General features: G+C 29.2%; 65 protein-coding genes (2 of these 65 only partly in view). 18 read left to right on the plus strand and 47 right to left on the minus strand.

Annotated elements, in window-relative coordinates; translation table 11 throughout:
- The 7 genes from accD to lexA all read left to right on the plus strand — a co-directional run.
- Positions 1-647: the 3' portion of an acetyl-CoA carboxylase, carboxyltransferase subunit beta gene (gene accD, locus KGF46_RS06185; RefSeq protein WP_227828040.1), read on the plus strand. Its footprint begins 208 nt before the window's first position; 647 of the gene's 855 nt are visible here — the last part of the coding sequence; the start codon falls outside the window, past its left edge; its stop codon occupies positions 645-647.
- 20 nt (positions 648-667) lie between these two features.
- Positions 668-1,612, plus strand: a complete 945-nt coding sequence (locus KGF46_RS06190) for an acetyl-CoA carboxylase carboxyltransferase subunit alpha (protein WP_227839433.1) — start codon at positions 668-670, stop codon at positions 1,610-1,612.
- 188 nt (positions 1,613-1,800) lie between these two features.
- Positions 1,801-2,061, plus strand: a complete 261-nt coding sequence (locus KGF46_RS06195; RefSeq protein ID WP_003424039.1) for a stage V sporulation protein S — start codon at positions 1,801-1,803, stop codon at positions 2,059-2,061.
- A 153-nt stretch (positions 2,062-2,214) separates the two neighbouring features.
- Positions 2,215-2,586 carry an ACT domain-containing protein gene (locus KGF46_RS06200; protein WP_227841643.1) on the plus strand — a complete coding sequence of 124 codons (372 nt, stop codon included), beginning with the start codon at positions 2,215-2,217 and terminating at the stop codon, positions 2,584-2,586.
- A 29-nt stretch (positions 2,587-2,615) separates the two neighbouring features.
- Entirely contained in the window at positions 2,616-3,461 is an 846-nt protein-coding gene (locus tag KGF46_RS06205; RefSeq protein WP_227861864.1) for a hypothetical protein, read from the plus strand.
- Positions 3,462-3,835: 374 nt separating this feature from the next.
- The gene (locus tag KGF46_RS06210) at positions 3,836-4,963 is read left to right on the plus strand and encodes a tyrosine-type recombinase/integrase (RefSeq protein WP_227828044.1); all 1,128 of its coding nucleotides are present in this window, start codon (positions 3,836-3,838) and stop codon (positions 4,961-4,963) included.
- 102 nt (positions 4,964-5,065) lie between these two features.
- Positions 5,066-5,701 carry a transcriptional repressor LexA gene (gene lexA, locus KGF46_RS06215; protein ID WP_227828092.1) on the plus strand — a complete coding sequence of 212 codons (636 nt, stop codon included), beginning with the start codon at positions 5,066-5,068 and terminating at the stop codon, positions 5,699-5,701.
- Between the two features lie 146 nt (positions 5,702-5,847).
- Here lexA and KGF46_RS06220 read toward each other — a convergent pair whose 3' ends face one another.
- From KGF46_RS06220 to KGF46_RS06230, 3 genes are all read right to left on the minus strand, one after another.
- Positions 5,848-7,011, minus strand: coding sequence for a ComEC/Rec2 family competence protein (locus KGF46_RS06220; protein ID WP_227828045.1), 1,164 nt, complete (start codon positions 7,009-7,011; stop codon positions 5,848-5,850).
- Positions 7,012-7,342: 331 nt separating this feature from the next.
- A complete protein-coding gene (locus KGF46_RS06225) occupies positions 7,343-7,981 on the minus strand; it encodes an OmpA family protein (RefSeq protein WP_227841645.1) in 639 nt (212 codons plus the stop codon).
- Complete coding sequence (locus tag KGF46_RS06230; RefSeq protein ID WP_227828047.1) at positions 7,974-9,332, minus strand: hypothetical protein; 1,359 nt, start codon at positions 9,330-9,332, stop codon at positions 7,974-7,976. Before KGF46_RS06230 ends, KGF46_RS06225 begins: the two co-directional genes overlap by 8 nt.
- 169 nt (positions 9,333-9,501) lie before the next feature.
- Between KGF46_RS06230 and KGF46_RS06235 the strand changes: the two genes are divergently transcribed.
- Positions 9,502-10,101: an ABC transporter ATP-binding protein gene (locus tag KGF46_RS06235; RefSeq protein WP_227482658.1), complete on the plus strand. Its 600-nt coding sequence runs from the start codon at positions 9,502-9,504 to the stop codon at positions 10,099-10,101.
- 403 nt (positions 10,102-10,504) lie between these two features.
- Complete coding sequence (locus KGF46_RS06245) at positions 10,505-12,103, plus strand: peptide chain release factor 3 (protein ID WP_227850369.1); 1,599 nt, start codon at positions 10,505-10,507, stop codon at positions 12,101-12,103.
- A gap of 87 nt (positions 12,104-12,190) precedes the next feature.
- On the opposite strand, the gene KGF46_RS06250 is transcribed toward KGF46_RS06245, so the two are convergent.
- The 20 genes from KGF46_RS06250 to KGF46_RS06340 form a co-directional block, all read right to left on the minus strand.
- Positions 12,191-12,664, minus strand: coding sequence for a cupin domain-containing protein (locus tag KGF46_RS06250; RefSeq protein ID WP_227828049.1), 474 nt, complete (start codon positions 12,662-12,664; stop codon positions 12,191-12,193).
- 1 nt (position 12,665) lies between these two features.
- On the minus strand, positions 12,666-13,757 hold the full coding sequence (eutH, locus tag KGF46_RS06255; RefSeq protein ID WP_227861380.1) for an ethanolamine utilization protein EutH: 1,092 nt from the start codon (positions 13,755-13,757) through the stop codon (positions 12,666-12,668).
- A 10-nt stretch (positions 13,758-13,767) separates the two neighbouring features.
- On the minus strand, positions 13,768-13,893 hold the full coding sequence (locus tag KGF46_RS20000) for a hypothetical protein (RefSeq protein ID WP_255640451.1): 126 nt from the start codon (positions 13,891-13,893) through the stop codon (positions 13,768-13,770).
- Complete coding sequence (locus tag KGF46_RS06260) at positions 13,886-14,158, minus strand: EutN/CcmL family microcompartment protein (protein ID WP_227839441.1); 273 nt, start codon at positions 14,156-14,158, stop codon at positions 13,886-13,888. The genes KGF46_RS20000 and KGF46_RS06260 overlap by 8 nt, the downstream gene beginning before the upstream one ends.
- A gap of 12 nt (positions 14,159-14,170) precedes the next feature.
- On the minus strand, positions 14,171-14,896 hold the full coding sequence (locus KGF46_RS06265) for a TIGR02536 family ethanolamine utilization protein (protein ID WP_227839442.1): 726 nt from the start codon (positions 14,894-14,896) through the stop codon (positions 14,171-14,173).
- Positions 14,897-15,003: 107 nt separating this feature from the next.
- The gene (gene eutD, locus KGF46_RS06270) at positions 15,004-15,633 is read right to left on the minus strand and encodes an ethanolamine utilization phosphate acetyltransferase EutD (RefSeq protein WP_227839443.1); all 630 of its coding nucleotides are present in this window, start codon (positions 15,631-15,633) and stop codon (positions 15,004-15,006) included.
- A 12-nt stretch (positions 15,634-15,645) separates the two neighbouring features.
- On the minus strand, positions 15,646-16,407 hold the full coding sequence (locus KGF46_RS06275; RefSeq protein WP_227861865.1) for a cobalamin adenosyltransferase: 762 nt from the start codon (positions 16,405-16,407) through the stop codon (positions 15,646-15,648).
- Between the two features lie 126 nt (positions 16,408-16,533).
- Complete coding sequence (gene eutM / locus KGF46_RS06280; protein ID WP_003428692.1) at positions 16,534-16,821, minus strand: ethanolamine utilization microcompartment protein EutM; 288 nt, start codon at positions 16,819-16,821, stop codon at positions 16,534-16,536.
- Between the two features lie 79 nt (positions 16,822-16,900).
- On the minus strand, positions 16,901-18,370 hold the full coding sequence (locus tag KGF46_RS06285) for an acetaldehyde dehydrogenase (acetylating) (protein WP_227861866.1): 1,470 nt from the start codon (positions 18,368-18,370) through the stop codon (positions 16,901-16,903).
- A gap of 2 nt (positions 18,371-18,372) precedes the next feature.
- A complete protein-coding gene (locus KGF46_RS06290; RefSeq protein WP_227841653.1) occupies positions 18,373-19,080 on the minus strand; it encodes a BMC domain-containing protein in 708 nt (235 codons plus the stop codon).
- Positions 19,081-19,089: 9 nt separating this feature from the next.
- A complete protein-coding gene (gene eutL / locus KGF46_RS06295; RefSeq protein WP_003423987.1) occupies positions 19,090-19,743 on the minus strand; it encodes an ethanolamine utilization microcompartment protein EutL in 654 nt (217 codons plus the stop codon).
- 19 nt (positions 19,744-19,762) lie between these two features.
- On the minus strand, positions 19,763-20,644 hold the full coding sequence (gene eutC / locus KGF46_RS06300; RefSeq protein ID WP_227828057.1) for an ethanolamine ammonia-lyase subunit EutC: 882 nt from the start codon (positions 20,642-20,644) through the stop codon (positions 19,763-19,765).
- Positions 20,645-20,656: 12 nt separating this feature from the next.
- Positions 20,657-22,021, minus strand: a complete 1,365-nt coding sequence (locus KGF46_RS06305; RefSeq protein WP_227828058.1) for an ethanolamine ammonia-lyase subunit EutB — start codon at positions 22,019-22,021, stop codon at positions 20,657-20,659.
- Positions 22,022-22,038: 17 nt separating this feature from the next.
- The gene (gene eutA, locus KGF46_RS06310; RefSeq protein ID WP_227861867.1) at positions 22,039-23,472 is read right to left on the minus strand and encodes an ethanolamine ammonia-lyase reactivating factor EutA; all 1,434 of its coding nucleotides are present in this window, start codon (positions 23,470-23,472) and stop codon (positions 22,039-22,041) included.
- Between the two features lie 192 nt (positions 23,473-23,664).
- Entirely contained in the window at positions 23,665-25,062 is a 1,398-nt protein-coding gene (locus KGF46_RS06315; protein ID WP_227828060.1) for a histidine kinase N-terminal domain-containing protein, read from the minus strand.
- Complete coding sequence (locus KGF46_RS06320; protein WP_227861868.1) at positions 25,055-25,480, minus strand: response regulator; 426 nt, start codon at positions 25,478-25,480, stop codon at positions 25,055-25,057. Before KGF46_RS06320 ends, KGF46_RS06315 begins: the two co-directional genes overlap by 8 nt.
- A gap of 145 nt (positions 25,481-25,625) precedes the next feature.
- Positions 25,626-26,075 (minus strand): EutP/PduV family microcompartment system protein, encoded by a 450-nt coding sequence (locus KGF46_RS06325; RefSeq protein ID WP_227828062.1) that lies wholly within the window; start codon positions 26,073-26,075, stop codon positions 25,626-25,628.
- Positions 26,076-26,082: 7 nt separating this feature from the next.
- A complete protein-coding gene (locus tag KGF46_RS06330; protein ID WP_169466896.1) occupies positions 26,083-26,433 on the minus strand; it encodes a BMC domain-containing protein in 351 nt (116 codons plus the stop codon).
- A 241-nt stretch (positions 26,434-26,674) separates the two neighbouring features.
- On the minus strand, positions 26,675-27,805 hold the full coding sequence (locus KGF46_RS06335) for a 1-propanol dehydrogenase PduQ (RefSeq protein WP_227828063.1): 1,131 nt from the start codon (positions 27,803-27,805) through the stop codon (positions 26,675-26,677).
- Between the two features lie 218 nt (positions 27,806-28,023).
- Entirely contained in the window at positions 28,024-28,200 is a 177-nt protein-coding gene (locus tag KGF46_RS06340) for a hypothetical protein (protein ID WP_227828064.1), read from the minus strand.
- Positions 28,201-28,552: 352 nt separating this feature from the next.
- Between KGF46_RS06340 and KGF46_RS06345 the strand changes: the two genes are divergently transcribed.
- Together KGF46_RS06345 and KGF46_RS06355 are read left to right on the plus strand one after the other, a co-directional pair.
- Positions 28,553-30,148, plus strand: a complete 1,596-nt coding sequence (locus tag KGF46_RS06345) for a recombinase family protein (RefSeq protein WP_227861869.1) — start codon at positions 28,553-28,555, stop codon at positions 30,146-30,148.
- A gap of 459 nt (positions 30,149-30,607) precedes the next feature.
- The gene (locus KGF46_RS06355) at positions 30,608-32,206 is read left to right on the plus strand and encodes a peptide chain release factor 3 (RefSeq protein ID WP_227861870.1); all 1,599 of its coding nucleotides are present in this window, start codon (positions 30,608-30,610) and stop codon (positions 32,204-32,206) included.
- 87 nt (positions 32,207-32,293) lie between these two features.
- Here the strand turns inward: KGF46_RS06355 and KGF46_RS06360 are convergent, their stop codons facing one another.
- The 20 genes from KGF46_RS06360 to KGF46_RS06450 form a co-directional block, all read right to left on the minus strand.
- Entirely contained in the window at positions 32,294-32,767 is a 474-nt protein-coding gene (locus KGF46_RS06360) for a cupin domain-containing protein (protein WP_227828049.1), read from the minus strand.
- Position 32,768: 1 nt separating this feature from the next.
- A complete protein-coding gene (gene eutH, locus KGF46_RS06365; protein WP_227861380.1) occupies positions 32,769-33,860 on the minus strand; it encodes an ethanolamine utilization protein EutH in 1,092 nt (363 codons plus the stop codon).
- A 10-nt stretch (positions 33,861-33,870) separates the two neighbouring features.
- Positions 33,871-33,996, minus strand: coding sequence for a hypothetical protein (locus KGF46_RS20005; RefSeq protein ID WP_255640451.1), 126 nt, complete (start codon positions 33,994-33,996; stop codon positions 33,871-33,873).
- Complete coding sequence (locus KGF46_RS06370; RefSeq protein ID WP_227839441.1) at positions 33,989-34,261, minus strand: EutN/CcmL family microcompartment protein; 273 nt, start codon at positions 34,259-34,261, stop codon at positions 33,989-33,991. Before KGF46_RS06370 ends, KGF46_RS20005 begins: the two co-directional genes overlap by 8 nt.
- Positions 34,262-34,273: 12 nt before the next feature.
- Positions 34,274-34,999: a TIGR02536 family ethanolamine utilization protein gene (locus KGF46_RS06375; protein ID WP_227839442.1), complete on the minus strand. Its 726-nt coding sequence runs from the start codon at positions 34,997-34,999 to the stop codon at positions 34,274-34,276.
- 107 nt (positions 35,000-35,106) lie between these two features.
- Positions 35,107-35,736 (minus strand): ethanolamine utilization phosphate acetyltransferase EutD, encoded by a 630-nt coding sequence (gene eutD / locus KGF46_RS06380; protein ID WP_227839443.1) that lies wholly within the window; start codon positions 35,734-35,736, stop codon positions 35,107-35,109.
- A gap of 12 nt (positions 35,737-35,748) precedes the next feature.
- A complete protein-coding gene (locus KGF46_RS06385) occupies positions 35,749-36,510 on the minus strand; it encodes a cobalamin adenosyltransferase (protein ID WP_227861865.1) in 762 nt (253 codons plus the stop codon).
- A 126-nt stretch (positions 36,511-36,636) separates the two neighbouring features.
- Entirely contained in the window at positions 36,637-36,924 is a 288-nt protein-coding gene (eutM, locus tag KGF46_RS06390) for an ethanolamine utilization microcompartment protein EutM (RefSeq protein WP_003428692.1), read from the minus strand.
- Between the two features lie 79 nt (positions 36,925-37,003).
- Positions 37,004-38,473 carry an acetaldehyde dehydrogenase (acetylating) gene (locus tag KGF46_RS06395; RefSeq protein WP_227861866.1) on the minus strand — a complete coding sequence of 490 codons (1,470 nt, stop codon included), beginning with the start codon at positions 38,471-38,473 and terminating at the stop codon, positions 37,004-37,006.
- Positions 38,474-38,475: 2 nt separating this feature from the next.
- A complete protein-coding gene (locus KGF46_RS06400) occupies positions 38,476-39,183 on the minus strand; it encodes a BMC domain-containing protein (protein ID WP_227841653.1) in 708 nt (235 codons plus the stop codon).
- A gap of 9 nt (positions 39,184-39,192) precedes the next feature.
- On the minus strand, positions 39,193-39,846 hold the full coding sequence (gene eutL / locus KGF46_RS06405; protein ID WP_003423987.1) for an ethanolamine utilization microcompartment protein EutL: 654 nt from the start codon (positions 39,844-39,846) through the stop codon (positions 39,193-39,195).
- 19 nt (positions 39,847-39,865) lie between these two features.
- Positions 39,866-40,747 carry an ethanolamine ammonia-lyase subunit EutC gene (eutC, locus tag KGF46_RS06410; RefSeq protein WP_227828057.1) on the minus strand — a complete coding sequence of 294 codons (882 nt, stop codon included), beginning with the start codon at positions 40,745-40,747 and terminating at the stop codon, positions 39,866-39,868.
- A gap of 12 nt (positions 40,748-40,759) precedes the next feature.
- Positions 40,760-42,124, minus strand: a complete 1,365-nt coding sequence (locus KGF46_RS06415) for an ethanolamine ammonia-lyase subunit EutB (RefSeq protein WP_227828058.1) — start codon at positions 42,122-42,124, stop codon at positions 40,760-40,762.
- A 17-nt stretch (positions 42,125-42,141) separates the two neighbouring features.
- Positions 42,142-43,575: an ethanolamine ammonia-lyase reactivating factor EutA gene (eutA, locus tag KGF46_RS06420; protein ID WP_227861867.1), complete on the minus strand. Its 1,434-nt coding sequence runs from the start codon at positions 43,573-43,575 to the stop codon at positions 42,142-42,144.
- A gap of 192 nt (positions 43,576-43,767) precedes the next feature.
- The gene (locus tag KGF46_RS06425) at positions 43,768-45,165 is read right to left on the minus strand and encodes a histidine kinase N-terminal domain-containing protein (RefSeq protein ID WP_227828060.1); all 1,398 of its coding nucleotides are present in this window, start codon (positions 45,163-45,165) and stop codon (positions 43,768-43,770) included.
- A complete protein-coding gene (locus KGF46_RS06430; protein ID WP_227861868.1) occupies positions 45,158-45,583 on the minus strand; it encodes a response regulator in 426 nt (141 codons plus the stop codon). The genes KGF46_RS06425 and KGF46_RS06430 overlap by 8 nt, the downstream gene beginning before the upstream one ends.
- Positions 45,584-45,728: 145 nt before the next feature.
- Complete coding sequence (locus KGF46_RS06435) at positions 45,729-46,178, minus strand: EutP/PduV family microcompartment system protein (RefSeq protein WP_227828062.1); 450 nt, start codon at positions 46,176-46,178, stop codon at positions 45,729-45,731.
- A 7-nt stretch (positions 46,179-46,185) separates the two neighbouring features.
- Positions 46,186-46,536: a BMC domain-containing protein gene (locus KGF46_RS06440; protein WP_169466896.1), complete on the minus strand. Its 351-nt coding sequence runs from the start codon at positions 46,534-46,536 to the stop codon at positions 46,186-46,188.
- Between the two features lie 241 nt (positions 46,537-46,777).
- Positions 46,778-47,908 (minus strand): 1-propanol dehydrogenase PduQ, encoded by a 1,131-nt coding sequence (locus KGF46_RS06445; protein WP_227828063.1) that lies wholly within the window; start codon positions 47,906-47,908, stop codon positions 46,778-46,780.
- 218 nt (positions 47,909-48,126) lie between these two features.
- Positions 48,127-48,303: a hypothetical protein gene (locus KGF46_RS06450; RefSeq protein ID WP_227828064.1), complete on the minus strand. Its 177-nt coding sequence runs from the start codon at positions 48,301-48,303 to the stop codon at positions 48,127-48,129.
- A gap of 352 nt (positions 48,304-48,655) precedes the next feature.
- On the opposite strand from KGF46_RS06450, the gene KGF46_RS06455 reads away from it, so the two are divergent.
- From KGF46_RS06455 to KGF46_RS06475, 6 genes are all read left to right on the plus strand, one after another.
- Entirely contained in the window at positions 48,656-50,251 is a 1,596-nt protein-coding gene (locus KGF46_RS06455) for a recombinase family protein (protein ID WP_227861871.1), read from the plus strand.
- Between the two features lie 17 nt (positions 50,252-50,268).
- Positions 50,269-50,460, plus strand: coding sequence for a hypothetical protein (locus KGF46_RS06460; protein ID WP_255287799.1), 192 nt, complete (start codon positions 50,269-50,271; stop codon positions 50,458-50,460).
- Positions 50,450-51,250, plus strand: coding sequence for an ABC transporter permease (locus KGF46_RS06465; protein WP_227828066.1), 801 nt, complete (start codon positions 50,450-50,452; stop codon positions 51,248-51,250). Before KGF46_RS06460 ends, KGF46_RS06465 begins: the two co-directional genes overlap by 11 nt.
- Before the next feature lie 550 nt (positions 51,251-51,800).
- A complete protein-coding gene (locus KGF46_RS20010; protein ID WP_021384696.1) occupies positions 51,801-51,935 on the plus strand; it encodes a hypothetical protein in 135 nt (44 codons plus the stop codon).
- A 222-nt stretch (positions 51,936-52,157) separates the two neighbouring features.
- The gene (locus KGF46_RS06470) at positions 52,158-52,601 is read left to right on the plus strand and encodes a deoxycytidylate deaminase (protein WP_227828067.1); all 444 of its coding nucleotides are present in this window, start codon (positions 52,158-52,160) and stop codon (positions 52,599-52,601) included.
- A gap of 124 nt (positions 52,602-52,725) precedes the next feature.
- Positions 52,726-53,517 carry an N-acetylmuramoyl-L-alanine amidase gene (locus KGF46_RS06475; RefSeq protein WP_227828068.1) on the plus strand — a complete coding sequence of 264 codons (792 nt, stop codon included), beginning with the start codon at positions 52,726-52,728 and terminating at the stop codon, positions 53,515-53,517.
- Between the two features lie 176 nt (positions 53,518-53,693).
- Here KGF46_RS06475 and KGF46_RS06480 read toward each other — a convergent pair whose 3' ends face one another.
- The 3 genes from KGF46_RS06480 to KGF46_RS06490 form a co-directional block, all read right to left on the minus strand.
- Entirely contained in the window at positions 53,694-54,047 is a 354-nt protein-coding gene (locus KGF46_RS06480; protein WP_227828069.1) for a hypothetical protein, read from the minus strand.
- 2 nt (positions 54,048-54,049) lie between these two features.
- Positions 54,050-54,433: a YtxH domain-containing protein gene (locus KGF46_RS06485; RefSeq protein ID WP_227828070.1), complete on the minus strand. Its 384-nt coding sequence runs from the start codon at positions 54,431-54,433 to the stop codon at positions 54,050-54,052.
- Between the two features lie 380 nt (positions 54,434-54,813).
- Positions 54,814-55,197 (minus strand): PBECR2 nuclease fold domain-containing protein, encoded by a 384-nt coding sequence (locus KGF46_RS06490; RefSeq protein ID WP_227828071.1) that lies wholly within the window; start codon positions 55,195-55,197, stop codon positions 54,814-54,816.
- 388 nt (positions 55,198-55,585) lie between these two features.
- Between KGF46_RS06490 and KGF46_RS06495 the strand changes: the two genes are divergently transcribed.
- Complete coding sequence (locus KGF46_RS06495) at positions 55,586-56,074, plus strand: prolyl-tRNA synthetase associated domain-containing protein (protein ID WP_255611304.1); 489 nt, start codon at positions 55,586-55,588, stop codon at positions 56,072-56,074.
- Positions 56,075-56,303: 229 nt separating this feature from the next.
- Here the strand turns inward: KGF46_RS06495 and KGF46_RS06500 are convergent, their stop codons facing one another.
- On the minus strand, positions 56,304-57,671 hold the 3' portion of the coding sequence (locus KGF46_RS06500; protein WP_227861872.1) for an ABC transporter permease. It continues 1,179 nt past the right edge of the window; only the last 1,368 of its 2,547 coding nucleotides appear in the window; the start codon falls outside the window, past its right edge — the gene reads right to left on this strand; the stop codon is at positions 56,304-56,306.

Raw genomic sequence — 57,671 nt, forward strand, 5'->3', positions numbered from 1 at the left:
ATTTATTGATTGATAAAGGAACTTTTATGGAATTTAATTCTGATATAGAATTTCAAAATCCATTAAACTTTCCTAAATATAAAGAAAAAGTAGACTCTTATAAGGAAAAAACGAATGAGTCAGAAGCTGTTGTCACAGGTTATGGAAGATTAAATGGAATTAAAACAGTTATTTGTGTAATGAATCCTGATTTTATGATGGGAAGCATGGGTTCTATTGTTGGGGAAAAAATAACTTACTCAATAGAATATGCTGCCAAAAACAATTTACCTATAATTATTTGTTCTGCTTCAGGAGGAGCTAGAATGCAAGAAGGTATGGTATCTCTTATGCAAATGGCAAAGACTTCTCAGGCACTTGCTAAGCTTGAAGAAAAGTCATTACCATATATATCAGTTTTAACTGACCCTACCACTGGAGGAGTAACTGCTAGTTTTGCTATGCTCGGAGATATTATAATTTCTGAACCAAATACATTAATTGGTTTTGCAGGTCCAAGAGTGATAGAACAAACAATAAATCAAAAACTTCCTGAAGGATTTCAAACTTCTGAGTTTTTACTTGAAAAAGGTTTTATTGACATGATAGTAGATAGAAGAAAAATGAAGGAAGTATTGTATCAAATTCTTGCTATGCACAAGAAATAGGGCATAAAGGAGGAACTGTTTTGATTGAAAATAATAATGATAAAATAAAAGTCTTAGAAAATGATATTAAACAATTAGTAGCTATTTCTGAGGCAAATAATATAGATTTAAGTGATAAAATAAACTCTCTTAATGAAAAATTAGCAAAGCTTAAAGAAGATGCCTTTTCACATCTATCACCATATGAAAAGGTAGTGTTAAGTAGAGATATAAAAAGACCTACAACTTTGGAATACATAGAACATATTTGTTCTAATTTTTTAGAGCTTCATGGAGATAGGCTTTATAAAGATGACCCTTCTATAGTTGGAGGAATAGGGCAAATAGGAAAATTTAATGTTACTATAGTTGGTCACCAAAAGGGAAGAGATACTAAAGAAAACATAAAAAGAAACTTTGGTATGCCTCATCCAGAAGGATATAGAAAAGCGTTAAGACTTATGAAACAAGCTGAAAAATTTGACAGACCGATAGTGACATTTATTGATACATCAGGAGCTTTTTGTGGCTTAGAGGCAGAAGAAAGAGGACAAGGAGAAGCTATTGCAAGAAACTTACTTGAAATGAGTAAACTTTCTGTTCCAGTAATCACCTTTGTAATTGGTGAAGGTGGTAGTGGAGGAGCTTTAGGAATCGGAGTAGGTAATGATGTGTGTATGTTAGAACACTCAGTTTATTCTGTAATTTCACCTGAAGGTCTTTCTAGTATCTTATTTAAAGATTCATCTAAAGCAAAAGAAGCTTGTGATGTTATGAAACTTACAAGTAATGATTTATATGATTTAAAAATAATAGATAAGATTATAAAAGAACCTCTTGGCGGTGCACAAAAAGATGTAGAAGCTGTTTCAAAGGAAATGAAGTCTTATATTTTAGAAAGATTAAATCATTATAAAGATATGCCTAAAGAAGAAATAATGTCTCAAAGGTATAATAAATTTAGAAATATTGGAAAATGCTTATAGAATATAAAGAAATTTGTAGATTTTTCATTATAAAATGGTTTTAAAAAATAAAGGTTTTCTTAAATCTATTATAGAAGTATATTTTTATAAAAGTATACTTTAAATGATGATTGTAATTAGTAAATGGCAATTATGATTTAGTACTTTAGGTAATGGATACTTTAACAAATTAACAAGGAGATGTTGAAATGGAAGTACTAAAAGTTTCATCAAAATCTAATCCTAATTCTGTAGCTGGAGCTTTGGCTGGAGTACTGAGAGAACGAGGTATTGCAGAAATACAAGCTATAGGAGCTGGAGCTCTAAATCAAGCAATAAAATCAATTGCAATAGCAAGAGGCTTTGTTGCACCTAGTGGAATGGACTTAGTGTGTATTCCCGCATTTACTGATATAGAAATCGAAGGTGATAAGAAAACTGCCATCAAACTTATAATTGAACCTAGATAATATATCTTTTTGTTAGAATTTAATTAAGTTTTAAAGGTTGACTATGGAAATGATGCCCTGTAGTGAACCTTTTTTACTTTAATATATTTTATTTTATATAATTTTTAATGTATAATCTTAATTAAACAAATAAGTTTGAAGGAGATGTAGATTATGAAATTAAAACTATTTTTAAAAGAGTATGCAGTATGTAGATTAAATAATAACAGTGAAATACCAACATGGATAGATACAGAAAATTTTTACTCTATAACTAAAACTGATGATGAATTGAGCATTGTATGTTCAAACAACAATATCCCTTCTGATATTAAATCAGAAAAAGAATGGAGAATACTTAAAATCTTAGGTCCTTTAGATTTTTCACTTATAGGAATTTTATCTAAGATAAGTGGGTTATTAGCTGATAATAAAATAAGTATATTTGCAATTTCTACATATGATACAGATTATATTTTAATAAAAGAAAAAGATATAAAAAATGCTTGTAAAATTTTAAACTGTAATGGATATGAGATAGAGTAGTTGAAGACTTAAATGCGAGGTTCTAGTTTATGATTCATATAGTTGAGATTTTTAAAATAAGTATAATAAATATCTTTTGTTTTATAGAAATATTTATTGTATTTGGATTAATTTTTAGTATTATAGAAAATTTAAATAATAAATTTATCTTTTTATCTTTTGGAAAAACTGGTGTCATTGTAACTGGAGCTGTTGGAACTTTTATACATGAATTGAGTCATTTAATAATGTGTTTGATTTTTATGCATAAAATAAATTCAGTAAAATTCTTTAGACCAATTGAAAGTAAAAATGATGGAGTATTAGGATATGTAAATCATAGTTATAAAAAAGATAATATTTATCAGAGTATAGGAAATTTTTTTATAGGAATTGCTCCAATTATAGGTGGAACAATGATGATTATTGTACTTTTTAGAATACTATTACCAGATAGTTACATCAAAATAACACAAAACATAGATTTAAAGTTATATGTAAGTATGATTAATAATTTTAATATAGCGGGTTTTATACAGATTATTTTAGATGATGTTTCTAATTTTGTAAAAACAATATTGTTAACACCTGATATATATTCATTAAGATATTTTATATTTATGTTTTTAATGTATTCAATTTCCACTCATATGTCACTTAGTAGTGCTGATTTGAAAAGCAGTTTAAAGGGTTTGAGTTTTATAGTTATAGTTATATTTACAATTAGTCTAATTACATACTTATTTGGGCTTAATAGCTTAAATATATCTAGTTTAATAGTAAAGTACAATATATTTGTAAGTTTTTTTATGACGATAGGGCTTATTTTTTCAATAGTAACTCTCATAATATCTTATATTTTAAGTTTAGTAAGTCCATTTAAAAATTTTAATTAAGATACTAAATTTTACTATTTTTAGTTTTCTTATTTTAGTTTCCTTGAAAAGATAGTAAAATTCAAGATTGAAAAAGATTTTATTAAAGCATAAAATTTCTCAATATATTTTAGTGAATATTTATTAAACATATATTGAGAAATTTAAAAAGAGTACTTGAATCGAACTAGTCTTTAAATGTGGATTTAGGGAATAGTTAGTGCGAAAACCAATTAGAGCGCTACTAATCTCTTAAAAAATACATTAATTGATTAAATTAAATATTTATGCTAACATAGCTACATTGTTATTAATAAAAATAACTTACAAATATTCATAGTTATTAATAAAAATAACTTACAAATATTCATATTTTAATTTTAGGAGGTTTAAATTTGAATAATGATAAGAAAATTATAAAAGTACATAATAAATCTGATAAACCTGATAATATTGTCATCAAAGAAAATGAACTTATAGAAAAATGTCTACTTTTGGAAAATAAACTTCCTGTATTTATGAAAGATTATTTTATATATCTAAAAGGTTCTGTTGCCGTCTCTACACGACTTGCTTATTTAGAAGATATAAAGTTTTTCTGCTTATACATGATTGAGACAAAGGAACTAACAAGTGCAGATTGTATAAAAGACATTACAGAAAGTGATTTTAACATGATAAAATCAAGAGATATAAACTTATTTTTAGGCGATTATTGCAGCAGATATTATAAAAATACAGAAAAAAACACATTAATTTTTGAAAATAATAATAGAGCTCTGGCAAGAAAAAAATCATCCATCTCTACTCTATTTAAATTTTTATATAGAAATTCTCAAATAGATAATAACATAACTGATGGATTTAATCCAATAAAGCTACCTAAACCACAACCAGATGCTATTAAACGTCTTGAAATAGATGAAGTTGCAAAAATGTTAGAATCAGTAGAAACTGGTGAAGGTCTTACTGAAAAAGAAAAAGTTTATTGGAAAAAAACTAGATTACGTGATAAGGCTATATTAGCTCTATTTGTTACATATGGGCTTAGATTAAATGAACTTAGAGAACTTAATATCTCCTCTTTTAATTTTTCAAGAGGTGAATTCAAAATATATAGAAAACGTGGAAAAGAAGTCTTAATGCCTATAAATCATACTTGTGAACATGTAATAAAAGATTATTTGCAAAATGAAAGAACAAGAGATGATTTACTAAATGATGAAGTTAAAGATGCATTATTTTTATCTCTTCAAAATAAAAGAATTACAGCAAAAGCTATAAGAACACTTGTAAAAAAATATACATCTATTCCACTAGATACAACTAGAGATAATGGATATAGCCCTCATAAATTAAGAGCAACTGCTGCTACCTCTCTGATTCAAACAGGATTTTCTATATACGATGTTCAAAATTTACTCGACCATGATAATGTCACGACTACTCAACTTTATGCTGCACATAAAAAAAATGTAAAACGTGATATAGTTAAGAATTTTGAATGGATTGAAGATGATTAAAAATCAGGAACAAATGTTTGCAGATATAAATGGATTATGTTATAATTAAAAATATAAATGTATGGAAATAAAAACAAAATATGTTTGGAAATGAGTGATGTTATGTATTTAGATCTAACTGAAAAGCAAGTTTTAATACTGGAATTTATAAAATCTCAAATCATATTAAAAGGCTATCCACCTGCTGTAAGAGAAATATGTACTGCTGTAGGGTTAAGATCTACTTCAACTGTGCACTCTCATCTAAATAAACTTGAAAAACTGGGATACATAAGAAAAGACCCTACTAAACCAAGAGCTATTGAAGTTTTGGAGCGTAGTAAAGTCAATGATGTTTCTGGAGCTAACCAGGAAATAATAGAACTTCCTTTAGTAGGTCAAATAACAGCTGGAGAACCCATTTTAGCGCAACAAAACATAGAGGAATATATTCCATTCCCTGCCAGTTTAGTAAAGGGCAGTAATAACTTTGTATTAAAAGTAAAAGGCGAAAGTATGATTAATGCAGGAATTTTAGATGAAGATTACGTTGTAGTAGACAAAAAAAATACAGCCTTAAATTCTCAGATAGTAGTTGCACTTATAAATGGTGAATCTGCTACGGTCAAGAGATTCTTTAAAGAAGGAAACTTGATAAGACTTCAACCAGAAAATGATTTTATGGAACCAATTATGCTTAAAGACTCAGAAGTTGAAATTGTAGGTATTGTAACTGGTGTATTTAGAGTTATAAAATAACTATTAAAGAATATCAAAAAAATAAGCTATTTAATAGATAAAATATATCTTAATTTCTTTATTTTATCTATTTGGAATAGCTTATTTTTATATGTATTTACTATTTTGTATTATTTGCTTTTTATTTATTATTTCCTATATTTTAACTATTGCTTTCCATAACATATATCACATGGGTCATTTTTCTTACTTTCTGCAATTGAACCTGATAATATTTTTTTACTTCTTGAAAGTCCACTACAATTTTTTGTTGAGTGATAACTCTTCCCTTTTGGAGTAAAATACACTATTTTTGACAAATTCGATGCATTTTGTTCCTTATTTAAGGATTCATTCTGGCCTGTATTGTTATTTGACTTTTCGGAGCTTCCATCTTCTCTAACACCTTTTTTGTAACTTCCATCTTTACAGCTTGTAAAAACTCCATCACCTGTAGATTCAAATACTATATCTGAACATTCGTCACTTCTATGTACTTTTACACCCATCTTTTTTAATTTGTTCATTGTTTCTTCATGTGGATGACCATATGAATTACCTTTTCCAACTAAAATTACTGCATATTCAGGGTTAACTTTATCTAAAAAAGCCTGAGATGAACTACTACGAGAACCATGATGAGCTACTTTTAAAAGGTCTACTTCTCCAAGTTTTGATAGTATTTCTTTTTCTGTACCTTCTTCAGCATCACCTGTAAATAAGGCTTTATCGTTACCATTAGTATATGCAAGTACTAGTGATTGTTCATTAGTAGTATCTCCTCCATTTGTATTTAGAACTTCAAAATAGGAATCTTCAAGATAAAACTTTTTATTTTCAAGAGGTACACTTGGAGATAAATCTTTATTTGCTAAAGCATTTATAAAATCTCTGTAACTCTTTGTTTCTGCTGAACCATTTGATACAAAAACATTTTCTATATTGAAATTTTTTACAACAGAATCAAGTCCCCCTAGATGGTCTGCATGAGAATGAGTAGCTATAAGATATTTAATATCTTTTACCCCTTGATTATTTAGGTAGTCTACCATTAAATTCTCATCATCGTTATCTCCCCCATCTATCAATATAAAAGTTTTGCCCTCTTGAATTAATATTGCATCACTATTTCCAGTGTCAATAAAATGAATTTTTACATTTTTATCACTTGATATACTACTAGATAAAGTTTCTTGGTTATTTGATTGATTATTTTCACTGTCTGTTGCACTGCTACAACCAGTTAAATAAATAGATACAGAGATTATTAGCAGAAATATTAAGGATTTAACTTTAGAATTTTTTTTGTTATTTATATTTTTTTCTATCACAAACTACGCCTCCATTTTCATAATACACTAGTAATTATAACATGATATGCGTTTTTATGATATTTTTTTACATAATATTTTAATTAGCATTTATAAAATAATAATAAAAAAAATTGACACTGTATAAGTTTTATATTATATAAAATGAATTATTTTACATCAGTAGTACCCAGTTATGCATTTTAAACGACCATTTATGTTTAAAATATTGCAAAATTCTTCCAAAACTTATAATATATTAAATATCAACAAAAATAAATAAACTTTTTCCTTAAAGAAGGCTTAAAGCTCACACCAACTGCCTTCTTTTTTTTTATAATTTTTTAACTATTTATTTTGATTTATTTTGATTAATATTTATTTCATATTTTAGCTCTACTCTTCTAGATGCATCTCTATTTACACTATTATCTCCATTTTTTACGAGTTCAGCTTTTGACCTACCTATTGCAATAATATGTTTAGTTACTTCATCTTTATATTTATAATTACCTATTTCATCTCCTACTATAAATTTAGCAACGCTATATGCCCTTCTTTGTGATAAATCTAAGTTATAGATATAGCTTCCTACATCGTCTGTATGACCTTCTATAACTATTTTAGATATATAGTCGCCATAATCTTTATAAATAGTTTCTATGTACTTTGGAACAAACATTTTTAACATCTCTTTAGCCTCTGGTTTCAAGACATCACTATCTACATCAAACATTGTCCTTTCACCAAAAGTTACTTGACCATTAGCCTTATCCACTTTCACAGGTATACCACTTTTTTTAAAGGTTTCTTCAACAGAAGCATTCACATTTTTAGCTAAATCTTGTTCAACTGAGCCTGAGATACTTTCTGAACTAAATAAGATAAGAATTACAACCATCAACACAGTGGATAATAAATCTGTAAATGTTGGCCAGAAACTACTCTTTTCAAATTCTCTGTTAACAGTTCTTCTATATTTATTATTCATTTAACTCATCCTCACCTATGGCCTTTATTTCTTTCTTTTCTATCTCATAAATTTCTTCACTCAAAGGATTAAATATGCTATCAATATTATTTTCAAATAAATCTTCACTATCAAGAGGAACTTCATCTTGCATGAAGGAGTTATTAAACATAACATCTAGCTTATCTTGAATGTCTAAAGAATTCTCAAACATTATATCTAGTTTGGTTTGTAAGTCATTAGAAAAGTTCTCAATAATACTTGAAAGATTCTTAATTGAATCGTCTAGAGTGTATTTTTCATCTAAAAGAATTTTTTGATTTTGAGATATTTTGTTTTCATGAGTCATTAATTTAGTTAACAAATCTTGAGCACTTCTTTCATATAAAGCAAATCCTGCATTTATATTTCTTATATAATCTTTAATTTTATGCTGGCTTTCAGTGGAATTATATATATTTTTTGATGATTCTTTTATATCAAATAGAATTTCCTTATTTATATTATCTTGATTATCATACTTATCAAACAGTTTCACAAATTTTACATTTAAAATATTAAACTGTTTATCTAATTTTCTTACACTTTGGTCAAATGTCTTAATAGAACTTTGAGAGCCTTCTAAAAGACTTTTTAAAGCTTCTATTCCACTGATAAATTCATCATTAAAATCATTTAAGTCTTTAGATATTTTATCAAATTTTTCAATAGCTTCTATAGACTTGCTTATTTGTTTTATTGTATTTTTTACTTCTTCTACTTTTAAGTCCATTCTTTCTGATTTAATATGAGTTACCTCAGATGTCAGTAGATTCTCAGATTTTAACATTATTTGTATCAAAACATGTTCACAGTCTTTTATCTTTGTAAAATATCCTATAATTAGAGAAAATACCACTCCAAATATACTAGTTGTAAATGCAGTTTGCATGCTACTAATAGTCGAAGGAAGTGAATTTATAATATCTTTAGTATCAACACATAAAAGCATTGTAGAAAGTCCGACAAAGGTACCTAAAACTCCAAGTAATATACTTATTGAAGATGAATTTTTTATACTTCTAATTTTTTCTAATATCGGTAAGTTATTATATTTTAAATCTGATACAACTTCTTCTACAAATGAAGTTATATTTACATCAGCATAAGGATTTTCTTTACTATATGTATAGTAATCATTCCTTATTTTGCTATAAAACACACTCGTTTTATAGTCTCGGTTGATTTCTTCTAGTTTTGAACCTACAAACAAATACAACTTGTTGTTTTCTATAATTTTAAAAATAGAATACAAAGTTATTGCAAGTAAAAATAATATAGTTATTGGATTAGTAAATATTGACTCTATCAAATTAGTTATTATGTTACTCAATTTTATCCCCTACCTTATAATTTATTTATCTCTAATTTATACGTACAAGTTACTAAGAAAATACGTAAATAAACAAAATATTTATATTATATTTATGAAAAATGGTACAAATAGGTTGTAATGTTAATAACATAATATATACGAGCTAAAAGTTATAGGGGGTGGCATGATGAATGACAACATAGTAGAAGTTAAAAATATCAATATGAACTTCTACACTAAGGAAGGCGAGCTTGAAGTATTAAAGGATGTCAATTTTAATTTGAAAGAAGGCGAAATACTAACATTACTCGGACCTTCTGGAAGCGGAAAATCTACAATTTTAAATATTCTTACTAATCTTTTAAAACCAACTAGTGGTGATGTAAAGATTACTGGAAATATTGGATATATGTTTCAAAAAGATAATCTGCTTGAATGGAGAAATATAATGGATAATATAACTATTGGTTTGGAAATTCAAGGAAAAAAAGATAAAAAATCTTTAGATAGAGTTGAAGAGCTTTTAAAGACTTATGGACTATGGGATTTCAGAAGTATGTATCCTAAAGAATTATCTGGTGGTATGAGACAAAGAGTTGCTCTTATTAGGACACTTTCTGTAAATCCAGATGTTTTACTTTTAGATGAACCTTTTTCAGCTCTTGACTATCAAACTAGATTGTTGGTTTGTGATGATGTTTATAGTATTATTAAAAATGAAAATAAGTCTACTATTTTAGTTACGCATGATATTGGTGATGCCCTTTCTATAAAAGTGCAACTTTAGAAATTAATCTATTTTTTTGTTTAAATACATCCATTTAGATTCTAACTCTTTTATCATATCATCCTCTATTCTTACTCCAAATGATTTAATGCTCTAATACTGGTTATTCCATGATTTAATAATGAATATAATGAAATATTATGTGCTTTAATATCCCAACAAATGAGTCTTCCAAATATGCGGGAGTTTCCTGGTGGTAAAGTTGAAAAAGATGAGTCTCTTGAGAGTGCAATTGAGTGTGAAATAAAGGTTTCTATATTGACAGTTTTGCAATAAAGTTATAATATTAATAGGATTGTAGTTTTTTATAGCATATGGAAAATTATGTTCATTTTAAAACTATTAATAAATATAATTTTTTATATTTGGATAATCGTAAAATTAAAATAAAGGATGATAAAAAATGACAGAACAAAATTTAAGCTTGATTGATGAAGTTAAAAGAAGAAGAACCTTTGCAATCATTTCCCATCCCGATGCAGGAAAAACTACATTAACTGAAAAGTTTCTATTATATGGTGGTGCCATTCGTGAAGCAGGATCGGTTAAATCAAGAAGATCTCAAAAACATGCAGTATCTGACTGGATGGAAATTGAAAAACAAAGAGGTATATCTGTTGCATCAAGTGTTCTTCAATTTGAATATAATAACTTTTGTATAAATATTCTTGACACTCCAGGGCATCAAGATTTCAGTGAGGACACTTATAGGACTCTTATGGCAGCAGACTGTGCAGTAATGGTTATTGACTCTGCTAAAGGTGTCGAGGATCAGACAAAGAAATTATTCCAAGTTTGTAAAATGAGAGGAATACCAATTTTTACTTTTATAAATAAAATGGACCGTCAAGGAAAGGATCCCTTTGAACTACTTGAAGATATTGAAAATGTTCTAGGAATTCGCTCTTGCCCAGTAAACTGGCCAATTGGTTCTGGTAAAGAGTTCAAAGGTGTGTTTAATCGTCATAAAAACCAAGTTGAACTATTTGATGATGGTAACCATGGACAATCTATTGCTAAGTCTACAACTGGAGATATATCTGATGAAAAATTTAATACTTTATTAGGTGATGCTCTTCATGAAAAACTACTAGAAGATATTGAACTTTTAGATATTGCTGGAGATAATTTTAATTTAGACGGAGTATTAAATGGTGAATTGACACCTGTGTTCTTCGGAAGTGCCCTTACTAACTTTGGTGTAGAACCATTTTTAGAATCGTTTCTAGAAATAACACCTCCGCCAAATCCTCGTAGCAGTAATTTAGGTGATATTGACCCTAATTCTAATAGCTTCTCAGGATTTATATTTAAGATTCAAGCTAATATGGATAAATCTCATAGAGATAGAATTGCATTTTTAAGAATTTGCTCTGGTAAATTTGAAAAAGGTATGACAGTAACTCATGTACAAAGAAACAAAAAGGTTAAACTTTCACAACCTCAACAGTTTGTAGCACAAGACCGTGTTATAATAGATTCAGCTTATCCAGGAGACATTATAGGGATACATGATCCAGGAATATTTAATATTGGTGATACATTAAGTGAAAAAAAATCAAATTTACAGTACACTGGCATACCACAATTTGCTCCTGAACATTTTGTAAGAGTATCTACAAAGAATGCTCTTAAAAGAAAACAGTTCTTAAAAGGACTTACACAATTATCAGAAGAAGGTACTATACAGATATACAAACAACCTAATTTTGGTATGGAAGAACTTATTGTAGGAGTAGTTGGAGTTCTTCAGTTTGAAGTTTTAGAATATCGTCTAAAACAAGAATATGGTGTTGATATGATAATGAACACACTACCTTATCGTTATATACGTTGGATTGAACCTGATACTTTTAAATCGGATAAGCTTTCAACACCAATGGATACAATATTAGTTGAAGATAAAAATAGCAATCCAGTATTGTTATTTCAAAATGAATGGTCTATTAGACATCTAATTGAGAGAAATGAAAATTTAGTTTTAAGAGAAACTTCTTTATAAAAAAATAAATGTTAATCCCCCTACGTCTATTTTTAAACGTAGGGGGAATTATTTATTTGATTATTATTAACTTAATTCAGTTTCTTGTTAATTTTGAGATGCCCAATCTGCTGGATATGTTACATATATAAATCTAGCATAATCAGGTACAGAAAATTGTATTTTACTTCCTTTTGGTATAAATATTAACTCACCTGAAGAAGCAGAAACCTTTCTTCCATCTATTACTATATCTAAAGTTCCATCTATTACATAATCTATTTCATCATAGTTTAGAGTCCAGTCAAAAGTTGTTTCCTTCATTTCCATCATACCACAACCTAATCTTGGGCTTTCCTCTAATGTAAATAAATCTTTTGTGTAAACTACATCCCTTGGGTTTCCTGTATCTAATCTATCAGATTCACTAACCTTTACAGTTGGTAATTTTATAGAAGTTATTCCACTAACATCTTTATTTCTAACAAAATCTACAGTATCTTTAGTTCCATTTATTTTTTCTTCTATTATTTGTCTTACTAATGTTTCAATTAAGTTTTTATCTATATTTGCTATATCCATCTTATACATTCTCCTTCTTTAATGTCTTACTTGCTATAACCATAGCTAATAAGACTGCTGTTATACCACCAACTAATTTAGCAACTATCATTGGTGTTATCATATTAGCATTAAATCCTGCTGTAAATCCTAAATGATCTCCAAATACGAATGCTGCTGATACAGAAAATGCTATGTTTATTATCTTTCCTCTATTATCCATATCTTTCATCATACCAAACATTGGTATACAGTTAGCTAAACTTGCAACAAGCCCTGCAGCTGATACATCATTCATTCCAAGAACTTTTCCTAAAGCCATTAATGGTTTATTAAATACCTTTGTTATAACAAATACTAATGGAAATGCTCCTGCTAAAACTATTGCAATATCTCCAACTATTTCTATACCTTCACCTATTGGCTTCATTCCAGGTATTACAACTATCCCTGTTAAGGCTTCAACTATTGCAGCAGCAAGTCCTAAAGTTATAACTATCACTACACCCTTTCCAAAATATGTAAATCCTTTTATCATAGCATTTTCAAATTTCAATAATCCAAGTGCTATAACGACTGCAAATATTATTATTGGTATCAAGTTCCTAAGAACCATCATTACTTCAAATCCTGCAACTAATCCACCAACAAATGCTCCAATAGGTATTGTTATTATCCCTGCAAGTATTCCTGTTGCTAAGAATTTTTGGTCTTCTTTTTCAATTATTCCAAGTGCAACTGGTATTATAAACACTATTGTAGGTCCCATCATAGCACCTACTATTAATCCTCCAAATAATCCAGCATTAGGGTCTTTTGCAAGCTCAAGTGCAAGTGGTGCACCACCCATATCATTAGCTAACAAACTTCCAGCAAACATAGCTGGGTCAGCTCCAAGCATATCAAACACTGGTACTACAATTGGTCTTAATACATCAGCAAGAACTGGTGCTAGACATATAACACCTACCATTGCAACTGCAAGTGAACCCATTGCCATTATACCTTCTTCAAATTGTTCTCCAAGACCAAATTTACTACCTATACATTTATCTATAGCCCCAAGTACCATGAAGACTACCATTACATAGATTATAATTTCATTTATACTCATAGTTCCCCCATTATTTTATTAGATTTTTTATTATTTGACTGTCTACTGATGATATTACAGTCTTATATATTGTGAATTTAATTTCTATACCTTTATCTATACTTTTAAACTCTATAGTGCCTATACTTTTATTCATCAAACACTTCAAATGAATCGACTACTCCAACTATCGTTGCATCTACTGGAACATGAACTTTTTCAATCGATTCTCTAGCTGAGGAACCTTTGGATATAAGAACTAAGTCTCCATTTCCTGCTCCTGCATTATCGGCTGCAACCATGAAGCCTTCCTTGTACGTGTCTTTAGTTTTTAAAATTTTTACAACTAAAAGTTTTTGACCACATAATTTTTCATCTTTTCTTGTGGCCCAAACATTACCTACAACTTTTCCTATATCCATAAAATTACCTCCTTACACTTTCTTTAGTTTGAGATGGTGTATTTTCATAAAGTCTACAGCTAATGGCGTTATTATACTTTTTTTATTAACTAGTATATTTTTAACTCCATTTATAGTTGGTTTTCTTAAGTCAGCTTCTGATATAAGTTTTTTATTTCTTAAATCTAAACTAAATTCAGTATCTATCTTCATACTTTCTACATTGTTTAGACTTTCTATATCTTTATTTAAAGCTTTTGTATTTTCTTTTTTAGAAACTATAGCACTTGATACTTCACTTTTTATACTTAACTTATTTTTATTTATAGTATTTAAGTCTTTTATAATTTCTACACCAAATTTACATATTTCATCTTCAAAGAACATAAACTTCTTATATAATGCTTTTGGTGCAGTATCCTTATATTTTTTGTATTCAATTCCTTCATCTAAGAGATATACTTTCTTACCCTTCATAATCATTTTTAGTATAAATCTTTCTTCTTCACTTGTTGAATTCCCAAGTGCTATGTTTGATAATCCTCTCATACAAAGTTTCGAAACTATCACTATTTCACACTCTTTTGTACTTCTATCAAATTCAACTATTTCAAATTCATCTTTTAATAAGTTAAATTTACTACTATCCTGTTCAAATACAATTACAGCTTTAGGTTTACTAGATACTTTCAATTCATTATTGTTTATTTTTTTATAAACTTCTTCTATTATTAGATTTACAAGGTCATCATAATTCATATTTAATCCTCCCTAGAGGTATTTTCTATATTCATCTTTCATACTTTTATGTATTTTTAATACTTCCAACATTGTATATAGTAAATGAAATTAGAAGTTAAATTAATTTATGCTTTCTTTATTATTTTAGCAACAGTCCCTTTTGAATAGCCACATGCATTGGCTTCATCATAATCTATGTGCATGTAAGTTTTAAAGATGTCACTAACTCTTATTACTACATCATCAAATGTTAAAGGTCTCTGACCCATTACCTTAGCTTCAACTATTTCTTTATCACATACATTGAATTTTTCAGCATCCTTAGGAGTCATGTGTATGTGTCTTTTAGCAACCATTAACCCCTTATCAAGTTCAACTTCATCATGTTGTGTTGATATTTTAATACTTAAAGTACCTTCTAAGTCTCCACTTTGTTTTATAGGAGCTTTTAATCCAAGAGTTGAACCATCTGTTAAAGATATTTCTACCTGAGTTTCATTTCTACATGGCCCAAGTACAACTACATTTTTTATACTTCCTTTAGGACCAGTTATTGTGACTCTTTCCTTACAAGCATATTGACCTGGTTGAGATAAGTCTTTTAATTTTGTAAGAGTATATCCTTTACCAAATAATTTATCTACATCTTCTCTACTTAAGTGAACGTGTCTTCCTGATGCCTCAACTTCTATGAATGCTTCTTTTTTAACTCTATTTATTACTTCTTCTACTATTTCATTTAATAGACTCTCCATTGCGTCCTCCAACTACTTATACTTATTAGTTCTAACTTTATATATCATTATCCAAAATACTGACGATAATCTATTAAGTGCCTTTATTAAATCTTCTCTTTGAACATTTCCGTACTCACCTTTAAATGCTTCGTAAGCTGCAAGTTCAACCTCTCGTGTATTGCTTCTTATACTATTTATAGCTACTACTACTTCTCCCATTTCATAACTTGGGAACTCATGTCCTATACCAAAGTATTTTTTAGGATAGTGAGATTGTTCTCTAAGTTCTTGTGGAGTCAATCCTAAAAGTTTAAAATCTTCTAGTTTTTCTTCTAAAACCTCACATCTCATTATATTTCTTACAAAGTCTAATACCTCTTGTAATTCCTTAACAAGCTTTGGCATACCTAGTTTTTGGCAAAGAATCTGTGCTTTTAGTATTTCTGATTCAAGAGAATCTATTTTTCCCCTCAATATTATTCTTTTATGGTCTTTAAAAACTAAAAGATTCCCATTTAATTGAGTCATATGTTCTGGTTTTTCATCCAATTTAGCACCAAATACAGTAGTATATTTATACATTTTCTCTTTAACTACTTCTTTTATAACTTCTTTGGGTTCATTATTTATATCTGAAATCTTATCAATATATTTGAGTTCAATACTTCTCTCAGTTAAATAAGATTTTGCAGAAGGAGTTATTATTTGTCCTTTTTCTATATAAAATTCAGTTACATTGCCTTTGTTTTTTCCTATTTTTCTTTTTATTTCGTTTTCTGTTAAAACACCCATTTTATCACATCTCCTATTAGATGTATAAAAAAGGCTACCTCAAAATACATTGAGTTTATTAGTAAGACTCATTTTTGAGATAGCCTCTTTTTTAATCAAAATTTGAATTTTAAAATTGCTTTTATATTACTCAGCTGATACTTTTGGTAATATAGCATCTACTTCAAAATGTGGTCTTGGTATAACATGAACTGATATTAGTTCTCCAACTCTCTCAGCAGCTGCAGCTCCAGCATCTGTAGCAGCTTTAACAGCTCCAACATCTCCTCTTACCATTACAGTAACTAATCCTCCACCTACTTGTTCTTTTCCTACTAATTGTACATTTGCAGCTTTAACCATTGCATCTGCTGCCTCTATCGCTCCTACTAATCCTTTAGTTTCTATCATTCCTAATGCGTTTGTACTTGCCATAATCTTATCCTCCAAAAATTTAATTTTATAGTTTTTATTTTTAGAAATTTATAGCTATAAATTTCATTGTTTGTTTTAGTTATGCTAGTTCTTTGACTAATCTTTGAACTAGAAGATTTATTAATTCTTCTTTATCAATTGAGTCAAACATTGATTTTTCAACTTGAGATGTATCTCTTCCAAGTTCTTCTATTTCTTTGATTCCATAAGCTACTCTTTTAACATTTATTAAATCAAGTGGACCTACATTGTTTGAAGTTGAACTTCCACCTATTGCACCACAACCAAGTGTTAGTGCTGGCACAAGGTTTGTTGATGCACCTATTCCTCCAAGTGCTGAAGGAGTATTCACAAGTATTCTTGATACTGGCATGTTAAGAGCAAATCTCTTTACCAACTCTTCATCATTTGCATGCATTGAGAAGGTATGACCTGCACCTTCATTTATTAATATTTCTCTACATCTATTCATAATAGCCTCTACATTTTCTTCAACATAGAACGCTAGTATTGGCGTAAGTTTTTCTCTTGAATAGGCTACATTATGACCAACTTTATTTTCTCTTGCAACGAGAACTTTTGTATTTTTAGGTACATTTGTTAAATCTGCTAAATTTGATATTACCTCAACACTCTTACCAACTATTTGTGGATTCATAGTACCATTAGCTCTCAATATGAATTTTGCTAATCTCTCACTTTCTTTTTCATTTAAAATATACGCACCTTGATTTTTAAGTTCTTTTAAAACAGTTTCTTCCATAGATTTTTCTATTACTATAGATTGTTCTGATGCACATATAACACCATTATCAAAAGTTTTAGAATCTATTATTCTTTTGACTGCTAACTTAACATTTGCTGATTTATCTATAAATGCTGGTCCATTTCCAGGTCCAACTCCGATAGCTGGTGTTCCTGAAGAGTAAGCAGCTCTAACCATTGCTTCTCCTCCAGTTGCTAATATTAAGTTTGTATCTTTATGTTTCATTAATTCATTAGTTCCAACTATACTTGGATTAGTTATACATAATATTGAATCCTCTGGAGCTCCAGCTTTTATAGCTGCATCACTTATTATATTAACTGTTTCAAGTATGCATTTTTTTGCATTTGGATGTGGAGAGAAAACTATAGTATTTCCTGCCTTTAAAGATATTATAGTTTTGTATATTACTGTTGATGTTGGGTTTGTTGAAGGTATAAGACCTGCCACAACTCCAACTGGTATAGCTATATCTATCGTATTTGCTTCTTTATCTTCACCAATTATGCCAATAGTTTTTGTATCTTTTAGAGTTTCATAAACTCCCATAGATGCAAAAGTATTTTTAATTACTTTATCTTCCCATTTTCCAAATCCAGTTTCTTCATTTGCCATTTTAGCTAATTTAGTAGCATTATTAAATGTTGCATTTGCAACAGCTTTTACTATTTTATCTATTTGCTCTTGGCTCATTTTAGAAAGTTTCTCTTGAGCCACTTTAGCTCTTTTTACAAGAGTTCTGACTTCTTGTATAGATACCAAATCTTTATCTAAAAGTGTCATAACTATCTATCCCCTCTGCTAAGTTTTTTAACTAAGTTTATCAATTCTTCTTTTTTAAGAACATTTAAATCTTTATAAGTTATTGAAGAGTCTAATTTCTTAGCCATAGCTTTAAGTTTTTTCACGCTGTTCTTTGATAAATCATCTCTATCAAAATCAGAATTTTCTATTTTGACTTGTTCTAATATTTCTTTATTATCATTAGTATTTTCTATTTTTTCCTCATTAGTTTCTGTTAAACTATCATCAACTACTTCAATTTCTTTGTTAATTTTATTTATATCACTATATAGTTTTTCATTATTATTTTCACTATTTTCAGTGCCATCTAAAATTACATTATCTTTTTCCGATAAATTTTTCGATACATTATCAGTTATTTCTAATGTAATTTCAAAGTTTTCCTCTGTATCTTCTGAAACTTCACAGACTTTAGGTTCTTTATTTTTAAATAAAGCATCGGTTACTTCATTATGTATTCTTGGTATAATATGTGATGCTCTTAATGTACCAATTCTAGAAACTGCTATTTCACCTGCTTCTAGAGCTGATTTAACAGCACCAACATCTCCACATATTGTTAAAGTAACAATGCCTGCTCCAACCTTATCAATTTCTAAGATATTAACATTTGCAGATTTTAAACAAGCATCAGAAGCTTCGATTGCAGCAACATATCCTATTACTTCTATTAAGCCTACAGCATCCATTTAATTATCCTAGAATCCTGTTGGATTATCTGCAACTGATTTTACTGCTTCTGCAAATGCATCACATGCTGCTTTACAGGCCGATTGAGAGCCTGTAAGTAATGCTCCACCAAAGTTTGTTTCAGTTGGAGGTGCAAATAATTCGCACATCTTAACATCTGCTGCCTTCATTGCTGCATCCAGCGCATACATTGCTTCAAGTGGCGGTGCTACTAAATAAGCTAATGCCTCACCTTCTCTTATTCCTGCTACTTCTGAAAGGTATGTACCTGTTCTTGATACACAGTGAGCATAATATGCTATTGAATCATCATCATTTGCACTTATAAAAGTTGCTCCATATTCTAGAAAATCAACTACTGCATTTAGACCACTTCTTACTTCTGCTGGACTTGGTCCTGCTATTATCCCTAGTACTTCACCAGCAAGCTTTGTTGAAGCATTTGCAGCACCTGCATACATTGATTTTGCATACACAACATCAACTTCTGAAGCTTTAGTTGCTTCATCAAGAGCTGTGTATGTAACATCATCACAGTCTGCAGTTATTAAACCTAAACTTTTGTGATGTGATTTTAGTTCTAGTTTTTGTGCCATTTCTGGACTTATATTTGAAATTATCTTAATTCCTAATATATTAGGACGAATTACATCGTTTTTCATATTCTACACTCCCTCGACTTTATTTAAGGTCTATTCCTGAAGCTTTTTTATCTAACATAGTTTTTATAAGTTCAGCTATATGAGCACCTGCTTCAACTGCAGTTGTTCCACCTTTGTGAATGTTTGATATAACTGTTCTCTTTGCTTCTGCCATTCCTATATATGGCTTATATGCTATATATGCTGACATTGATTCAGCAGTAACTAATCCTGGTCTTTCTCCAACCAACATACATATAACTTCACAACCTAATTCTTCACCTAAGTGGTCCATAGCACCAACTCTACAATGTTTAACAAATAAAATTTCACTTGAATCTATTCCGTACATTTTTAGACCTTGTTTTATAGCTGGCACGCAGTCTTTTAAGTTTGCTTCTATAGCTGCTGAACTAAGCCCGTCTCCTACTAACATCAAAACCCTTTGATTTGTTCCAAGTTTAGATTTTATATTATTTATAGTTTCTGGAGAGAATTTTCTTCCTAAATCTGGTCTTGTTAAGTATTCATCTTTATCACTACATAAAGTTTCTACTGCAAACATATTGTTTTCTTTTATAAATTCTTCATCTACATAAGAGAAAACAGCATCTTGTGCAGCAGCATGGTCTGCTCTAAATCTTAAAACTGTTTCTGTTTTATATCTAGTACCAGCTCTTCCTATACCTATTCTTGCAGGCGTTTTAGACTTTATATCTAAATAAGCTTCTGCGTCCTTTGGATTTTTTACTAGTAATTGCTTTCTTATATCAACTTCTGTTATGTCATCTATACAAGCATCATTATCTATTACAACTTCAGTCACTTTTTTAACAGTTTCAGATACAACATTAGTATCTAATTCTCCAACCATTTGTCCAACTAACTGTTCTACTAATGCTTTTAAATCCTTCTCATTCATACTAAATACCTCCTATCCTAATAATAGAGATGCGTCTCCCGCTAAATCTGTTAATTTACCATCTTTAGAGAATCCCATCTTTTCCATCCAAGCATCAAATTCTTTTATTGCTGTTAGTCCAAACATTTCCCTAAGTGATGCTGTTTCATGGTATCCTGTTGTTTGATAGTTAAGCATAACATCATCTCCATGAGGTATTCCCATAAAGTATGTACATCCTGCTGTTGTTAGTAATATAGCTAAGTTTTCCATATCATTTTGGTCAGCTTTCATATGGTTAGTGTAGCAAACATCAACACCCATTGGTAATCCATGTAATTTACCCATAAAATGGTCTTCAAGTCCTGCTCTTACAACTTCTCTAGCATCATATAAATATTCTGGTCCTATAAATCCAACAACTGTATTTACTAAGAATGGTTCATACTTTTTAGCAAATCCATAGCATCTAGCTTCCATAGTAACCTGGTCTATTCCATGATGTGCTTCTGAAGATAATTCTGAACCTTGTCCAGTTTCAAAATACATGACATTAGGTCCTGTAGCTGTTCCGTGTTTTAAAGCTAATTGTCTAGCTTCTTCTATAGTATCGCCATTGAATCCAAATGCTTCATTTCCTTTTTCAGAACCTGCTATAGATTGGAATATTAAATCTGCAGGAGCACCATTTCTTATCGCTTCCATTTGTGTAGTAACATGGGCTAATACACATGTTTGAGTTGGTATTTGATATTTTTGCTTTACCTCTTCAAATCTTTTTAATACTTTAGTAACACTTTCAACCGAGTCATCAACTGGGTTTAATCCAAGCACTGCATCTCCTATACCAAAAGTTAGACCTTCAAGAAGCGATGCAAGTATTCCATCTGGGTCATCTGTTGGATGATTAGGTTGAAGTCTTGCTGATAATGTTCCATGTTCTCCTATAGTTGTATTACAGTGGGCTGTAACCTTTATCTTCTTAGCAGCATAAACTAAGTCCATATTTGACATTAGTTTTGCAACTGCTGCGATAATCTCAGAAGTTAACCCTCTTGATATTCTTCTTATATCAGCACTTGTAGTATTTGAATCTAATAACCATTCTCTAAGTTCAGATACTGTCCAGTCCTTTATTTCTGCATAAACTTTTTCATTTACAGCATCTTGTATTATTCTTGTTACTTCATCTTCTTCATATGCTACTGCAGGATTATTTCTTATATCCTCTAGTTTTATATGTGATAAAACAACTTTTGCTGCTATCCTTTCTTCAGCTGATTGTGCTGCAAGACCTGCTAATTTATCTCCTGATTTTTCTTCATTAGCTTTAGCCATTACATCATATAAGCCTTTAAACTGATAAGTACGTCCAAATAATTTTGTCTTTAAAATCATTTACTTACCCCCTTCTATTAATTAAAAACTAATGTTTTTATTACCACAGGTAAAACCTTACCTTCAACTATAGGTTTTCCAATGTCAATATAATCTCCATTTTCAACCTTTACACTATCAATACAAACAATATCTTTTTTATAGTTCAATAATGCATATATTGCTTGACCTAGCACCTTTGCCATATCATTTTCAACGATTACCACAAAAGGCAAATTATTTTCTATAATTTGTTTCATTCCATCTACAAATCCTTTAGCATACTCTTGTATATCTAAAAAAGTAGGATTTTTCTTGCCTATCATAGCTATAGCAACTTTCTGTAAATCATTTTCCAATTTAAACCAGTTAAGTTTATTTTCTATGGATTCACTAATTTGTTTTGAAGTACCAATCTCTTCATCAACTGATAATTTTAAAACTGGTAAATTTTTAATTGGGAATGACTCACTAGTGTAGGTTATTGTACTTCCACTTACTTCAGTAGTGTGAGAACCTGCACCAACCACTGTTGCTCTTATTGTTTCTATTGATTTGACTACATTTACTTTTTTAAGGTATTCGCAATTTTTTACTGCTTGCCCAAGTAAAATTCCCAAATCACCATATTCAAAATAATCCTTTACTTCTCCATTGTAGTAAATATAATCTGCTACTCCACCTGAGAATGAAACATTTTTAATTTTTTCATCTATACTTATCGACTTATTAGTTATTATAAAATCAAATAAAGGCGTTTGAGATTTTAATCCTATACTTTCCATTAATAAATTAACCATTATATTAACTATTGGTTTTGTATTTTCTATTGTAGCTACAGTTCCTACTTGAAGATTTAAGTTATTATCTTTTATGATTTTATCTATTTTAGGCGAAATATAAGTTATCTTCTTACTTGCTTTATCTACCTTTATAAGCCTTCCACCTATATCCAAACACCCAGTATCAGTTACTTCTCCCCTTTTAAATGAAGCTATGTTACTAGTTCCCCCACCTATGTCTATATTTACAATTGTAGTTGAATGTTCTTTTGAATAAATATGAGCCCCTGCTCCTTTTCCTGATATTATACTTTCTAAATCAGGTCCTGCTGTTGCAACGACAAAGTCTCCAGCAAATCCACTTAAAGTATGAAGTACATCATTTGCATTTTCTTTTCTAGCTGTTTCACCAGTTATTATTACTGCTCCTGTATGTATATCTACTTTAGATATATTTGCTTTTTTATATTCATTTTCAACTATTTCTTTTATTTGTTGTCCATTTATTTCTTTGTTTGAAATAAGAGGAGTAAAATAAACTTTACTTTTATAAATAATTTCCTTGTCTACTATACTTATCCTAGATACCGAAAAATTTGATTCAGTATTTTCTACTATTAATTTAGAAAAAATCAATTGAGTAGTACTTGTCCCAATGTCAATACCAACACTTAATAATTCTTCTCTCATTTTCTCACCTCCTAAAATTTAAGTATGTCTTAAACAAGCAAAGAGGCTTAAAGCTATAATAAATATTTGTTAAATCAAATATATTTATAAGTTTTATAAATATATTTAATTAACTTAATCTATTAATAACTTTAAGCCTCTTTGCTCAATTAAAACTACTACTTTGTAGATGAGTTATTATCTAATATTAATTTATGTAGGTATAGTAATTAACACTTCGGTTCCATTTTTACTGCTCTTTCTTTTTATACTTCCTTTTAGCATTTGAGTTATATAACTATCTATTATATATGTTCCTAAACTATTTTTATTTATATTATCACTATCAAATCCAATTCCATCATCTATAATAGCGATATTTCTCAAACCATTATCTTTATTTACTAATATCTGTATATTACCACGTTCTCTATTCTTGAAAGCATGGTCATAACAGTTTTGTAGTACTTCATTTATAACTAAAAGTATGGCTGTTGCTTTTTCTCCACTAATTTTAAAGTCTTCACCTGTTATACATATATCGATATCTTTATTAAACAGATATCCGCCTTGAATATTTGATACTAATAAATTTATACCTTCTAATATAGATATATTATTATCGATTTCCTTAGATAATAAGTAATGAGTTGAAAGAATTGCAAACACTCTATTTGTTATATTATCTAGACATTGTTTAACTTCCTCGTTTTGAGACAATCTACTTTGTTTTTTTATTATAGATATTACTGTATGAAGATTGTTTTTTACTCTATGATGAGTTTCTCTTATAGCTACTGTTTTTAAAATTAGTTCTTCTTCTTTTCGTTTTAAATCACTTATATCTTGTACTATTTTACAAACCTTAAATTCATCATCTTTGATGTATATGGTTTTTATTTTAAAAAACATATTACCTATTGAAACTTCATTTGTTTCATCATAATTCTCATCTATCAATATATCTTCAAACACTGTATGCTCTATGTATAAATCGTTGTAATGCATATCTTGTATATCACATTCAAACCCAATACTTTTATACATGTCAGTTGCAATACGATTTTTAATTTTCAGCTTTCCATTTTTATCAAATATAAGTATAGCAGAATTTAAATTATCAACTAAAAAGTCATTATTTTCTATCAATTTTATAAACTGATGTGAATTTTTATTTTCTTCATCTTCGTTAGTGTCAAACTCATTTTTAACTTCACTACTTATATCTTTTTCAACTATTAATACTGCTAGAATTTTGTCATCCAATGTTATTGGTTGAATATTCTGTTTAACCAGTTTATATTCTTGTGTTAAAGCCTTAATATCTCGTGCTCTTTCTCCAGTCTTTAAGCACTTTATAACTCCTGGTTCATTTTCAATTAGAGCTTTTTTTCCTATAACATTTTCACAGTATAATGACTTTTCTTTAGGTCTACCATGTGCCACCACAATTGCTTCATCATCACATTTACTTAATACATCTATAAAAACATCAGCCTCATAAAAGTTAGCCATTAAATCTAAGGATTTTGATACTTCTATAATTTTTTCAATTTCATTTTTATTTAAGTATGTTTGTGTAATTGCTATTTTTTTTATCGTATTAATCATCTAATTTAGAATTTACTTTCTCTAAATCTTTTTTCATTCTTTCAAATTCATTTACTTTATTTAAACACATTTCTATAGTTGGTATAAGTGATTTTTCACTTGCTGTCTTTACTAAATATCCATAAGCACCTATACTTTTAGCTTTTTCTATGTATTCTTTATCTTCAAATGAAGTTAATAAAAGTACTCCACCTGCTAGATTTTCCTTACATATTATTTTACCTGCCTTTATACCATCAAGAATTGGCATTTCTATATCCATTATAACTAAATCAGGCTTATGTTTTTTACACATTTCAACAGCTTCAAACCCATCGCATGCTTCTCCTATTATTTCATAACCATTATTTTCTAGGACATCTTTTATATCCATCCTTAACAGTGGTTCATCATCAACCAATAGTATTTTTTTCCCCATGTTCCTACCTCACTTAAAGATTAAATCTTCTTAAAATAGTTTTATATATATTTTTATGTTTTTATAAAATGCTAAATTTATATTTTATTTAACTCTCTGTTTAATTTAATTCTATCATATTTTTGAGTTAAAAAAATATTTTCCCCTAAATTTCGTCTATTTTTTTAGATTTTTCTAGATATTCAAACAATTTTTCAAGTCCTATACCATCAATTGTATCTATTTTAAATATTTGACTTGCTCCTGCTAGTGATAATCGTTCATAAGCTATATTAATTTCATCTTCAGTAGACATATTTATTTTGGTTATAATTCCTATTACATCTTTACAAAACATACTTGCAAATCCTGGTGCTATATAATTTTCTTCTTGTGTAGCATCATATACTATTGCTATAATTTTTGCATCTACAGATGTTGTTATCAATGCATTGTACAAGCTTCTATTTTCCATATATTCACCTGGAGTGTCTATTGCATCATTGTAAAGTTCTACTGATTGGGTTTTCTTGTATTTCAATTCCAATTGGTCTAGTTTTTGGCACAAAGTGGTTTTACCACTTCCTGTTTTTCCCATAAAAATTATATTTTTCATTGTATTATTATGTCCTTGTTATTTTAGTAGATGAGAAGTTCAACATATTTCCTAAAACTTCTAAAACATCATTTAATGCTGATTCTACAGAACTTACATCACCTGATATTACTACAGAACCACTAAATCTATCTATAAACCCCAAAGATACATTTGAAGATTTTGTAGCAACATCTGCTGCTATTATTGATGCTTCACTTGGTGTTATTGTGAGTATTCCTATCGCATCTTTTTTATCAAGCACTAATCCTAATTTCTTATATATATCTTCATTAGGATTGGCTATTATATGTGCCAATGTAACCTGTTTTCCAGGAACATATTCTTGAATAACTCTTTGCTTAGATTCTTCAGCCAAATTTATTCCCTGCTTTCTTTAAGTATAGTTTATTAAAAAATTACTTGCTAAAAATAAAAGGAGCTCCATAAGAATAATATTAATATTCCTAAGAAGCTCCATTGCTTTTTTACTAAAATATCACACCTTTGTGATACCTTTATTATAGTTTTCTGCTTTATATTTGTCAATATATAATTTATATTTTTAAAAACATTTTCCCTATTTGTATAATATTATGTTTACATGTAATAAAATGTAGTTATTTAATATTATTTAATATGTTTATTATATCCTCTTCAGTTGGTACCTTAGGGTTGGTTAATGTACAAGTATCTTTTATGGCAAGCCTTGCTATTTCTCTCTCTTCATTAATTATATCTTCTAGACTTAATTTACACTGTGTCAATTTAGTTGGCATATTCATTTCTTTTTGCAGTTTCTTTATTTCATTTACTAAGTTTTTAACAGCTATTCTTATATTACCATTACCAAACCCTACTAATTCTGCTATTTGTGCATATTTTATAGCTGTATCTGAGTAAGCTATGTTGGTATATCCTATTATTGATGAATTATATTCTATAACATGTGGAAGTAATATTGAGTTTGTTCTTCCATGTGGTATATGAAATTTTCCGCCTAATACATGCGCTATAGAATGATTTATACCAAGTGATGTTTGGTTAAATGCCATACCTGCTAAACAAGATGCATTGTGCATTTTTTCTCTAGCTTCTATATCATTTCCATCTTTGTATGCTTTTAATAAATACTTAAATACTAATTTTATAGCTTTTTCAGCAAGTGCATCAGAAAAATCATTAGCATTTGTGGATACATAAGCCTCTATTGCATGTGTTAATACATCTATACCTGTATCTGCTGTTATAAAATTTGGTACAGTTTTTACAAGTTCTGGGTCTAGTATTGCCATATTTGGAAGTAAATCATCACTTACTAATGGATATTTACACCCTTTTTGATTATCTGTTATTACAGAAAATGATGTTACTTCTGAACCTGTTCCACTTGTTGTTGGTATTGCTATAAATTCTATATCATTAGCATTTAATATTTTTTTAGAAAAATCCATTATAGATTTTGCAGCATCTATAGCAGAACCTCCTCCTAATGCTATTATTATATCTGGATTCATAGATTTAAATTTTTCTACTCCTGCTACTATTGTTTCTATTGGTGGGTCTGGTACTATTTCTTCAAAAACTTGATATGTTGAATTTATTAAGTTAAATGTTATTTTATCTATTGTTTTTGATTTAACCATAAATGGGTCTGTTATTATTAATACATGTTTATCTTTTAATTCTTGTAGTGCTTTTAATGCTCCTTCTCCAAATTTTATTTTGGTTTTAATTTCAAAGTTATTCAAATTTATCTCCTCCTTAAATTCAATGCACAAAAAAGCTCCATAGATAAAATCTATGGAGCTCCTTTGCTCTTTTAACACTTCATTGTGTTATATTAAAATATACTATTTGATTAATCTAATGTCAAGTTAATAGTATATAAAATACATCTAGATATTTTCTCATTTGTATATCTCTTTTTTATATTTAATCTTTAATTTTCTAAATCAATAATCGAAATTTATGCATCAGTTTTACTTACTTTTAAGTCTTCTTCTAAAGTATTAAAAGCTTTATCCAAAACTTCTTTAGAATATTTTTTGCTTACTATATTTACAAACCATCTAGCTTTAGCCATTTCTATTTCATTAAGTTTAGCCTCATCTTTAGGAAAAATCTCTATAACTTTGATTTCCATACACAAACCTCCTACAAAGTTTTTGCTATAAGGCTTAATTTTAAAAATTCTTCCTTATAAAATCATTTAGATTATAACTTTTTATATTAGTTTATGAAGTTATAGATTTGTCCTGATACAACTAAGTACTAAATTTAATGTATCTGCTGATTATTTACTAGATTTTTCGTGATATAGAAGTAAAATCTAAGAGACTGATAAAACTGATTTAGAATTTAAAAAGCAAAGAAATAAAAGAAATAAATAGTCATATATTATAAAGAATAGATTTATGATATTGTTAAAAGTTATGGTATTTTTTTAGCATTGAATACAATATAAATAACTACCTAACTTATAGGAGGTTTTAATTTTGAAAGCTGCAATTTATTCAAGAAAATCAAAGTTTACTGGTAAAGGTGAATCTATAGAAAATCAAATACAACTATGTATGGACTATGCTAAGTCTGTTGGTATAAAAGATTTTTTAATATATGAAGATGAAGGCTTTAGCGGTGGTAATATAGATAGACCTCAATTTAAGAAAATGATGCAAGATGCGAAAGCAAAAAAGTTTGATTATCTTGTGTGCTATAGATTAGATAGAATATCAAGAAATGTATCTGACTTCTCTACTTTAATAGAAAAACTAAATAAACTAGATATATCTTTTATATCTATCAAAGAGCAATTTGACACTTCTACCCCAATGGGAAGAGCTATGATGTTTATATCTAGTGTATTTGCACAGCTTGAAAGAGAAACAATAGCTGAACGTATAAAAGATAATATGTATGAACTTGCTCGTACTGGAAGATGGCTAGGTGGCAAAACTCCTCATGGATTTAGCAGTAAAAAGATTAAATACTTAGATGAAAACCTAAAAGAAAGAAGCATGTATCAGTTAGAAGTTAGTGATGGTGAAATGGAAGTTGTTAAAATAGTTTATGCTAAGTATCTAGAACTTAGGTCTCTATCTCAATTATACAAATATGTTTATCACAATGGAATAAAGGGTCCTCGTGGTGGTAAATTTGACCCTAGTTCATTATCTGGTATACTTAGAAGTCCTGCTTATGTGAAAGCTAATGATGTTGTTGTAGAATATCTTAGAAATAACAATATGGAAGTTATCGGTACTCCTGATAATGAATGTGGAATACTTACTTATGCTAAAAATACATCTACACCTATAGCAGCTATTGCTAAACATAAAGGAATTATAGATTCTACTACTTGGCTTGAAGTTCAAGGTTTACTTGATGCTAATCGTGATAAGAGTCCAAGAACTGCTACTGGTAAAGTTGCTTTATTATCAGGACTTTTAAAATGTTCTAAGTGTGGTTCTAATATGAGAATTACTTATAAAGGTAAACGAACTGATGAAGAATTAAAGTATTATTATGTATGTGGTACTAAAAAGAATCTCGGTGTTGATGCCTGTAATTGTAAAAATCTTAATGGGCCTTTAGTTGAAGATATTATTATTGAAAGAATTAAAAATTGTAATGTTGAATCTATTATAGATGCTTTTCATGAAAATAAGATTAAAGTTGATGATGTATCAAATAGCGTTAAAAATGAGATTGATTTATTTAGGAATTCTATTGAGGATAAGGAAAAGAGCATTGGGAATTTGGTTATGGAGCTTGCTAAAAATACTGGTAGTGTTGCTTCTGATTATATTATCTCTCAGATTGAAAGTTTAAATAATGAAATTGAAGAATTAAGGATTAGGTTTAGAAACTTAGAAGATAAAAGTGTTGATATTAAAAATGCCAGTGTTAATTTAGATATTGTTGTTAGTAATTTAGAAAAGTTTAATGATATGGTTGATAATGCTAATCTGGATAATAAGAAGTTATTGCTTTCTACTCTTGTTGATTCTATAGTTTGGGATAGTTCTAGTGGTGCTCTTAGTATTGTTTATATGGGTGCTGACATGGATGACTTAGTTTCTGTTGTCTGATAGGTCGCACTTCTGTAGTGATGGCAGATGCCCTTTCTATAAAAGTGCAACTTTAGAAATTAATCTATTTTTTTGTTTAAATACATCCATTTAGATTCTAACTCTTTTATCATATCATCCTCTATTCTTACTCCAAATGATTTAATGCTCTAATACTGGTTATTCCATGATTTAATAATGAATATAATGAAATATTATGTGCTTTAATATCCCAACAAATGAGTCTTCCAAATATGCGGGAGTTTCCTGGTGGTAAAGTTGAAAAAGATGAGTCTCTTGAGAGTGCAATTGAGTGTGAAATAAAGGTTTCTATATTGACAGTTTTGCAATAAAGTTATAATATTAATAGGATTGTAGTTTTTTATAGCATATGGAAAATTATGTTCATTTTAAAACTATTAATAAATATAATTGTTTATATTTGGATAATCGTAAAATTAAAATAAAGGATGATAAAAAATGACAGAACAAAATTTAAGCTTGATTGATGAAGTTAAAAGAAGAAGAACCTTTGCAATCATTTCCCATCCCGATGCAGGAAAAACTACATTAACTGAAAAGTTTCTATTATATGGTGGTGCCATTCGTGAAGCAGGATCGGTTAAATCAAGAAGATCTCAAAAACGTGCAGTATCTGACTGGATGGAAATTGAAAAACAAAGAGGTATATCTGTTGCATCAAGTGTTCTTCAATTTGAATATAATAACTTTTGTATAAATATTCTTGACACTCCAGGGCATCAAGATTTCAGTGAGGACACTTATAGGACTCTTATGGCAGCAGACTGTGCAGTAATGGTTATTGACTCTGCTAAAGGTGTCGAGGATCAGACAAAGAAATTATTCCAAGTTTGTAAAATGAGAGGAATACCAATTTTTACTTTTATAAATAAAATGGACCGTCAAGGAAAGGATCCCTTTGAACTACTTGAAGATATTGAAAATGTTCTAGGAATTCGCTCTTGCCCAGTAAACTGGCCAATTGGTTCTGGTAAAGAGTTCAAAGGTGTGTTTAATCGTCATAAAAACCAAGTTGAACTATTTGATGATGGTAACCATGGACAATCTATTGCTAAGTCTACAACTGGAGATATATCTGATGAAAAATTTAATACTTTATTAGGTGATGCTCTTCATGAAAAACTACTAGAAGATATTGAACTTTTAGATATTGCTGGAGATAATTTTAATTTAGACGGAGTATTAAATGGTGAATTGACACCTGTGTTCTTCGGAAGTGCCCTTACTAACTTTGGTGTAGAACCATTTTTAGAATCGTTTCTAGAAATAACACCTCCGCCAAATCCTCGTAGCAGTAATTTAGGTGATATTGACCCTAATTCTAATAGCTTCTCAGGATTTATATTTAAGATTCAAGCTAATATGGATAAATCTCATAGAGATAGAATTGCATTTTTAAGAATTTGCTCTGGTAAATTTGAAAAAGGTATGACAGTAACTCATGTACAAAGAAACAAAAAGGTTAAACTTTCACAACCTCAACAGTTTGTAGCACAAGACCGTGTTATAATAGATTCAGCTTATCCAGGAGACATTATAGGGATACATGATCCAGGAATATTTAATATTGGTGATACATTAAGTGAAAAAAAATCAAATTTACAGTACACTGGCATACCACAATTTGCTCCTGAACATTTTGTAAGAGTATCTACAAAGAATGCTCTTAAAAGAAAACAGTTCTTAAAAGGACTTACACAATTATCAGAAGAAGGTACTATACAGATATACAAACAACCTAATTTTGGTATGGAAGAACTTATTGTAGGAGTAGTTGGAGTTCTTCAGTTTGAAGTTTTAGAATATCGTCTAAAACAAGAATATGGTGTTGATATGATAATGAACACACTACCTTATCGTTATATACGTTGGATTGAACCTGATACTTTTAAATCGGATAAGCTTTCAACACCAATGGATACAATATTAGTTGAAGATAAAAATAGCAATCCAGTATTGTTATTTCAAAATGAATGGTCTATTAGACATCTAATTGAGAGAAATGAAAATTTAGTTTTAAGAGAAACTTCTTTATAAAAAAATAAATGTTAATCCCCCTACGTCTATTTTTAAACGTAGGGGGAATTATTTATTTGATTATTATTAACTTAATTCAGTTTCTTGTTAATTTTGAGATGCCCAATCTGCTGGATATGTTACATATATAAATCTAGCATAATCAGGTACAGAAAATTGTATTTTACTTCCTTTTGGTATAAATATTAACTCACCTGAAGAAGCAGAAACCTTTCTTCCATCTATTACTATATCTAAAGTTCCATCTATTACATAATCTATTTCATCATAGTTTAGAGTCCAGTCAAAAGTTGTTTCCTTCATTTCCATCATACCACAACCTAATCTTGGGCTTTCCTCTAATGTAAATAAATCTTTTGTGTAAACTACATCCCTTGGGTTTCCTGTATCTAATCTATCAGATTCACTAACCTTTACAGTTGGTAATTTTATAGAAGTTATTCCACTAACATCTTTATTTCTAACAAAATCTACAGTATCTTTAGTTCCATTTATTTTTTCTTCTATTATTTGTCTTACTAATGTTTCAATTAAGTTTTTATCTATATTTGCTATATCCATCTTATACATTCTCCTTCTTTAATGTCTTACTTGCTATAACCATAGCTAATAAGACTGCTGTTATACCACCAACTAATTTAGCAACTATCATTGGTGTTATCATATTAGCATTAAATCCTGCTGTAAATCCTAAATGATCTCCAAATACGAATGCTGCTGATACAGAAAATGCTATGTTTATTATCTTTCCTCTATTATCCATATCTTTCATCATACCAAACATTGGTATACAGTTAGCTAAACTTGCAACAAGCCCTGCAGCTGATACATCATTCATTCCAAGAACTTTTCCTAAAGCCATTAATGGTTTATTAAATACCTTTGTTATAACAAATACTAATGGAAATGCTCCTGCTAAAACTATTGCAATATCTCCAACTATTTCTATACCTTCACCTATTGGCTTCATTCCAGGTATTACAACTATCCCTGTTAAGGCTTCAACTATTGCAGCAGCAAGTCCTAAAGTTATAACTATCACTACACCCTTTCCAAAATATGTAAATCCTTTTATCATAGCATTTTCAAATTTCAATAATCCAAGTGCTATAACGACTGCAAATATTATTATTGGTATCAAGTTCCTAAGAACCATCATTACTTCAAATCCTGCAACTAATCCACCAACAAATGCTCCAATAGGTATTGTTATTATCCCTGCAAGTATTCCTGTTGCTAAGAATTTTTGGTCTTCTTTTTCAATTATTCCAAGTGCAACTGGTATTATAAACACTATTGTAGGTCCCATCATAGCACCTACTATTAATCCTCCAAATAATCCAGCATTAGGGTCTTTTGCAAGCTCAAGTGCAAGTGGTGCACCACCCATATCATTAGCTAACAAACTTCCAGCAAACATAGCTGGGTCAGCTCCAAGCATATCAAACACTGGTACTACAATTGGTCTTAATACATCAGCAAGAACTGGTGCTAGACATATAACACCTACCATTGCAACTGCAAGTGAACCCATTGCCATTATACCTTCTTCAAATTGTTCTCCAAGACCAAATTTACTACCTATACATTTATCTATAGCCCCAAGTACCATGAAGACTACCATTACATAGATTATAATTTCATTTATACTCATAGTTCCCCCATTATTTTATTAGATTTTTTATTATTTGACTGTCTACTGATGATATTACAGTCTTATATATTGTGAATTTAATTTCTATACCTTTATCTATACTTTTAAACTCTATAGTGCCTATACTTTTATTCATCAAACACTTCAAATGAATCGACTACTCCAACTATCGTTGCATCTACTGGAACATGAACTTTTTCAATCGATTCTCTAGCTGAGGAACCTTTGGATATAAGAACTAAGTCTCCATTTCCTGCTCCTGCATTATCGGCTGCAACCATGAAGCCTTCCTTGTACGTGTCTTTAGTTTTTAAAATTTTTACAACTAAAAGTTTTTGACCACATAATTTTTCATCTTTTCTTGTGGCCCAAACATTACCTACAACTTTTCCTATATCCATAAAATTACCTCCTTACACTTTCTTTAGTTTGAGATGGTGTATTTTCATAAAGTCTACAGCTAATGGCGTTATTATACTTTTTTTATTAACTAGTATATTTTTAACTCCATTTATAGTTGGTTTTCTTAAGTCAGCTTCTGATATAAGTTTTTTATTTCTTAAATCTAAACTAAATTCAGTATCTATCTTCATACTTTCTACATTGTTTAGACTTTCTATATCTTTATTTAAAGCTTTTGTATTTTCTTTTTTAGAAACTATAGCACTTGATACTTCACTTTTTATACTTAACTTATTTTTATTTATAGTATTTAAGTCTTTTATAATTTCTACACCAAATTTACATATTTCATCTTCAAAGAACATAAACTTCTTATATAATGCTTTTGGTGCAGTATCCTTATATTTTTTGTATTCAATTCCTTCATCTAAGAGATATACTTTCTTACCCTTCATAATCATTTTTAGTATAAATCTTTCTTCTTCACTTGTTGAATTCCCAAGTGCTATGTTTGATAATCCTCTCATACAAAGTTTCGAAACTATCACTATTTCACACTCTTTTGTACTTCTATCAAATTCAACTATTTCAAATTCATCTTTTAATAAGTTAAATTTACTACTATCCTGTTCAAATACAATTACAGCTTTAGGTTTACTAGATACTTTCAATTCATTATTGTTTATTTTTTTATAAACTTCTTCTATTATTAGATTTACAAGGTCATCATAATTCATATTTAATCCTCCCTAGAGGTATTTTCTATATTCATCTTTCATACTTTTATGTATTTTTAATACTTCCAACATTGTATATAGTAAATGAAATTAGAAGTTAAATTAATTTATGCTTTCTTTATTATTTTAGCAACAGTCCCTTTTGAATAGCCACATGCATTGGCTTCATCATAATCTATGTGCATGTAAGTTTTAAAGATGTCACTAACTCTTATTACTACATCATCAAATGTTAAAGGTCTCTGACCCATTACCTTAGCTTCAACTATTTCTTTATCACATACATTGAATTTTTCAGCATCCTTAGGAGTCATGTGTATGTGTCTTTTAGCAACCATTAACCCCTTATCAAGTTCAACTTCATCATGTTGTGTTGATATTTTAATACTTAAAGTACCTTCTAAGTCTCCACTTTGTTTTATAGGAGCTTTTAATCCAAGAGTTGAACCATCTGTTAAAGATATTTCTACCTGAGTTTCATTTCTACATGGCCCAAGTACAACTACATTTTTTATACTTCCTTTAGGACCAGTTATTGTGACTCTTTCCTTACAAGCATATTGACCTGGTTGAGATAAGTCTTTTAATTTTGTAAGAGTATATCCTTTACCAAATAATTTATCTACATCTTCTCTACTTAAGTGAACGTGTCTTCCTGATGCCTCAACTTCTATGAATGCTTCTTTTTTAACTCTATTTATTACTTCTTCTACTATTTCATTTAATAGACTCTCCATTGCGTCCTCCAACTACTTATACTTATTAGTTCTAACTTTATATATCATTATCCAAAATACTGACGATAATCTATTAAGTGCCTTTATTAAATCTTCTCTTTGAACATTTCCGTACTCACCTTTAAATGCTTCGTAAGCTGCAAGTTCAACCTCTCGTGTATTGCTTCTTATACTATTTATAGCTACTACTACTTCTCCCATTTCATAACTTGGGAACTCATGTCCTATACCAAAGTATTTTTTAGGATAGTGAGATTGTTCTCTAAGTTCTTGTGGAGTCAATCCTAAAAGTTTAAAATCTTCTAGTTTTTCTTCTAAAACCTCACATCTCATTATATTTCTTACAAAGTCTAATACCTCTTGTAATTCCTTAACAAGCTTTGGCATACCTAGTTTTTGGCAAAGAATCTGTGCTTTTAGTATTTCTGATTCAAGAGAATCTATTTTTCCCCTCAATATTATTCTTTTATGGTCTTTAAAAACTAAAAGATTCCCATTTAATTGAGTCATATGTTCTGGTTTTTCATCCAATTTAGCACCAAATACAGTAGTATATTTATACATTTTCTCTTTAACTACTTCTTTTATAACTTCTTTGGGTTCATTATTTATATCTGAAATCTTATCAATATATTTGAGTTCAATACTTCTCTCAGTTAAATAAGATTTTGCAGAAGGAGTTATTATTTGTCCTTTTTCTATATAAAATTCAGTTACATTGCCTTTGTTTTTTCCTATTTTTCTTTTTATTTCGTTTTCTGTTAAAACACCCATTTTATCACATCTCCTATTAGATGTATAAAAAAGGCTACCTCAAAATACATTGAGTTTATTAGTAAGACTCATTTTTGAGATAGCCTCTTTTTTAATCAAAATTTGAATTTTAAAATTGCTTTTATATTACTCAGCTGATACTTTTGGTAATATAGCATCTACTTCAAAATGTGGTCTTGGTATAACATGAACTGATATTAGTTCTCCAACTCTCTCAGCAGCTGCAGCTCCAGCATCTGTAGCAGCTTTAACAGCTCCAACATCTCCTCTTACCATTACAGTAACTAATCCTCCACCTACTTGTTCTTTTCCTACTAATTGTACATTTGCAGCTTTAACCATTGCATCTGCTGCCTCTATCGCTCCTACTAATCCTTTAGTTTCTATCATTCCTAATGCGTTTGTACTTGCCATAATCTTATCCTCCAAAAATTTAATTTTATAGTTTTTATTTTTAGAAATTTATAGCTATAAATTTCATTGTTTGTTTTAGTTATGCTAGTTCTTTGACTAATCTTTGAACTAGAAGATTTATTAATTCTTCTTTATCAATTGAGTCAAACATTGATTTTTCAACTTGAGATGTATCTCTTCCAAGTTCTTCTATTTCTTTGATTCCATAAGCTACTCTTTTAACATTTATTAAATCAAGTGGACCTACATTGTTTGAAGTTGAACTTCCACCTATTGCACCACAACCAAGTGTTAGTGCTGGCACAAGGTTTGTTGATGCACCTATTCCTCCAAGTGCTGAAGGAGTATTCACAAGTATTCTTGATACTGGCATGTTAAGAGCAAATCTCTTTACCAACTCTTCATCATTTGCATGCATTGAGAAGGTATGACCTGCACCTTCATTTATTAATATTTCTCTACATCTATTCATAATAGCCTCTACATTTTCTTCAACATAGAACGCTAGTATTGGCGTAAGTTTTTCTCTTGAATAGGCTACATTATGACCAACTTTATTTTCTCTTGCAACGAGAACTTTTGTATTTTTAGGTACATTTGTTAAATCTGCTAAATTTGATATTACCTCAACACTCTTACCAACTATTTGTGGATTCATAGTACCATTAGCTCTCAATATGAATTTTGCTAATCTCTCACTTTCTTTTTCATTTAAAATATACGCACCTTGATTTTTAAGTTCTTTTAAAACAGTTTCTTCCATAGATTTTTCTATTACTATAGATTGTTCTGATGCACATATAACACCATTATCAAAAGTTTTAGAATCTATTATTCTTTTGACTGCTAACTTAACATTTGCTGATTTATCTATAAATGCTGGTCCATTTCCAGGTCCAACTCCGATAGCTGGTGTTCCTGAAGAGTAAGCAGCTCTAACCATTGCTTCTCCTCCAGTTGCTAATATTAAGTTTGTATCTTTATGTTTCATTAATTCATTAGTTCCAACTATACTTGGATTAGTTATACATAATATTGAATCCTCTGGAGCTCCAGCTTTTATAGCTGCATCACTTATTATATTAACTGTTTCAAGTATGCATTTTTTTGCATTTGGATGTGGAGAGAAAACTATAGTATTTCCTGCCTTTAAAGATATTATAGTTTTGTATATTACTGTTGATGTTGGGTTTGTTGAAGGTATAAGACCTGCCACAACTCCAACTGGTATAGCTATATCTATCGTATTTGCTTCTTTATCTTCACCAATTATGCCAATAGTTTTTGTATCTTTTAGAGTTTCATAAACTCCCATAGATGCAAAAGTATTTTTAATTACTTTATCTTCCCATTTTCCAAATCCAGTTTCTTCATTTGCCATTTTAGCTAATTTAGTAGCATTATTAAATGTTGCATTTGCAACAGCTTTTACTATTTTATCTATTTGCTCTTGGCTCATTTTAGAAAGTTTCTCTTGAGCCACTTTAGCTCTTTTTACAAGAGTTCTGACTTCTTGTATAGATACCAAATCTTTATCTAAAAGTGTCATAACTATCTATCCCCTCTGCTAAGTTTTTTAACTAAGTTTATCAATTCTTCTTTTTTAAGAACATTTAAATCTTTATAAGTTATTGAAGAGTCTAATTTCTTAGCCATAGCTTTAAGTTTTTTCACGCTGTTCTTTGATAAATCATCTCTATCAAAATCAGAATTTTCTATTTTGACTTGTTCTAATATTTCTTTATTATCATTAGTATTTTCTATTTTTTCCTCATTAGTTTCTGTTAAACTATCATCAACTACTTCAATTTCTTTGTTAATTTTATTTATATCACTATATAGTTTTTCATTATTATTTTCACTATTTTCAGTGCCATCTAAAATTACATTATCTTTTTCCGATAAATTTTTCGATACATTATCAGTTATTTCTAATGTAATTTCAAAGTTTTCCTCTGTATCTTCTGAAACTTCACAGACTTTAGGTTCTTTATTTTTAAATAAAGCATCGGTTACTTCATTATGTATTCTTGGTATAATATGTGATGCTCTTAATGTACCAATTCTAGAAACTGCTATTTCACCTGCTTCTAGAGCTGATTTAACAGCACCAACATCTCCACATATTGTTAAAGTAACAATGCCTGCTCCAACCTTATCAATTTCTAAGATATTAACATTTGCAGATTTTAAACAAGCATCAGAAGCTTCGATTGCAGCAACATATCCTATTACTTCTATTAAGCCTACAGCATCCATTTAATTATCCTAGAATCCTGTTGGATTATCTGCAACTGATTTTACTGCTTCTGCAAATGCATCACATGCTGCTTTACAGGCCGATTGAGAGCCTGTAAGTAATGCTCCACCAAAGTTTGTTTCAGTTGGAGGTGCAAATAATTCGCACATCTTAACATCTGCTGCCTTCATTGCTGCATCCAGCGCATACATTGCTTCAAGTGGCGGTGCTACTAAATAAGCTAATGCCTCACCTTCTCTTATTCCTGCTACTTCTGAAAGGTATGTACCTGTTCTTGATACACAGTGAGCATAATATGCTATTGAATCATCATCATTTGCACTTATAAAAGTTGCTCCATATTCTAGAAAATCAACTACTGCATTTAGACCACTTCTTACTTCTGCTGGACTTGGTCCTGCTATTATCCCTAGTACTTCACCAGCAAGCTTTGTTGAAGCATTTGCAGCACCTGCATACATTGATTTTGCATACACAACATCAACTTCTGAAGCTTTAGTTGCTTCATCAAGAGCTGTGTATGTAACATCATCACAGTCTGCAGTTATTAAACCTAAACTTTTGTGATGTGATTTTAGTTCTAGTTTTTGTGCCATTTCTGGACTTATATTTGAAATTATCTTAATTCCTAATATATTAGGACGAATTACATCGTTTTTCATATTCTACACTCCCTCGACTTTATTTAAGGTCTATTCCTGAAGCTTTTTTATCTAACATAGTTTTTATAAGTTCAGCTATATGAGCACCTGCTTCAACTGCAGTTGTTCCACCTTTGTGAATGTTTGATATAACTGTTCTCTTTGCTTCTGCCATTCCTATATATGGCTTATATGCTATATATGCTGACATTGATTCAGCAGTAACTAATCCTGGTCTTTCTCCAACCAACATACATATAACTTCACAACCTAATTCTTCACCTAAGTGGTCCATAGCACCAACTCTACAATGTTTAACAAATAAAATTTCACTTGAATCTATTCCGTACATTTTTAGACCTTGTTTTATAGCTGGCACGCAGTCTTTTAAGTTTGCTTCTATAGCTGCTGAACTAAGCCCGTCTCCTACTAACATCAAAACCCTTTGATTTGTTCCAAGTTTAGATTTTATATTATTTATAGTTTCTGGAGAGAATTTTCTTCCTAAATCTGGTCTTGTTAAGTATTCATCTTTATCACTACATAAAGTTTCTACTGCAAACATATTGTTTTCTTTTATAAATTCTTCATCTACATAAGAGAAAACAGCATCTTGTGCAGCAGCATGGTCTGCTCTAAATCTTAAAACTGTTTCTGTTTTATATCTAGTACCAGCTCTTCCTATACCTATTCTTGCAGGCGTTTTAGACTTTATATCTAAATAAGCTTCTGCGTCCTTTGGATTTTTTACTAGTAATTGCTTTCTTATATCAACTTCTGTTATGTCATCTATACAAGCATCATTATCTATTACAACTTCAGTCACTTTTTTAACAGTTTCAGATACAACATTAGTATCTAATTCTCCAACCATTTGTCCAACTAACTGTTCTACTAATGCTTTTAAATCCTTCTCATTCATACTAAATACCTCCTATCCTAATAATAGAGATGCGTCTCCCGCTAAATCTGTTAATTTACCATCTTTAGAGAATCCCATCTTTTCCATCCAAGCATCAAATTCTTTTATTGCTGTTAGTCCAAACATTTCCCTAAGTGATGCTGTTTCATGGTATCCTGTTGTTTGATAGTTAAGCATAACATCATCTCCATGAGGTATTCCCATAAAGTATGTACATCCTGCTGTTGTTAGTAATATAGCTAAGTTTTCCATATCATTTTGGTCAGCTTTCATATGGTTAGTGTAGCAAACATCAACACCCATTGGTAATCCATGTAATTTACCCATAAAATGGTCTTCAAGTCCTGCTCTTACAACTTCTCTAGCATCATATAAATATTCTGGTCCTATAAATCCAACAACTGTATTTACTAAGAATGGTTCATACTTTTTAGCAAATCCATAGCATCTAGCTTCCATAGTAACCTGGTCTATTCCATGATGTGCTTCTGAAGATAATTCTGAACCTTGTCCAGTTTCAAAATACATGACATTAGGTCCTGTAGCTGTTCCGTGTTTTAAAGCTAATTGTCTAGCTTCTTCTATAGTATCGCCATTGAATCCAAATGCTTCATTTCCTTTTTCAGAACCTGCTATAGATTGGAATATTAAATCTGCAGGAGCACCATTTCTTATCGCTTCCATTTGTGTAGTAACATGGGCTAATACACATGTTTGAGTTGGTATTTGATATTTTTGCTTTACCTCTTCAAATCTTTTTAATACTTTAGTAACACTTTCAACCGAGTCATCAACTGGGTTTAATCCAAGCACTGCATCTCCTATACCAAAAGTTAGACCTTCAAGAAGCGATGCAAGTATTCCATCTGGGTCATCTGTTGGATGATTAGGTTGAAGTCTTGCTGATAATGTTCCATGTTCTCCTATAGTTGTATTACAGTGGGCTGTAACCTTTATCTTCTTAGCAGCATAAACTAAGTCCATATTTGACATTAGTTTTGCAACTGCTGCGATAATCTCAGAAGTTAACCCTCTTGATATTCTTCTTATATCAGCACTTGTAGTATTTGAATCTAATAACCATTCTCTAAGTTCAGATACTGTCCAGTCCTTTATTTCTGCATAAACTTTTTCATTTACAGCATCTTGTATTATTCTTGTTACTTCATCTTCTTCATATGCTACTGCAGGATTATTTCTTATATCCTCTAGTTTTATATGTGATAAAACAACTTTTGCTGCTATCCTTTCTTCAGCTGATTGTGCTGCAAGACCTGCTAATTTATCTCCTGATTTTTCTTCATTAGCTTTAGCCATTACATCATATAAGCCTTTAAACTGATAAGTACGTCCAAATAATTTTGTCTTTAAAATCATTTACTTACCCCCTTCTATTAATTAAAAACTAATGTTTTTATTACCACAGGTAAAACCTTACCTTCAACTATAGGTTTTCCAATGTCAATATAATCTCCATTTTCAACCTTTACACTATCAATACAAACAATATCTTTTTTATAGTTCAATAATGCATATATTGCTTGACCTAGCACCTTTGCCATATCATTTTCAACGATTACCACAAAAGGCAAATTATTTTCTATAATTTGTTTCATTCCATCTACAAATCCTTTAGCATACTCTTGTATATCTAAAAAAGTAGGATTTTTCTTGCCTATCATAGCTATAGCAACTTTCTGTAAATCATTTTCCAATTTAAACCAGTTAAGTTTATTTTCTATGGATTCACTAATTTGTTTTGAAGTACCAATCTCTTCATCAACTGATAATTTTAAAACTGGTAAATTTTTAATTGGGAATGACTCACTAGTGTAGGTTATTGTACTTCCACTTACTTCAGTAGTGTGAGAACCTGCACCAACCACTGTTGCTCTTATTGTTTCTATTGATTTGACTACATTTACTTTTTTAAGGTATTCGCAATTTTTTACTGCTTGCCCAAGTAAAATTCCCAAATCACCATATTCAAAATAATCCTTTACTTCTCCATTGTAGTAAATATAATCTGCTACTCCACCTGAGAATGAAACATTTTTAATTTTTTCATCTATACTTATCGACTTATTAGTTATTATAAAATCAAATAAAGGCGTTTGAGATTTTAATCCTATACTTTCCATTAATAAATTAACCATTATATTAACTATTGGTTTTGTATTTTCTATTGTAGCTACAGTTCCTACTTGAAGATTTAAGTTATTATCTTTTATGATTTTATCTATTTTAGGCGAAATATAAGTTATCTTCTTACTTGCTTTATCTACCTTTATAAGCCTTCCACCTATATCCAAACACCCAGTATCAGTTACTTCTCCCCTTTTAAATGAAGCTATGTTACTAGTTCCCCCACCTATGTCTATATTTACAATTGTAGTTGAATGTTCTTTTGAATAAATATGAGCCCCTGCTCCTTTTCCTGATATTATACTTTCTAAATCAGGTCCTGCTGTTGCAACGACAAAGTCTCCAGCAAATCCACTTAAAGTATGAAGTACATCATTTGCATTTTCTTTTCTAGCTGTTTCACCAGTTATTATTACTGCTCCTGTATGTATATCTACTTTAGATATATTTGCTTTTTTATATTCATTTTCAACTATTTCTTTTATTTGTTGTCCATTTATTTCTTTGTTTGAAATAAGAGGAGTAAAATAAACTTTACTTTTATAAATAATTTCCTTGTCTACTATACTTATCCTAGATACCGAAAAATTTGATTCAGTATTTTCTACTATTAATTTAGAAAAAATCAATTGAGTAGTACTTGTCCCAATGTCAATACCAACACTTAATAATTCTTCTCTCATTTTCTCACCTCCTAAAATTTAAGTATGTCTTAAACAAGCAAAGAGGCTTAAAGCTATAATAAATATTTGTTAAATCAAATATATTTATAAGTTTTATAAATATATTTAATTAACTTAATCTATTAATAACTTTAAGCCTCTTTGCTCAATTAAAACTACTACTTTGTAGATGAGTTATTATCTAATATTAATTTATGTAGGTATAGTAATTAACACTTCGGTTCCATTTTTACTGCTCTTTCTTTTTATACTTCCTTTTAGCATTTGAGTTATATAACTATCTATTATATATGTTCCTAAACTATTTTTATTTATATTATCACTATCAAATCCAATTCCATCATCTATAATAGCGATATTTCTCAAACCATTATCTTTATTTACTAATATCTGTATATTACCACGTTCTCTATTCTTGAAAGCATGGTCATAACAGTTTTGTAGTACTTCATTTATAACTAAAAGTATGGCTGTTGCTTTTTCTCCACTAATTTTAAAGTCTTCACCTGTTATACATATATCGATATCTTTATTAAACAGATATCCGCCTTGAATATTTGATACTAATAAATTTATACCTTCTAATATAGATATATTATTATCGATTTCCTTAGATAATAAGTAATGAGTTGAAAGAATTGCAAACACTCTATTTGTTATATTATCTAGACATTGTTTAACTTCCTCGTTTTGAGACAATCTACTTTGTTTTTTTATTATAGATATTACTGTATGAAGATTGTTTTTTACTCTATGATGAGTTTCTCTTATAGCTACTGTTTTTAAAATTAGTTCTTCTTCTTTTCGTTTTAAATCACTTATATCTTGTACTATTTTACAAACCTTAAATTCATCATCTTTGATGTATATGGTTTTTATTTTAAAAAACATATTACCTATTGAAACTTCATTTGTTTCATCATAATTCTCATCTATCAATATATCTTCAAACACTGTATGCTCTATGTATAAATCGTTGTAATGCATATCTTGTATATCACATTCAAACCCAATACTTTTATACATGTCAGTTGCAATACGATTTTTAATTTTCAGCTTTCCATTTTTATCAAATATAAGTATAGCAGAATTTAAATTATCAACTAAAAAGTCATTATTTTCTATCAATTTTATAAACTGATGTGAATTTTTATTTTCTTCATCTTCGTTAGTGTCAAACTCATTTTTAACTTCACTACTTATATCTTTTTCAACTATTAATACTGCTAGAATTTTGTCATCCAATGTTATTGGTTGAATATTCTGTTTAACCAGTTTATATTCTTGTGTTAAAGCCTTAATATCTCGTGCTCTTTCTCCAGTCTTTAAGCACTTTATAACTCCTGGTTCATTTTCAATTAGAGCTTTTTTTCCTATAACATTTTCACAGTATAATGACTTTTCTTTAGGTCTACCATGTGCCACCACAATTGCTTCATCATCACATTTACTTAATACATCTATAAAAACATCAGCCTCATAAAAGTTAGCCATTAAATCTAAGGATTTTGATACTTCTATAATTTTTTCAATTTCATTTTTATTTAAGTATGTTTGTGTAATTGCTATTTTTTTTATCGTATTAATCATCTAATTTAGAATTTACTTTCTCTAAATCTTTTTTCATTCTTTCAAATTCATTTACTTTATTTAAACACATTTCTATAGTTGGTATAAGTGATTTTTCACTTGCTGTCTTTACTAAATATCCATAAGCACCTATACTTTTAGCTTTTTCTATGTATTCTTTATCTTCAAATGAAGTTAATAAAAGTACTCCACCTGCTAGATTTTCCTTACATATTATTTTACCTGCCTTTATACCATCAAGAATTGGCATTTCTATATCCATTATAACTAAATCAGGCTTATGTTTTTTACACATTTCAACAGCTTCAAACCCATCGCATGCTTCTCCTATTATTTCATAACCATTATTTTCTAGGACATCTTTTATATCCATCCTTAACAGTGGTTCATCATCAACCAATAGTATTTTTTTCCCCATGTTCCTACCTCACTTAAAGATTAAATCTTCTTAAAATAGTTTTATATATATTTTTATGTTTTTATAAAATGCTAAATTTATATTTTATTTAACTCTCTGTTTAATTTAATTCTATCATATTTTTGAGTTAAAAAAATATTTTCCCCTAAATTTCGTCTATTTTTTTAGATTTTTCTAGATATTCAAACAATTTTTCAAGTCCTATACCATCAATTGTATCTATTTTAAATATTTGACTTGCTCCTGCTAGTGATAATCGTTCATAAGCTATATTAATTTCATCTTCAGTAGACATATTTATTTTGGTTATAATTCCTATTACATCTTTACAAAACATACTTGCAAATCCTGGTGCTATATAATTTTCTTCTTGTGTAGCATCATATACTATTGCTATAATTTTTGCATCTACAGATGTTGTTATCAATGCATTGTACAAGCTTCTATTTTCCATATATTCACCTGGAGTGTCTATTGCATCATTGTAAAGTTCTACTGATTGGGTTTTCTTGTATTTCAATTCCAATTGGTCTAGTTTTTGGCACAAAGTGGTTTTACCACTTCCTGTTTTTCCCATAAAAATTATATTTTTCATTGTATTATTATGTCCTTGTTATTTTAGTAGATGAGAAGTTCAACATATTTCCTAAAACTTCTAAAACATCATTTAATGCTGATTCTACAGAACTTACATCACCTGATATTACTACAGAACCACTAAATCTATCTATAAACCCCAAAGATACATTTGAAGATTTTGTAGCAACATCTGCTGCTATTATTGATGCTTCACTTGGTGTTATTGTGAGTATTCCTATCGCATCTTTTTTATCAAGCACTAATCCTAATTTCTTATATATATCTTCATTAGGATTGGCTATTATATGTGCCAATGTAACCTGTTTTCCAGGAACATATTCTTGAATAACTCTTTGCTTAGATTCTTCAGCCAAATTTATTCCCTGCTTTCTTTAAGTATAGTTTATTAAAAAATTACTTGCTAAAAATAAAAGGAGCTCCATAAGAATAATATTAATATTCCTAAGAAGCTCCATTGCTTTTTTACTAAAATATCACACCTTTGTGATACCTTTATTATAGTTTTCTGCTTTATATTTGTCAATATATAATTTATATTTTTAAAAACATTTTCCCTATTTGTATAATATTATGTTTACATGTAATAAAATGTAGTTATTTAATATTATTTAATATGTTTATTATATCCTCTTCAGTTGGTACCTTAGGGTTGGTTAATGTACAAGTATCTTTTATGGCAAGCCTTGCTATTTCTCTCTCTTCATTAATTATATCTTCTAGACTTAATTTACACTGTGTCAATTTAGTTGGCATATTCATTTCTTTTTGCAGTTTCTTTATTTCATTTACTAAGTTTTTAACAGCTATTCTTATATTACCATTACCAAACCCTACTAATTCTGCTATTTGTGCATATTTTATAGCTGTATCTGAGTAAGCTATGTTGGTATATCCTATTATTGATGAATTATATTCTATAACATGTGGAAGTAATATTGAGTTTGTTCTTCCATGTGGTATATGAAATTTTCCGCCTAATACATGCGCTATAGAATGATTTATACCAAGTGATGTTTGGTTAAATGCCATACCTGCTAAACAAGATGCATTGTGCATTTTTTCTCTAGCTTCTATATCATTTCCATCTTTGTATGCTTTTAATAAATACTTAAATACTAATTTTATAGCTTTTTCAGCAAGTGCATCAGAAAAATCATTAGCATTTGTGGATACATAAGCCTCTATTGCATGTGTTAATACATCTATACCTGTATCTGCTGTTATAAAATTTGGTACAGTTTTTACAAGTTCTGGGTCTAGTATTGCCATATTTGGAAGTAAATCATCACTTACTAATGGATATTTACACCCTTTTTGATTATCTGTTATTACAGAAAATGATGTTACTTCTGAACCTGTTCCACTTGTTGTTGGTATTGCTATAAATTCTATATCATTAGCATTTAATATTTTTTTAGAAAAATCCATTATAGATTTTGCAGCATCTATAGCAGAACCTCCTCCTAATGCTATTATTATATCTGGATTCATAGATTTAAATTTTTCTACTCCTGCTACTATTGTTTCTATTGGTGGGTCTGGTACTATTTCTTCAAAAACTTGATATGTTGAATTTATTAAGTTAAATGTTATTTTATCTATTGTTTTTGATTTAACCATAAATGGGTCTGTTATTATTAATACATGTTTATCTTTTAATTCTTGTAGTGCTTTTAATGCTCCTTCTCCAAATTTTATTTTGGTTTTAATTTCAAAGTTATTCAAATTTATCTCCTCCTTAAATTCAATGCACAAAAAAGCTCCATAGATAAAATCTATGGAGCTCCTTTGCTCTTTTAACACTTCATTGTGTTATATTAAAATATACTATTTGATTAATCTAATGTCAAGTTAATAGTATATAAAATACATCTAGATATTTTCTCATTTGTATATCTCTTTTTTATATTTAATCTTTAATTTTCTAAATCAATAATCGAAATTTATGCATCAGTTTTACTTACTTTTAAGTCTTCTTCTAAAGTATTAAAAGCTTTATCCAAAACTTCTTTAGAATATTTTTTGCTTACTATATTTACAAACCATCTAGCTTTAGCCATTTCTATTTCATTAAGTTTAGCCTCATCTTTAGGAAAAATCTCTATAACTTTGATTTCCATACACAAACCTCCTACAAAGTTTTTGCTATAAGGCTTAATTTTAAAAATTCTTCCTTATAAAATCATTTAGATTATAACTTTTTATATTAGTTTATGAAGTTATAGATTTGTCCTGATACAACTAAGTACTAAATTTAATGTATCTGCTGATTATTTACTAGATTTTTCGTGATATAGAAGTAAAATCTAAGAGACTGATAAAACTGATTTAGAATTTAAAAAGCAAAGAAATAAAAGAAATAAATAGTCATATATTATAAAGAATAGATTTATGATATTGTTAAAAGTTATGGTATTTTTTTAGCATTGAATACAATATAAATAACTACCTAACTTATAGGAGGTTTTAATTTTGAAAGCTGCAATTTATTCAAGAAAATCAAAGTTTACTGGTAAAGGTGAATCTATAGAAAATCAAATACAACTATGTATGGACTATGCTAAGTCTGTTGGTATAAAAGATTTTTTAATATATGAAGATGAAGGCTTTAGCGGTGGTAATATAGATAGACCTCAATTTAAGAAAATGATGCAAGATGCGAAAGCAAAAAAGTTTGATTATCTTGTGTGCTATAGATTAGATAGAATATCAAGAAATGTATCTGACTTCTCTACTTTAATAGAAAAACTAAATAAACTAGATATATCTTTTATATCTATCAAAGAGCAATTTGACACTTCTACCCCAATGGGAAGAGCTATGATGTTTATATCTAGTGTATTTGCACAGCTTGAAAGAGAAACAATAGCTGAACGTATAAAAGATAATATGTATGAACTTGCTCGTACTGGAAGATGGCTAGGTGGCAAAACTCCTCATGGATTTAGCAGTAAAAAGATTAAATACTTAGATGAAAACCTAAAAGAAAGAAGCATGTATCAGTTAGAAGTTAGTGATGGTGAAATGGAAGTTGTTAAAATAGTTTATGCTAAGTATCTAGAACTTAGGTCTCTATCTCAATTATACAAATATGTTTATCACAATGGAATAAAGGGTCCTCGTGGTGGTAAATTTGACCCTAGTTCATTATCTGGTATACTTAGAAGTCCTGCTTATGTGAAAGCTAATGATGTTGTTGTAGAATATCTTAGAAATAACAATATGGAAGTTATCGGTACTCCTGATAATGAATGTGGAATACTTACTTATGCTAAAAATACATCTACACCTATAGCAGCTATTGCTAAACATAAAGGAATTATAGATTCTACTACTTGGCTTGAAGTTCAAGGTTTACTTGATGCTAATCGTGATAAGAGTCCAAGAACTGCTACTGGTAAAGTTGCTTTATTATCAGGACTTTTAAAATGTTCTAAGTGTGGTTCTAATATGAGAATTACTTATAAAGGTAAACGAACTGATGAAGAATTAAAGTATTATTATGTATGTGGTACTAAAAAGAATCTCGGTGTTGATGCCTGTAATTGTAAAAATCTTAATGGGCCTTTAGTTGAAGATATTATTATTGAAAGAATTAAAAATTGTAATGTTGAATCTATTATAGATGCTTTTCATGAAAATAAGATTAAAGTTGATGATGTATCAAATAGCGTTAAAAATGAGATTGATATATTTAGGAATTCTATTGAGGATAAGGAAAAGAGCATTGGGAATTTGGTTATGGAGCTTGCTAAAAATACTGGTAGTGTTGCTTCTGATTATATTATCTCTCAGATTGAAAGTTTAAATAATGAAATTGAAGAATTAAGGATTAGGTTTAGAAACTTAGAAGATAAAAGTGTTGATATTAAAAATGCCAGTGTTAATTTAGATATTGTTGTTAGTAATTTAGAAAAGTTTAATGATATGGTTGATAATGCTAATCTGGATAATAAGAAGTTATTGCTTTCTACTCTTGTTGATTCTATAGTTTGGGATAGTTCTAGTGGTGCTCTTAGTATTGTTTATATGGGTGCTGACATGGATGACTTAGTTTCTGTTGTCTGATAGGTCGCACTTCTGTAGTGATGGCAGAAGCAATAAGCATATCAGATAAAGTTGCAATACTATCTAAAAGACCAGCTACTATAAAAAATATTTATGACATTGAACTTAATATGGATGGAACAAAAACGCCTCTCAAAACACGTAAAGTTCCCGATTTTCAAAAGTATTTCGACATATTATGGAAGGAGCTAGATACACATGAGGCTTAATAAAAGATCTGAAGGATATATAAACTATATTAAAGGTGTAAAAAGAGAAAAAAGAAATGTATTATTTTATCAACTATTAATTTTAATTGGTTTTATTATAATTTGGGAGATTTTAGCTGATTTAAATGTTATAAATACTTTTCTATTCAGTAAACCAAGTGATATTTACAATTTGTTTATTCAATATGCATCTAGTGGCCAACTATTTAAACATATTGGAGTATCTGTATATGAAACAGTTCTTGGTCTTGTTATAGGAACTGTTTTAGGTATTCTAGTAGCAATTGCTCTTTGGTGGTCAGAAAAATTATCAAAAATATTAGACCCATTTTTGGTAGTTTTAAATGCTCTTCCTAAGACTGCTTTAGCTCCTATAATTATAGTTTGGGTTGGTGCTGGAATAGAAGGAATTGTAGTAACAGCTGTAACTATTTCTGTTGTTGTTACCATACTTTCAGCCTATAATTACTTTATTAATATAGATGAAGAAAAAATTAAGATGTTAAAGAGCTTTGGAGCTAGCAAATCACAAATCCTATTTAAACTTATATTACCTGCAAATACAGGAAATTTAATAAACTTAACTAAGATTAATATTGGTATGGCTTGGGTAGGTGTTATAGTAGGAGAATTTTTGGTATCAAGATATGGAATAGGATACTTGATAGTTTATGGTAGTCAAGTATTTAAGCTAGATTTGGTAATGATGGGTGTATTTGTATTAGCTATTTGTGCATGGGCAATGTATGCTGTAGTCAACATTATCGAAAAAATATACAATTCTAGATAAATAAAAAATCTTATTTAGTAAATTTAATCATCCTAGTATTTATACTATAGGATAGTTTTTTAGAAGCACTTTAATTGTACAATCAAAAAATTATAACTGTATAACTTTAATATTTGAAACTGTAGGAATATTTGTGAGAAATATAAAACAAATTTACCTACAGTTTTTAGTGTATAAAATAAGTAAAACAAGTTAGATTTTCACTGATTTTATACACTAAATCCAATAGTACAATTCATCTTTCTATAATATCTGGAAATGTGTCATACAATCTTATTTTTTATTGAGTATATTGTAAAGTAATAGAACAATTAAAATACCAATTACCCTATTTTGAAACTTACACAATTGTGTATGAAAGACAAAAAATAATTACTATCAAATTCATAATTTTAAGTATTAATGCATATAATTATATGTCGGTTAAAGGCGTATGAAAATAAAAGGAATTCATAAGTTATATGTTGTATAGATATTGTAGATGTAATATGTAAGAAATTTCAGCACTATTTATATTCTATACAAAAAGATATTTGAAGGGAGATTAAAAATGGGAATATTAGAAGGAGCTGCAATGATAAGAAAAATTGCAATTAAAATAGCTAAAGAAAAAGGTATCACAGAACAAAAGGCATGGCCTGAAGCTGTAAAAGAGTTTAAAGAAAAATATGAACTTGTATTATAAATTTTGATTATAAAAAACTGTCTTGATTTTATTGAGACAGTTTTCATACTTTATGATGAAATTTTTATAAAAAAGTTTAATGTAATAGAATTTAATTATTAAAAAAATAATTTGAAGTTTATTTTATCTTTTATACTTTTAGCTATAAAATAAATTTGTTTTTAATACTATTTTTAAGGTATAAATCTTATATATTAAATATAAGATTTGGAGGTATTTAGTTTGGAAAATAAACTTGAAAATAGATGTTCATGGCAAGAGTATTTTATGAGATTATGTGAGACAGTAGCTGAAAGAGGTACTTGTGATAGAGCTTATGTGGGTGCAATAATCGTCAATTCAGAAAATAGAATCGTATCTACTGGATATAATGGTAGTATATCTGGAGATAATCACTGTAGTGAAGTTGGCCACGAGATGAGAGATGGACATTGCATCAGAACCATTCACGCTGAACAAAATGCACTTTATTATTGTGCAAAAGAAGGTATACCAGTTAAAGATTGTTCTATTTATGTAACTCATTTTCCTTGTTTAAATTGTACTAAGGCTATAATTCAATCTGGAATTAAACATATCTACTATAAAACTGGATATAGGATGGATGAATATGCCTTGAGATTATTACAATCAAGCAATGTGTTATATACAAAACTGCAATTTTAATACTTACTACCTATTATTCTATAATTTTACAAAATACTTTATATTAGATAATTAAAGTATAAAAAGAAACAAAATTTTAAATAGCGCATATATTAAATAGAAGTTAAATTTAATCATAAAGGAGATGTATAATTTGAAGGTAGTAGTAATACCAGGGCACACTTTAACTGGAAAAGGCACAGGAGCTGTTGGATATATAAACGAAGGTAAAGAGACAAGAATAATAAGTGACTTAGTAGTTAAATGGCTTAAATTAGGCGGGGCTACTGTTTATACAGGAAGGGTTGATAAGTCAGATAATCATTTAGCTGACCAATGTGCTATAGCAAATAAGCAAGAAACTGATTTAGCTGTTCAAATTCATTTTAATGCAAATGTCATAACTTCAGTTCCAGAAGGTACAGAAACAATATATAAAAGCAATAATGGAAAGACATATGCAGAAAAAGTAAATTCTAAATTAGCTACGGTATTTAAAAATAGGGGTGCAAAGGCTGATGTTAGAGGTCTTTATTGGCTTAATCACACTAACTCAACAGCAATATTAATAGAAGTATGCTTTGTAGATAGTAAAGTAGATACAGATTACTATGTTAATAATAAAGATAAAGTTGCTAAATTAATAGCAGAAGGAATATTAAATAAATCTATATCAAATTCTCAAGGGGGAGATAAAGTGTATGAAAATGTAATAGTTTATAAGGGTGACGCTGATAAAGTTGCTGCTCAAATTTTATACTGGCAATTGAAAGATGCTTTAGTAGTAGAAGCATCTAGCTATAAACAAGGCTTAGGCAAAAAAGTTTATGTTGTAGGTGGAGAAGCTAATAATCTTGTAAAAGGTGATGTAATAATAAATGGTGCTGATAGATATGAAACTGTAAAATTAGCATTAAGACAAATAGGTAAATTATAAAATAAATAATATTTAAATATTGTTTATTTTACAAAAAATATAATAAAAAGATGTATCTACTTATTATGTTTATTCATCAATAGATACATCTTTATTTATTCATACTTTATAAAATATTTTCTAAAAAATTAGTTTAGTAAGGTTTTAAATTTACAGAAATACTAAAGCTTATAGTATTAATATTTTTTATCTGAAAAAACATTTTTAATTATAGTTAATATATCAACTATGACATCCATGTTTGATTTGACACTATCTTTAGTAACAAGAAAGTCTGCTGTAACTTCAGTAACAGCTTCTGTTACATCTTTCATATTCTCGCCTACTTCTCCAAAACTATCTACAACACTAGGAAGATTATTTAAAGTTGTATTTATATTTTGAGTATTTTCATTTAATACATTTCCAACATTGTTTAAAATCTTATGTAATTTAGCAAGTACAATAATTAAATAAATTAAAGCGATACACCCAAGTATAGCTAATAATACATATATTATACTAATATTAATTGTTATTGTGTTATTCATTATTATTCCTCAGTGGCACTTACTGGCTCAATAATGTCTATTACTCTATCTTCCTCGCTAGAATCTTCAACTCGTTTTTTATTATCTATATAATTTCTTATTTTTTGCTTTGATTCAATGAAATTTCCTTTTCTGTCTTCTAATTTTTCAGATATTTTACCTTTTGCATCCACTGTTTTCATGTTTATTTTATCAGCAATTTGTTGAGATGCATCCTTTATATCCTCTCTTGTTTCTTTTCCTGATTTAGGTGCTAGTAATACTCCTCCAACTGCACCAGTAACAGCTCCTAATACGACACCAGCTGTTGCAATTTTAGCTTGTTTGGCTTTTTCAGCTCTTTGTTTAGCTTTTCTTTTATCTTCTATTTTTTTTGATAAACTCATATCCAATCGCTCCTTATTATAATATTTCTACATATTATAATACATTTTTTTCCATAATGATATAGTTTCTAACTAAATTTTTAAAAACTAATAAAAAATTCTTTCTAGTATTTCTTTTGTGCTAAATATCTCCATATTTTTTCACCCTTTTAAATAAATTAATTTTAAAAAACAAAAAGAGAGGAATTAATCCTCTCTTTTAAATTTAATTAGACTTGGCAGGGCGGCGTATCCTGCATCTCTATTAACTACTCTATAAGTAGCGTATTGGGTGCCTTTTCCAACCTCAAATCTAATTAATAAATATTTACATATATATTTATATTATAAGCTATTTGACAATATTTTTCAATGCTTTAGGAAAAATTAATAATATTATGTTAACCATCATATTGTAATACTCTTCCACTACTAATTCTACTTTCTAATTTTGCTTCTTTTATGGCATATAATGAAGAGACATATAGATATCCTTTTTTTGTATCTAGTTCTGTAGCAACTAATATATAATTATCAAGTTTTTTTACAAATTCTACACTTTTACCAGGTTTTTTAGGATGACTTCCTATATACTCAGGAGATTTGAGCACTGTTTTTATAGTTTCTAGTATATCGTTAAAAATGTCTTTACTTAATTGACCTCTATGTTTTTTCTTTATATGTTTTATAACACCAGAAGAAGCATAAATTTTACCAGTATATTTAATTCCAGCGAGTTCAGCTAATTCTTCATCTATGATTCCAACAACTTTGTCTGTAGACATATAAAGCACATTCCTTTCTAAGATAATTTACTGCTAAAATTATTAAATTTAAATATCTATATTTAAAGTATAGTTTATTCCAAAAAGAAAAGATAGTATAATATAGTTTTTTCATATCTGACTTTATATAACCTCTTTTTATATGATTTATAAATGGTAACTAAGTCTCTATTTTCAAATTATTTTTGGAAAATTTTTAATTTTTAAAGCTTATATTATATATATATAATTTTTTACTTGAAAATATATATATTCTGAATTATTATAATAGTAAGAATTAAAATGAAATTAGGCAAAACTAGGGAAATCTAGTAACGCAAAGCTATAGGGGCTAAAATTTGATAATATTATTTTTATATATCAAATAAATTACCAATAGGAGGAAATTATGAACGCTCAACAAGAAGTATATAAAAAATTGGATGAATTAAATATATCTTATGAAATTGTAAATCATCCTGCAGTCTATACAATTGATGAAATGGAACAATTAAAAACACTACAAATGGAGTTTGTTGTAAAAAATTTATTCCTTCGCGATTCTAAGGGTAAAGAGCACTTTTTAGTTGTCTTAGGTAAGGATAAAAAAGCAGATTTAAAGGATATACGCCAAAAAATTGATAGTAAACCTCTTAGTTTTGCTTCTGAAGAAAGACTTGAAAAATATCTAAAACTTACTAAGGGAGCTGTAACACCTTTTGGTATATTAAATGATACCGATGCTATTGTAAAAATTGTATTTGATAAAGATTTATTAAAAATGGATAAAATAGGTATACATCCAAATGACAATACTGCTACTGTATTTTTAAAGTTTGAAGATTTAAAAAAGCTTATAGAAGAAAATGGAAATGAAATATACTATGTAGAAGTATAAGTTTATTATTTTACATATAATAAAAAATAGATAAAGGGGATGTCTCAAAATAAAAATTTGAATTATCTCCTTTTTTATACAAAAAATAGAAAGGGGGTTCATAAGAACCCCTAATCTAATTCACATTACTTCTATATTATGAATTCTGTATTTTCAATGTCTAAATCGCCTTTCGGAACGATTGTGAATCATTTGAACTCAATCACACAGATGTTTCTTTAATTTTCTATTAAGTCATATCATCCCTAAGTGCATCAATAATATTTTCTCTTTTTATCTTACTAATGGCATACAACATTGTAATGAACACTATAAAGAGAACGACAAATACGCTGATTCCGATGCTGGCCCATGGAAGTACAAAATCTATATCATCCGTGACCATTCCTTTATGAATTAGCCAGGAAGAAATTACCGCTATAGGAAGTCCAAAGAGCAGAGCCCTCATTCCATAAAAGGCACACTCAAAATTCATCATCTTCTGGAAATCGCGTTCAGACATTCCCACAGAGCGAAGCATGGCAAGCTCACGACGGCGCAGCTTAATATTTGTGGAAATTGTGTTGAACACATTGGCGACTGCAATCAGTGAGATCATAATGATAAAAGTATAGGCGAACACGTTGGCAATGAAGATGTAATTGCGGTTTTCGTCCATCATTCCATACATATTGTACAGGTTGTACTCGGCTGTAATCCCCTCACTCTCGATGATTTTCTCTATTTCTGCAACTGACTGAGTGGGATTCTTTGATTGAAAGCTCAGACTTTTAATTCCTGTAGAAGCATTTGGAGTCTCAAACGCATCTTTGACAGAATAAGGTGCCAGCACTCTGAAGGAGGCTTTTCTCATCTTGGAGTTTCTGATGCCTGGGGGAGAATCTGGTGGCACGGTTTTGACAAACGTAATGTTTACGTTTTGTCTCTTGGACACCTTTGAATCGTCATTGGTTTCAGGAGTAAGGTCAACATTCGTAGAAGAATTTGTGAAGATATCAATAGTATGGTCATCCTCCACCATCATGGAAACGGCAATCATTTTTGCATTTTGCCCAGTATATTCTTCTTTTGGCAACCCCAAATCTTTGATAATATTGAGATAAGTACTGTCATCAAGAAACTGTATATCTACTGGCATATCAACCGTTTCATGTGGCGAATGTGAACCCTCATAGTTCAAGTAATCATCTGTAAGTTCACTTACTTTAACAACGCATGAATAGGTCATAAGTTCTTGATACAAGCCTTCGTAAACACCATTGGCAGTCTTCAGTTTATCGTAAAGCTGTAGCATTTTGCTGTCATTCATATCCTGTGTGGAAAAAATGATGTCCTGGTCAGTAACCTCTGACGCCTGATTTGAAACCCGTTTCAGATCTGCTACCAAAGCACTAGTTGATATGAACAGCACTATGCTTAAAACAAGCGACAACACAATGCTACGATAGCGTTTCTTGTTTCTTTTAAAATTTTTCAGTGCAAGAGTTCCCTCCAGACCGTAAATACGCTGTGCGAGCTTTGATATCTTCACGGCTTTGGATTCGATTTTTACCTCGTTCGTCTGGCGAATACACTCCATCACTGGTTTGCTAGCGGC

It is taken from the genome of Clostridioides sp. ZZV14-6153, from assembly GCF_020657855.1.
In the GTDB taxonomy this organism is placed as follows: Bacteria; Bacillota; Clostridia; order Peptostreptococcales; family Peptostreptococcaceae; genus Clostridioides.

Excerpts from the sequence above, each read along its gene's own strand:
- KGF46_RS06370 (WP_227839441.1), bottom strand. The coding sequence starts at position 34,261 with ATGGATATAGGAAAAGTTGTAGGTAATGTTTGGGCCACAAGAAAAGAT.
- KGF46_RS06400 (WP_227841653.1), bottom strand. The coding sequence starts at position 39,183 with ATGGATGCTGTAGGCTTAATAGAAGTAATAGGATATGTTGCTGCAATC.
- eutC (WP_227828057.1), bottom strand. The coding sequence starts at position 20,644 with ATGAATGAGAAGGATTTAAAAGCATTAGTAGAACAGTTAGTTGGACAA.
- KGF46_RS06205 (WP_227861864.1), top strand. The coding sequence starts at position 2,616 with ATGATTCATATAGTTGAGATTTTTAAAATAAGTATAATAAATATCTTT.
- KGF46_RS06325 (WP_227828062.1), bottom strand. The coding sequence starts at position 26,075 with ATGAAAAATATAATTTTTATGGGAAAAACAGGAAGTGGTAAAACCACT.
- KGF46_RS06195 (WP_003424039.1), top strand. The coding sequence starts at position 1,801 with ATGGAAGTACTAAAAGTTTCATCAAAATCTAATCCTAATTCTGTAGCT.
- eutA (WP_227861867.1), bottom strand. The coding sequence starts at position 23,472 with ATGAGAGAAGAATTATTAAGTGTTGGTATTGACATTGGGACAAGTACT.
- KGF46_RS06375 (WP_227839442.1), bottom strand. The coding sequence starts at position 34,999 with ATGAATTATGATGACCTTGTAAATCTAATAATAGAAGAAGTTTATAAA.
- lexA (WP_227828092.1), top strand. The coding sequence starts at position 5,066 with ATGTATTTAGATCTAACTGAAAAGCAAGTTTTAATACTGGAATTTATA.
- KGF46_RS06430 (WP_227861868.1), bottom strand. The coding sequence starts at position 45,583 with ATGGGGAAAAAAATACTATTGGTTGATGATGAACCACTGTTAAGGATG.
- KGF46_RS20005 (WP_255640451.1), bottom strand. The coding sequence starts at position 33,996 with ATGAATAAAAGTATAGGCACTATAGAGTTTAAAAGTATAGATAAAGGT.
- KGF46_RS06315 (WP_227828060.1), bottom strand. The coding sequence starts at position 25,062 with ATGATTAATACGATAAAAAAAATAGCAATTACACAAACATACTTAAAT.
- KGF46_RS06290 (WP_227841653.1), bottom strand. The coding sequence starts at position 19,080 with ATGGATGCTGTAGGCTTAATAGAAGTAATAGGATATGTTGCTGCAATC.
- eutM (WP_003428692.1), bottom strand. The coding sequence starts at position 36,924 with ATGGCAAGTACAAACGCATTAGGAATGATAGAAACTAAAGGATTAGTA.
- KGF46_RS06275 (WP_227861865.1), bottom strand. The coding sequence starts at position 16,407 with ATGGGTGTTTTAACAGAAAACGAAATAAAAAGAAAAATAGGAAAAAAC.
- KGF46_RS06485 (WP_227828070.1), bottom strand. The coding sequence starts at position 54,433 with ATGAGTTTATCAAAAAAAATAGAAGATAAAAGAAAAGCTAAACAAAGA.
- KGF46_RS06235 (WP_227482658.1), top strand. The coding sequence starts at position 9,502 with ATGAATGACAACATAGTAGAAGTTAAAAATATCAATATGAACTTCTAC.
- eutL (WP_003423987.1), bottom strand. The coding sequence starts at position 19,743 with ATGAAAAACGATGTAATTCGTCCTAATATATTAGGAATTAAGATAATT.
- KGF46_RS06425 (WP_227828060.1), bottom strand. The coding sequence starts at position 45,165 with ATGATTAATACGATAAAAAAAATAGCAATTACACAAACATACTTAAAT.
- KGF46_RS06415 (WP_227828058.1), bottom strand. The coding sequence starts at position 42,124 with ATGATTTTAAAGACAAAATTATTTGGACGTACTTATCAGTTTAAAGGC.
- KGF46_RS06265 (WP_227839442.1), bottom strand. The coding sequence starts at position 14,896 with ATGAATTATGATGACCTTGTAAATCTAATAATAGAAGAAGTTTATAAA.
- KGF46_RS06490 (WP_227828071.1), bottom strand. The coding sequence starts at position 55,197 with ATGTCTACAGACAAAGTTGTTGGAATCATAGATGAAGAATTAGCTGAA.
- eutL (WP_003423987.1), bottom strand. The coding sequence starts at position 39,846 with ATGAAAAACGATGTAATTCGTCCTAATATATTAGGAATTAAGATAATT.
- eutH (WP_227861380.1), bottom strand. The coding sequence starts at position 33,860 with ATGAGTATAAATGAAATTATAATCTATGTAATGGTAGTCTTCATGGTA.
- eutC (WP_227828057.1), bottom strand. The coding sequence starts at position 40,747 with ATGAATGAGAAGGATTTAAAAGCATTAGTAGAACAGTTAGTTGGACAA.
- eutD (WP_227839443.1), bottom strand. The coding sequence starts at position 15,633 with ATGGAGAGTCTATTAAATGAAATAGTAGAAGAAGTAATAAATAGAGTT.
- KGF46_RS06260 (WP_227839441.1), bottom strand. The coding sequence starts at position 14,158 with ATGGATATAGGAAAAGTTGTAGGTAATGTTTGGGCCACAAGAAAAGAT.
- KGF46_RS06480 (WP_227828069.1), bottom strand. The coding sequence starts at position 54,047 with ATGAATAACACAATAACAATTAATATTAGTATAATATATGTATTATTA.
- KGF46_RS06360 (WP_227828049.1), bottom strand. The coding sequence starts at position 32,767 with ATGGATATAGCAAATATAGATAAAAACTTAATTGAAACATTAGTAAGA.
- KGF46_RS06305 (WP_227828058.1), bottom strand. The coding sequence starts at position 22,021 with ATGATTTTAAAGACAAAATTATTTGGACGTACTTATCAGTTTAAAGGC.
- KGF46_RS06465 (WP_227828066.1), top strand. The coding sequence starts at position 50,450 with ATGAGGCTTAATAAAAGATCTGAAGGATATATAAACTATATTAAAGGT.
- KGF46_RS06495 (WP_255611304.1), top strand. The coding sequence starts at position 55,586 with ATGAACGCTCAACAAGAAGTATATAAAAAATTGGATGAATTAAATATA.
- KGF46_RS06355 (WP_227861870.1), top strand. The coding sequence starts at position 30,608 with ATGACAGAACAAAATTTAAGCTTGATTGATGAAGTTAAAAGAAGAAGA.
- eutA (WP_227861867.1), bottom strand. The coding sequence starts at position 43,575 with ATGAGAGAAGAATTATTAAGTGTTGGTATTGACATTGGGACAAGTACT.
- KGF46_RS06395 (WP_227861866.1), bottom strand. The coding sequence starts at position 38,473 with ATGACACTTTTAGATAAAGATTTGGTATCTATACAAGAAGTCAGAACT.
- KGF46_RS06225 (WP_227841645.1), bottom strand. The coding sequence starts at position 7,981 with ATGAATAATAAATATAGAAGAACTGTTAACAGAGAATTTGAAAAGAGT.
- KGF46_RS06385 (WP_227861865.1), bottom strand. The coding sequence starts at position 36,510 with ATGGGTGTTTTAACAGAAAACGAAATAAAAAGAAAAATAGGAAAAAAC.
- eutH (WP_227861380.1), bottom strand. The coding sequence starts at position 13,757 with ATGAGTATAAATGAAATTATAATCTATGTAATGGTAGTCTTCATGGTA.
- KGF46_RS06250 (WP_227828049.1), bottom strand. The coding sequence starts at position 12,664 with ATGGATATAGCAAATATAGATAAAAACTTAATTGAAACATTAGTAAGA.
- KGF46_RS06245 (WP_227850369.1), top strand. The coding sequence starts at position 10,505 with ATGACAGAACAAAATTTAAGCTTGATTGATGAAGTTAAAAGAAGAAGA.
- KGF46_RS06475 (WP_227828068.1), top strand. The coding sequence starts at position 52,726 with ATGTATAATTTGAAGGTAGTAGTAATACCAGGGCACACTTTAACTGGA.
- KGF46_RS06320 (WP_227861868.1), bottom strand. The coding sequence starts at position 25,480 with ATGGGGAAAAAAATACTATTGGTTGATGATGAACCACTGTTAAGGATG.
- KGF46_RS06200 (WP_227841643.1), top strand. The coding sequence starts at position 2,215 with ATGAAATTAAAACTATTTTTAAAAGAGTATGCAGTATGTAGATTAAAT.
- KGF46_RS20010 (WP_021384696.1), top strand. The coding sequence starts at position 51,801 with ATGGGAATATTAGAAGGAGCTGCAATGATAAGAAAAATTGCAATTAAA.
- KGF46_RS06285 (WP_227861866.1), bottom strand. The coding sequence starts at position 18,370 with ATGACACTTTTAGATAAAGATTTGGTATCTATACAAGAAGTCAGAACT.
- KGF46_RS20000 (WP_255640451.1), bottom strand. The coding sequence starts at position 13,893 with ATGAATAAAAGTATAGGCACTATAGAGTTTAAAAGTATAGATAAAGGT.
- KGF46_RS06340 (WP_227828064.1), bottom strand. The coding sequence starts at position 28,200 with ATGGAAATCAAAGTTATAGAGATTTTTCCTAAAGATGAGGCTAAACTT.
- KGF46_RS06450 (WP_227828064.1), bottom strand. The coding sequence starts at position 48,303 with ATGGAAATCAAAGTTATAGAGATTTTTCCTAAAGATGAGGCTAAACTT.
- eutD (WP_227839443.1), bottom strand. The coding sequence starts at position 35,736 with ATGGAGAGTCTATTAAATGAAATAGTAGAAGAAGTAATAAATAGAGTT.
- eutM (WP_003428692.1), bottom strand. The coding sequence starts at position 16,821 with ATGGCAAGTACAAACGCATTAGGAATGATAGAAACTAAAGGATTAGTA.
- KGF46_RS06435 (WP_227828062.1), bottom strand. The coding sequence starts at position 46,178 with ATGAAAAATATAATTTTTATGGGAAAAACAGGAAGTGGTAAAACCACT.